The following is a 55389-nucleotide window of genomic DNA, read 5'->3' on the forward strand; positions in this document are numbered from 1 at the left end:
CGACCCATGCGCGCCTCGGCAGCCCGCTGTTCTCGCATACACTGTTCGGCGTCTATCTCGGCGTCATTCTGTGGGGTGGCCTTTTCCTGCGCGATCCCAGGGTGCGCGCGCTGATCCCCTTCACGGCTGACGGTCGTCGTTATTCCCCAAAACGGATCAAATTTCGCATCCGCGCGTTATCGACGCACGGCGGGTAGTAGGCGTTTCCCGTGCGGGAGGAACGACAAATGAGAAAGACGATGCTTTTGATGGCCCTGCTGGTGCCGCTCGGCGCCTGCTCGCAAACGGAAAAGGGCGCGGCGGTCGGTGGCCTGGGTGGTGCGGCTGTCGGCGCTGCCGTGGCAGGCGATCCCGTGGAAGGTGCTGTCATTGGTGGCGCTGTCGGCGCCGTGGCTGGCGCGCTGATCGGTCGTGCCAGTGAAAGCGGCCAGTGCCGCTACCGCGACCGCTACGGACGCGTCTACGTTGCCCGCTGCCCGCGAGGTTACTGATAGACCCCGCGTCATAAGTCGGACGAAACAGCAAAACGGCGGGTAAGGCGCCCGCCGTTTTGCGTAGGGAACAGAAAGCGAATTATTCGGCGGTCGCGGCTTCCGCCTCGGCCGGCGCGGCTGCCGCTGCGGCAACAGCGGCGGCTGCATCTTCCTGCGCCTTTTTCAGAAGGGCGGCACGCTCCTGCGCCTTCTTGCCGGGCTCGGCCTTCTTCGGGTTGGAGCGAGCTTCGCGCTTGGCGATGCCGGCCTCGTCGAGGAAGCGCAGCACGCGGTCGGTCGGCTGGGCGCCGTGCGAGAGCCAATGCTTGACGCGGTCGGCGTCGACCTTGACGCGCTCGCCGTCCTTGGGCAGCAGCGGGTTCCACGAGCCGAGCGACTCGATGAAACGGCCGTCGCGCGGCGAACGGGCGTCGGCGACGACGACGTGGTAATAGGGACGCTTCTTCGAGCCCGCACGGGCCAGTCGGATTTTCAGTGGCATTTCTTTTCTCCTAAAACTCTGATTTTCGTTGGTCGGGGTTGTGGCTGTTGTTCTTATGCATGTCGTTGTCCCAAAACCGCTGCGCACTTTTGGGCGACATGCACTGGTCCTCAGCCGGTTTTCGTTGCGCCGTTGGATGCGGCGATCTGCTCGTGATGCCGGATCACTTCGCGGACGACGAAATTCAGGAATTTCTCCGCAAAATCCGGATCGAGATGCGCGTCCCTCGCCAGTTGGCGAAGGCGGGCGATCTGCTGCTGCTCGCGCGCCGGATCCGCCGGCGGCAGGCCATGCGTCGCCTTCAGTACGCCGACCGCCTTGGTGCAGCGGAAACGCTCAGCCAGCATGTGGATGAGCGCTGCGTCGATGTTGTCGATCGAGGCGCGGTAGTCGACCAGCGCCGCACGTGCGTCGGCCATGTCCTTTTTTTCGTTCATCGCGCCCTCACTTCTTCTTGCCGAGTCCCGGCAGGCCGCCGCCAGATCCCGGCAAACCAGGAAGCTTCATGCCGCCGGGCAGCCCAGGCAGGCCGCCACCCCCGGGTAGGCCACCGGGAAGGCCCTTCATGCCGCCGAGACCGGCTGCCTGCGCCTGCTTCTGCAAGGCTTCGAGCTGCTTGGGGTCCATCTTGGACAGGTCCGGCATGCCGCCGCCCATCATGCCGCCCGGACCACCCATACCGGGCATCATGCCGCCGAGCCCCATCTTCTGGGCCAGGCCGCCCATCATGCCGCGCATGAGGCCACCGCCTTTGCCCTTGCCGCCCATCGCCTTCATCATGTCGGCCATGCCGCGGTGCATCTTCAGCAGCTTGTTGATCTCGGCCGCATCTGTGCCGGAGCCGGCGGCGATGCGCTTCTTGCGCGAGTGCTTCAGAATATCGGGGTTGGCGCGCTCGGCCTTGGTCATCGACGATATGATGGCGAGCTGGCGGCCGAACATCTTGTCGTCGAGACCGGCGGCGGCCATCTGGTCCTTCATCTTGCCCATGCCCGGCATCATGCCCATGATGCCGCCCATGCCGCCCATCTTCGACATCTGCTGAAGCTGGCCGGCAAGGTCGTTCAGGTCGAACTTGCCCGACTGCATCTTCTTGGCCATCGCCGCCGCCTGCTCGGCGTTGATGTTTTCGGCGGCCTTTTCGACAAGGCTGATGATGTCGCCCATGCCGAGGATGCGGTCGGCGATGCGCTTGGGATGGAATTCCTCCAGCCCGTCCATCTTCTCGCCCGTACCGATCAGCTTGATAGGCTTGCCGGTGACGGCGCGCATGGAGAGTGCTGCACCACCACGGCCGTCGCCATCCATGCGGGTCAGCACCAGGCCGGTGATGCCGACGCGCTCATCGAAGCTTTTCGCCAGATTGACGGCGTCCTGGCCGGTCAGCGAATCGGCGACCAAAAGGATTTCGTGCGGCGACGACACCTTCTTGATGTCGGCCATCTCGACCATCAGCGGCTCGTCGATGTGGGTGCGGCCGGCGGTGTCGAGGATGACGACATCATGGCCGCCGAGCTTTGCCGCCTGCACGGCGCGGCGGGCGATGTCGACCGGCGTCTGGCCGGCGACGATTGGCAGCGTGGCGACCTTGACCTGCTCGCCGAGCTGGCGGAGTTGCTCCTGCGCGGCGGGGCGCCGCGTGTCGAGCGAGGCCATCAGGACTTTCTTGTTCTGACGCTCGGTGAGGCGCTTGGCGATCTTGGCGGACGTCGTCGTCTTGCCGGAGCCCTGCAGGCCGACCATCATGACGACGACCGGAGCCGGCGCATTGAGATCGATGGCGACGCCCTCGGCGCCGAGCATGTCGACCAGCTCGTCATGGACGATCTTGACGACCATCTGGCCGGGCTTGATCGACTTCACCACGGCGGCGCCGACGGCCTTCTCGCGCACCTTGTCGGTGAAGGAACGCACCACTTCCAGCGCCACGTCGGCCTCGAGCAGCGCACGGCGCACCTCGCGCAGCGCCGCCGAGACATCCGCCTCGGACAGGGCACCGCGGCCAGTCAGGCCGTTCAGGATGGAGCCAAGGCGCTCCTGAAGGGATTCAAACATCTGTCTTCCTTCAATCTCGGTTCGGGTTCGATCCGAGAGGTAATGCGTTCGCGCCCAGTGTCCAAGCAAAAGCCCGTGCAGGCAAAAGCCAAAGCCAAAAAGCACCCGGGGGCGCATAGCGCTGCCGGATGTTGGCCTCCAGGATCGATTTACAGCACGTCACCTCAAAGAGGTTTCGGCGTCCTGGTCGGCTTGCTCGGAGGGATACTCGTCGCGGAATTCGCGGCGTGTAGACAGGAAATCGGCCGCGGAGTCAAGGTGCGGGCCGAATACGGTCGCTGAAACACGGCTTAATCGGCCGGCAAGCTTGATCCGCCGGGGTGCGAAATATCCGGCTCGACCTTCAGCGGCGAGCGCGGATGAAGCAGCAGCAGGATCGTCAACAGGCTGCAGACGATGCCGATCGCCGCGATGAGGACGGCATCAAGCGTCGTCCAGCCGGCGCCTTCGAGCGGCTTGGCGTTGAACAGGGCGAACGAATTATAGCTTTGCTGGTGCGAAATCAGCAGGAAACCGGTGAGGTTGTTGCCGAGATGGGCGCCGAAGGCAGTACCCAGATTGCCCGTGGCATAGACCACAAGCGTCAGCAGCAGCGCAAAGGCGGCGATCGAGGCCAGCACGCAGGCGTTGATGGCAGCCGTCGAGCTTGGGCTCCAATGCATCGAAGTGAACAGAAGCCCCGGCAGCAGCGCCCAGATGAGGGGATTTTGAAACCGGTTGGCCAAGCCCCTCAAGAGATAGCCGCGGAACAGCGCTTCCTCGGACGAGATCTGCATCAGGGTCAGCACAACGATCGGGATCAGGAACAGCAGCCACGACGACACGCCGATCGCACCGCGCGCAATGTCGGGCTGCAAGAGATAGAGCAGGATCTCGGAGAGCAGCGATGTCAGCAGCACCGCAGCCAGTCCCTTAAGGAATCCCGAGCGCGAAACCCGGCGGCTGGTGCCGATCAGCGCCATCAGCGGCTCGCGATGGACCCAGCGCATGGCAGCCCACAGGCCGAGCCAGATTCCGGCAAAGGAAGCGAGCGCGGCGAGGATCCCGGTGGGCGTTGCCATAAAATCCTGCACCGCCCCTCCGACTATCGGGGCGCCAGAGGATGCCTGCCAGAGAACGAAGAAATAAGTGCCGCCGACCAGCACCGCGATGGTTGTCGCGACCCAGAACAGGGTGACGATCGCCGTTCCGAGCAACAGGCGCGGCAAGGTCGTCTTGGCGTTGGGAGAGCGCCGGTAACGCTCGAAGGCATCTGGATCGATCGTCACGCGGGTTCACAGGCTGGTGCTTCGGTTTGGATGATCTATGTGATCGGCATCTTTCGCGCAATCACCCCGTCCGAGCAACGATGCGGGATCACTCGGGTTACGACAATGTCCGATGGCGGCGACCGCCGGTGGCACGTGCCCGCCGGCCGCCCTGTTGGTTGGTGACGTCAGCGCTCGACGTACATGATGCGTCGGGTGCCCGGATCGACCAGTGCCGGCTGGCCGTTTACATAGACATAGCGGTAGTCATAGTCCGGAATCTCGCGCAACTCGACGGTATCGGGCAAGGTCGCGCCCGTAACCACCTCGCCCTCGAGATAGACCGGGTCGAGCCGGTTCGTGTCGATATAGGTACGGACTTCGGCCGGCGGCCGTCTGATGGTTTCGATCGGCTCGCCAGCGACGATCGCGCCGGTATAGGTGTCGGAAAACTCGCTGTCGGCGGGCGCCTCGACGATGGCAATGTCGGCGTCGGCCGGGCGCCGGGTCAGGACGACCTCACTGCCGCCGAAATCGGCCGTCACGTAATCGGAATAGATCCAGCCCTCGCCATTGGCCTCGGCTATGGTGCACCATTTGCTGTTTTCGATGCAGCCCTCGAGCGTTGCCGACTGGCCGGCGGCGAGCACGCCGATGACCGGGTATTGCGGGCCGGGGCCGGCGCGCACGTTGAGATCGGCGACGGCCGAGACGGCGGTTTCGGCCAAGGCTGCGCCCGACATGGCGACAAGCGCTCCAGCAACGGCAGGAAGCAGTATGCGGTTCATGATTTCGCTCCGTTTTCGTAATCCCTCGCGAACGAAAACGAAACAAGGCCTCATGCGTTCCGGCTAAAATGCCTCGGCCGGCTCACGTTTTATTCCAGATTCTTTCGCTACACCGGTCAGGAGTTCATGGACGAAAGCCAGCTTTTGCGCGGTCACCTCCGAGATGACGAAAGGATAGAGGTCGGGCAGGCCCATGCAGCGGTTGATCGAGTTGGAGGCTTCCGACAGCACCAGCCAGCGGGCGAGGATCTTTTCGAAGGGTTCAGGAACGGCGGCAGGTTCCGACGGCGCCGGCTGCAACTCGCCGCCGGTGTCGCCCCGCGGCAGGTCGTTGGCCTCCACGGTTTGCAGCCGGCCGAGCGGAAAATTCAGCGCATGCACCATCTCCAGCGTGTCTGTGATGTGCAGATGGTGCGCCCATGTCTCGGCCCAGTCCTCCCAGGGATGGGACGTGGCATAGGCCGAAATGTGGCCCTGCTGCCAGTCGGGCGGCGCGCCATTGGCATGGTAGCTCTTCAGCGCCTGCTCGTAATCGGCGCGTTCGTCGCCGAACAGTGCGCGGAAGGCGGCGAGCCGTTGCGGGTCGTCACGGATCAGGCGGTCCCAGTAATAGTGGCCGAGCTCGTGGCGGAAATGGCCGAGCAAAGTGCGATAGTTCTCGCCCATCTCGACACGCCGCTTTTCGCGCTCGGCCGAGTCCGCTTCGGCGACATTGAGTGTGATCAGGCCGTTGTCATGGCCGGTCAGGATACGCTCGCCGCCCGGACCGCCGATCGGATCGGCGAGGAAGTCGAAGGCGAGGCCGGTCTCGTCGCCGGCGTTCTGCTTGGGTGCGACCGGCAGTCCAGCGGCGAGCAGCGAATAGATGGCCCGCTTCTTTGCCGCTTCGACACGGATCCAGCGGCGGCGGTTGCCATCGACCGAAAGGTCCGGGATCAATTGGTTCAGCATGCACGCGCGGCAGAAGGCATGGCCCGGTTCCGCCATCCAGTTGCAGGCGCACTCGTCGGCATTGGTGCATTGGAAAACGCCGTCGGCGCCGGATAACGCGAAGCGCCCATGCCGGGGATCGTAGAGCACGGAGCTGGCGCAGTTCAGGCACTGGGCGTTCTCGAAATAGAGGCGGTGGCCGCAATGCGGGCAATCGAAGAGCTTCATGTCAGTCTCAAATCATCAGGCGCGGATATGGTGCGGAGTGGCACATCGCCCAAACGCCTGTGAGCAACCAGCGTTCCTGCCGATGCTATTTTGCCGCAAGCTGAGCGGCGACCGTTCTCGCCACCGCCTCGCCCGACAGCCTGGCACCGCCGCATGTCTGCATCAGCGGACCCGCCAGATGCTCCCCGGCGAAGAAAATCTTTTCCGCCACCGGCTGCATCAGCGCGGCGCGCGCGCCCGAACGGCCGGGGCGGGCCGCCGCATAGGCACCGCGCACGAACCGCTCGCCGCCCCAATGGGTCATCATGGCGCGTCCGACATGTTTTCGAATATCGCCGCCGAAGATGGCGCACAGGCGGTCGACGACGAAGTCGATGCCTGCCGCCTCGCCTGCCGCCGACATCTCCCAGGCGAAATCGCCGCCGACGAAACCGACCATCAGGTCGAGGTCGAAGGGAAAGCAAAGGAAGTAGATGTCGTGCCTGGCCAGCCGCTCGATCAGCAGATCGTCGAACGGCTCAAGTCCGAGCCTTGTGCCCCTGATTTCGACCGGCAGTTTGGTCAGCATGCCCATCGGCAGGTCGAAGAAGGCAGCGAAATGCGTGTCGGGCAGCGCCGGCGAGAATTCGATCTCCTCGAAGGCGAGCACCGCCGGCGAGGCGGTGACGATGGCTGCCTTGGCGCGAATGGTGCCGCGATCGGTGACGCAGGCGACGCCTGGCACGTCCCAGAGGATTTTCCGCACCGGCGTCGACAACTCGACCGGCACGTCGGCGCCGAAACGGGCGACCAAGGCGCCAAATCCCTCCTTGGTGAAATAGTTCGGGTCGAGATCGGCGGCGGCCTGAAAATCGCGGATCGATATCTCGTCCTCGTCGGCGCCGAAATCCATCGGCCCGGCGAAGGTGGCGGCGGCGCGCGGTGCATGGCCCCTGGCGAGCAACGCCGAAAGGCGATCGTCGTCGCCATCCTTCACCTCATGCGCGGCCAGCATTTCGAACAGCCTGATATCGGCCACCTTCATCGCGGCCTCTTCGTCCTCGCTCGCCTTTCGGTTGCGATAATAGAGATGGTCGACATTCATGTCGTGATGGTGCAGCGTCCAGCGGGCGGCTTGCGCCTCGGGAAAGTAGGGATTGCGGTCGGCCGCGTGCAGCCAGGCGCAGCCGATGTCGAAAGGCACACCGAAATGCTGGTCGCTGGTCCAGGCGCGGCCGCCGATGCGGTTCATCGCTTCGAACAGCTTGAAGGAAAGGCCGGCTGCGCGCAGGGTCTTGGCGGCGGAAAGTCCCGCCGAACCGGCGCCAATGACCACGACATCAACGTCTTCCATGAATATTCTGGCCCCGCCACAATAATTACTTGATCGTAAGCAAGTTCTCCGGCATTCGCCAGCGCTGCTGCGGGAACGCGTAAACGACTTCTTAGCGCATCGGCTCGAAAATCGATTCCGATTTTCGGAAAGCACGATGCGCAGGTTCTAAAGCGTTAGAGCGACGTGCGTCCACCTGGACGCTCGTCGCTCTAACGGTGACAAGCGGGCGTTTCGCTGGCAAATTCGTATTTGGGACGTGATTGAGGCAACCAGGAGAGCAACATGGCATTTCTTGCCAAGGGAAAGATTTTCGCGGCGGCGGCATTGATGATGCTTGCGGCGGCGACAGGCGCACAGGCCGCCCAGTGCGGCAACACCAGCGCGGGTTTCGAAGCGTGGAAGGCTGAGTTCGCCGCGGAGGCTAGGGCTGACGGTGTACGCTCGAAGGGTCTTGCCGCGCTGGCTAGGGCGACCTACGCAACAAAGACGATCTCCGCCGACCGCGCCATCCATAAGGCGTTCAGCGGCTCGGTGGAAGCTTTCATGAAGCGCCGTGGCGCGTCCACGATCATTTCCAAGGGCCGTTCGCTGAAGAAGTCGAACGCGGCGCTGTTCGACAAGATCGAGGGAACCTACGGCGTGTCGCCGGGTGTGTTGCTCGCCATCTGGGGGATGGAGACCGGCTTCGGTTCCTACCTGGGCAAGCAGAATACGGTTTCTGCCATTTTAACGCTTGCCTATGACTGCCGCCGCCCGGAGTTCTTTTACCCGCATGCCATTGCTGCCCTGAAGCTGGTTGACCGCGGAGCGTTGAGCGCCTCGTCGGTCGGCGCCATGCATGGCGAGATTGGCCACACGCAGTTCCTGCCCGGAAATGTTTTGAAGTATGGCGTCGGCAACGGAAATCTGCGCGATAAGGCCACTGCGCTGGCTTCCACCGCCAACTTCCTCAAGGGTCATGGTTGGCGGGCCGGCGGGAGCGCGCAGGCGAATTTGGGCGCAATTGCTGGCTGGAATTCCGCGAGCGTCTATCAACAGGCCATCGCCCGCATGGCCACGGCGATCGATGCCGATTGATAGAGGTATCCAGATTAATTAACGGAAAGCCCGGCCATGAGCCGGGCTTTTTTGTTGATGGAGCAGGGTCAAAACCCAATCACTCGGAAAGATCAGGTCCGATCTCATCACCACTCTCAATAATGCGCGTAGCCGCTCAACGGGCATTTCCGGGAGCTGGGAATCTGGAAGGTGCCTTCAATACCGTTGCAGGTACGGAACTTGGAGTTTCGCGGCGCCGGGGTAGCCGCCTTTGACTTGCCCTTGATCATCTTGATTTCGGTCGGTTGGTCGAGCTGAGCGTGGCCGCTCAACGGGCATTTCCGGGAAGCGGGAATCTGGAAGGTGCCGTTATTACGGTTGCAGGTACGGAATTCGGACGTCCGCGGCGCCGGGGCTTGCGTAGCCGCCTTTGACTTGCCCTTGATGACCATCCAGATTTCGGTCGGTTGGTCTAGCTGCAGGCTGTTTATGTCGGAGTAGCTGATGCGTCCGGTGCGCACCCCTTCGGCAAGGCGCTGGCAGAACAGGGCCGGCATGCGCTCCTGCGAGACGCCCATGAAAGAGGCGATATCGTGCTTGAGCGTGATGCCCCATGCGTGGACAGCGGTGACACATCCGCCCAAGTTCGCGCCCGGGTTGCGTTTCGCGCTTGCCTCTGACAACTGGCACACCGTCAAGGCGGTGACCGTTGCAAGCAGAATAAAAACACCATTTTTCATTGTGAAAAGCCCCCATGCAGCAAGCGAGAACTTAGATGAAGTCGCCGAAAGGTCAAACAAAACTCTTTTGAGGTGGTTTAATTTCAATTATATTATAACTAACAAATAAAACCCGGCGTCTCCGCCGGGTTTCTCGAATCGTTTCAGCTTTCACGGGATCGGTAGAGTGGCCCCAGGGCGCTGTTCAGATGTCAGCTTTTACGGTTCCGCGCCGCCAGCGTCCGCAGCCTCAGCGCGTTGAGGCGGATGAAGCCTTCGGCGTCCTTCTGATCGTAGGCGCCGCGGTCGTCCTCGAAGGTGACCAGCGCATCGGAGTAGAGCGTCTTCTTCGACTTGCGGCCGGTGACGATGACGTTGCCCTTGTAGAGCTTCAGCCGCACCGTGCCTTCGACATCTTCCTGGCTCTTGTCGATCATCGCCTGCAGCATCAGGCGCTCGGGCGCGAACCAGAAGCCGTTGTAGATCAGCTCGGCGTAGCGCGGCATGAACTCGTCCTTGAGGTGGGCCGCACCGCGGTCGAGCGTGATCGATTCGATCGCCCGGTGGGCTGATATCAGGATGGTGCCGCCGGGAGTTTCGTAGACACCCCGCGATTTCATGCCGACGAAACGGTTCTCGACCAGGTCGAGCCGGCCGATGCCGTTGTCGCGGCCGAGATCGTTGAGCGCGGCCAGCATCGTCGCCGGTGACAGCTTCTTGCCGTCGAGCGCGATCGGATCGCCCTTCAGGAACTCGATTTCGATCTCGGTGACCTTGTCGGGCGCGTCCATTGGCGAAATGGTGCGCTGGTGGACGAATTCCGGCGGCTCGCTCCACGGGTCTTCCAGCACTTTGCCCTCGGAAGACGAGTGCAACAGGTTGGCGTCGACGGAAAACGGCGCGTCGCCCTTCTTGTCCTTCGGCACCGGAATCTGGTGCTGCTCGGCGAAGTTGATCAGGTCGGTGCGCGACTTGAAGGACCAATCGCGCCATGGCGCGATAACCTTGATGTCGGGGTTCAGCGCATAGGCGGAGAGCTCGAAACGGACCTGGTCGTTGCCTTTGCCGGTGGCGCCATGCGCAATCGCGTCGGCGCCGGTTTCTTCGGCGATCTCGACTAGGTGCTTCGAGATCAGCGGACGGGCGATCGAGGTGCCGAGCAGATAGGTGCCTTCATAGACGGCGTTGGCGCGGAACATCGGGAAGACGAAGTCGGAAACGAACTCCTCGCGAACATCCATGATGCGGATGTCCTTGATGCCCATCATCTCGGCCTTACGCCGCGCCGGCTCCAGCTCGCCGCCCTGGCCGAGATCGGCGGTGAAGGTTACGACCTCGGCGCCGAGCTCGGTCTGCAGCCATTTCAGGATGATAGAGGTGTCGAGGCCGCCGGAATAAGCGAGCACGACTTTCTTGACGTCTTTTGGTTTCGACATGCTGGGGGACATCTTGGCGGTTCCGCGACAGGGGGTTCTCGCTGGGCGAGGTATCACGGCGTTTCCGGACTGCGCAAGAGACGAAGGGTGCGACAGGCACGCTGGATCAGCTATTGCGGAAGCCAATCGCTGGCACAGGCACCGTGCTTGCGCTATAGGCTGCGCTGTCTTACGCCTCCTTGGGGCCGCCCATGTCCTTCATTCCCGACGCCACTACGCTGATCCAGTTTGCCATCGCCACCGTGATCCTGGCGATCACGCCGGGGCCCGACATGACGCTGTTCGTGTCGCGCACGCTGAGCCATGGCCGCGCCACCGGCTTTGCCTCGATGGCGGGCGCGCTGTGCGGCACGCTGATCCACACCACGCTGGTGGTGGTCGGCATCTCGGCACTGATCGTCGCCTCGCCTGCGGCCTTTTTTGTCCTGAAGATTTTCGGCGCCGGCTATCTCGTCTTCCTGGCGTGGCAAGCGATCACCAAGGGATCGGCCTTTTCACCGGAGAAGAAGACCGGGCCGCGGAAGATCTCGCTGTTTCGCAGTTGGGCGGCGGGGCTCGGCGTCAACCTGCTCAACCCGAAGATCATCCTGTTCTTCATGACCTTCCTGCCGCAGTTCGTCTCGGCGCACGACCCGAACGCGCCCGGAAAGCTGTTCTTCCTCGGCGCGATGTTCGTCGTGCTGTCGATCCCGGTAACGGCGCCGATGGTGCTGGCGGCGGAAAAATTCTCAGCGGCGATGAAGACCAGCCCGCGCGTCACACGCGTCGTCGACTATTTGTTCGCGGGGGTGTTCTCAGCCTTCGCGCTCAAGATCCTGACGGCCCAGGCGAAGTAGGGCTCTAGAATTCTGAATCTTCGCATCGTGCTTTCCGAACCGAAGGTCAGCGGAGCAAAAATCGATTCCGATTTTCGGGCCGATGCTTTAGCCGATCTGACGCCAGGTTCCGGCCCAGCGTCCGGCGCTCAGCCAGTAGAAAATGCCGCCGACCATGCCGCAGCCGACCACGGCAGCAACGGCGCGCGGATCGGTGACCTCGAAATTGCCATCGGCCGTCTGGTAGGCGAAGCCGAGGAAAACCACCGCGACCACCGCGCCCGCCAGCGCATAGAACAGCCAGTCGCGCCGGCCGAGGATTTCGGAGACGAGGATGACGATGGCTGCCGGCATGAAGGCGAAATAGGCGACGAACAGCGCAACGAATGGAACCGAAAAATACAGGGAAGCGGTCGCCGTAGGGTGCGCGTGCTCCGGCGTGTAGCCCAGCGACGCCAGAAACATGATGTTGAGGAAGGCGCTGGCCGCCAACGAGGCGACGCCATAGCCGATCAGGATGACGGCGAAGCGGATGAGATAGGCAACGAGGCGGTTCACGCCTCGCCGTGCCCCGCGATCATCATTGCTTCCAGTGCCAGCCGGTCGACCTTGCGCATGCGCTCCGACTCCGACTTGAGCTGGCCGCAGGCGGCCAGGATATCACGGCCGCGCGGCGTGCGGATCGGCGAGGCATAGCCGGCATTGTTGATGTAGTCGGCGAATTTCTCGATCGTCTCCCAGTCCGAGCACTGGTAGTTGGTGCCCGGCCACGGGTTGAACGGGATCAGATTGATCTTGGCCGGAATGCCCTTCAGCAGCTTGATCAGCCCCTTGGCATCCTCGATCGAATCGTTGACGTCCTTCAGCATCACGTATTCGAAGGTGATGCGCTTGGCGTTCGACAGGCCGGGATAGGCGCGGCAGGCGGCGATCAGCTCCTTCAATGGATACTTCTTGTTGATCGGCACCAGCAGGTCGCGCAGATCGTCATTGGTGGCGTGCAGCGAGATCGCCAGCATGACGCCGATCTCCTCGCCGGTGCGGAAGATTTCCGGCACGACGCCGGAGGTCGACAGCGTGATGCGTCTTTTGGATAGGGAAAGCCCGTCGCCGTCGGACGCGATCAGCAGCGCCTTCTTCACTGCCTCGAAATTGTAGAGCGGCTCGCCCATGCCCATCATGACGATGTTGGACACTTTCCGGCCCTCGGCTGGCACGATGGCGCCGTCGGGCGTGTTGCGATCAGGGAAATCGCCGAGCCGGTCGCGCGCGGTGAGCAACTGGCCGAGGATTTCCTCCGATGTCAGGTTGCGAACCAGCTTCTGCGTGCCGGTGTGGCAGAAGGAGCAGGTCAGCGTGCAGCCGACCTGCGACGAGATGCAGAGCGTGCCGCGGCCTTCTTCGGGAATGTAGACGGTCTCGATCTCGACCGGCCGGCCGGCGCCGCGCGGCGGAAAGCGGAACAGCCATTTGCGCGTGCCGTCGGAGGAAATCTGCTCCTCGACGATCTCTGGCCTGGCGACGGTGAAATGCCTGTCGAGCTCGGCGCGCAAATCCTTGGAGATGTTGAGCATGCCGGCAAAGTCGGAGACGCCGCGTACATACATCCAGTGCCAGAGCTGCTGGGCGCGCATCCTGGCCTGGCGCTCCGGCACGATGCCTGATGCAACGAGGGCGGCGCCAAGTTCGGGCCGCGTCAGGCCGATCAGCGACGGTTTTTCAGGCGGCGTGGCGTGGGCGCGCAACACGTCACGGGCGCCTTCGGCGGTGAGATCGAACGACAGGGTCATTGTTGGGCCAATATAAGTGGTTTGCGGCCGATTACAGCATCGTGCCCGAAACGAAGCGCGGCGCATAGCACAGGTTGATGGCGAAGTCATGGGTGGTGGCGGTGCAAGGCTCGCCGCAATGTGCCGGCCGGCGGCGTTTTGAAAAAGCAAAGAGCCGGGCTTGCGGGCCCGGCCTCTCATTCAAACCCAGCTTTGGCTAATTGCACTTGGCGATGGACGACAGCGCCGCTGAAATGCCCTTCAGCGAAAAGACATAGGTGGTGGTGTTGCCGCGGCCGGATTTCGCCTGCACCTTCATGTCGCTGCCGGATTTCATCGCGGCGATCAGCACCGGCTCTTCGGCGGCGTTCTCGACCCAGGCCGACTTGCCGCGCGTGAACATCGAAAAGCTCTTGCCGTCGATGGTGACGGTGGCCTTGGAACCTTCCTGGAAATTGTAGCCGGCGATGAATTGCGGCTCGTAAGATACCTGCTGTCCCGGCCGCTGGCTGACGAAGAAGAACATGTCGCCGTGGTCAAGCGTTGGCGGCTGCTTGTCGGTCGGCACGGTCAGCACATAGCAAACCTTGCCGCCCGACGCCTGGTAGCTGTAGGTGCCCCAGGCATTATGCTGGCCGATCTTGGTTGCCGACTGCGCCAGTGCCGGCGCTGTCATGGCCACCAGGACCAGGCTCGAAATTGTAGCAATCAATCCGCGCATCGCTTTTCCCGTATTCCAAATGGTGCGGGGCAGGCCGGCTCGGCGTCCTGCCCGTCGCTTCATTTTGATTTAATCTGGGTTACCAAACGGTGAAGTTCCTTCAGGAAAAGGACATCCACCCCAGGAAACCACCGCCATCCTTGCGCCCGTCGCTCGAAAAGCGGCAGTCGCAATGTCCCTTTGGCGACTTGGAGGCCACGAAAACGGCAAGAGTTTGACTTTTCTGCCTTATCGCCGGCTCAACTGTTGTCGGCAATCGCCTGCTTGGCGGCGAGCCGGTGCGCGGGGGTGATGTGGGCTTTGACGGCGGTGATCGCGGCGGTCAGCACGGCGATGTCGTCGGTAAAGCCCAGTCCGAAGACGAAGTCGGGGACGACGTCCGTCGGCAGCACGAAGTAGCCGAGTGCCGCCACCAAGATGCCCTTGGCGCGCAGCGGCGTGTTCTTGTCCATGGCGCAGTAGTAGGCGGCGACCAGCTCTTCCATGAACGGGATCTGCCGGGCAGCCTTCTTGGCCGTGCGCCAGAATTTCTCGCGCACGTCGCTCTCGTCGCCGAGCTTGTCGCCAAAGCCGAAGAAATCAAAACCGGATTTTTGCGCCATCAGTGTCTCCTAACGAGGCTGTGCGTATCGTTCAACACGCGCCTGCCAGCGGAAAATGTGGTGAAAGCGCTGCCCCTCTACAAGAGTTCAATTGAGCCGGCCCGAAAATCGGTTCCGATTTTCGCTCCGCTGACCTTCGGTTCGGAAAAGCACGATGCATAGGTCCAAAGCGTCAGAGCGTCTCTTGCGCGTCCAGAAGGACGCACAGCGCTCTAATCGAAATAGCGGTCCATCTCCTTGGCCAGTTCGAAATCGAGCGCGGTCAGGCCGCCGGCATCGTGGGTGTTGAGCGTCACGTTCACCGTCTTGTAGACATTCGACCAGTCGGGGTGATGGTCCATCTTCTCCGCCGCCAAGGCGACGCGGGTCATGAAGGCAAAGGCTTCGGAGAAGTTCTTGAAGATGAAGGTGCGCGTGATCGAGCCGCCATCCCCGGCCAGCGACCAGTCGTCGAGGCCGGCCAACGCTTCAGCGACCGCCTCCTTGCTCAGTTTCTCTCTCGCCATGCTCTCTTCCCGTGCTATCTGGATTCGCAGTTCTCAGCATAGTGCCCGATCGATGAGTGCAAAGCCGATAAAATCCATTCTTTTCGTCTGTCTCGGCAATATTTGCCGCTCGCCATTGGCGGAGGGCGTGTTGCGCGCTGTCCTGGCGGAGCGCGGCCTCGATCGGGATATCCTGCTCGATTCGGCCGGAACCAGCGACTGGGAAGCCGGCTCGGCACCAGACCCGCGCTCCATGTCGATCGCAGAGCGGCACGGCATCGACATTTCCACACAGAGGGCGCGCAAGCTGACGCCAGACGATTTTTCCCGTTTCGACCTTATTCTCGGCATGGACCGATCGAATCTTCGGGATCTGAAAGCGCTGGCGCCCGCCGCCATGCGCGACCGTGTCCATCTGTTCCTGGAGTTCGCCGAGGGAAGGGTGAGCGACGTGCCGGACCCCTATCACGACGGGCCGGACGCGTTCGCCTCGGTCTACCGCATGATCCGCGAAGCGTCGGAGGCGTTGGCGACCCGGATCGAGGTGCGGCTGTCGGCACCCGACAGCGGCCAGGCCTCCTCGACGATGTAGGGTCCGCCACCCACCGAATCGCGCGACGACATCAGGACGAAGCGACCGACACGGAAGGGCAGCGTCGAAAAATTGCCGCGTGCCGACAGGTATTGGGCGACGTCGAGCGGGCTCGAATTGCGCAGCCTGGCCAGTGTCACATGCGGCATGAACTTGCGCGGGTCGGCAGGGATACCAAGGCGCTGGCAGATGCGCTCGATCTCGCTTTGCAGCGCCGAAAGATCAGGCGAGGCGGAAACGCCGGCCCACACCGCATGCGGTTTTTTCTGACCGAAGGCGCCAACGCCGGACAACTTCAACGAGAAGGACGGGCGATGGACGCGGTCGAGTGCGTTGGCGATCTCGTCGGCGACATGGCCCTCGACATCGCCGATGAAGCGTAGCGTCAGATGGTAGTTCTCGACGTCGATCCAGCGGGCTCCGGGCAGGCCGCCCCGGAGCAGGGACAGCGAAAGGGCGGCGTCACGTGGTATTTCGAGGGCGGTAAAAAGACGCGGCATGGTAAGCCTCCTGTCCTCGAATCGAACTCTTGTCCCTAGCGAATCATCGATAATCGAGCGGGGCAAGTGGTTTGTTGGTCGCAGCCCCACCTAAAATCTTCTCCCAACCCATCGGCCCGAAAGAAACCGATTTGCCAGCGCTGATCTTCGGTTGGAAAGCACGAACGGAACGCATGCCGCCACCGAACTCTCCTCCTCAGGAATTGTCTTGCACTGCTGTGATGGCCTTTTCGACGGCCGGCAGGATGCGCTCGACCATAAGGTCAACGCCCCGCGCATTTGGGTGCAGACCGTCGAGCTGAAAGGCGGGCTCACCGGCGACGCCGTCGAGAAAGAACGGATAGAGCGGGACGCCGTATTTTTCCGCCAGTTTCGGGAAGATCGCGTCAAAGCCGTTCTGGTAGTCGGCGCCGAGATTGGGTGCGGCGCGCATGCCGGCCAGCAGCACGGCGATCTTGCGCTGCTTCAACTTCGCCAGCATGGCGTCCAGGTTCTTTCGCGTGATGTCGGGAGAAACGCCACGCAGCATGTCGTTGGCGCCGAGCTCGAGGATGACGAGCTGCGTGCCGTCTGGCACCGACCAATCGAGCCGCGACAGGCCGCCACTCGACGTATCGCCGGAAACGCCTGCATTGGCGACCGTCACATCGTGGCCCTTGGCGCGAAGTGCTGCCTCAAGTTTTTGGGTGAAGCCTTCGTCCGGTCCGAGGCCAAAGCCCGCCATCAGGCTGTCGCCGAAGCCAACGATCTTGAAGGGCTCGGCGCGCGCCGACGAAATGGCGCCGCAGATTCCGAGAAAAAGGATGAAGGCTGCGGCAAGAGTGTGTTTGAAAGCCATGCGGCAGGCCCCATATGACCAAGGACATTTTGTTGGCGGCAGGCCGAATTCCGGCCTCCCCTCATCCCATATAGGACGATTTCATTTTGACAGAAGCCGTCATCGCGCTGAAAGACGTATCGCTGACGCTCGGCGAAGGAGCGTCCTCCGTCCATGTGCTGAAAGGCGTCAGCCTCGATGTCGCGAGCGGCGAGGCAGCCGGTATCGTTGGGCCGTCGGGCTCGGGAAAGTCGACGCTGCTGATGGTTCTTGCCGGCCTGGAAAGGGTCGATTCGGGTACGGTACGAATTGCCGGCGAATTGCTGGGTGGCAAGAGCGAAGACCAGGTCGCATCGTTTCGGGGGCGAAACATCGGCATCGTCTTCCAGTCCTTCCATCTCATCCCCAACATGACGGCGCTTGAAAATGTCGCAGTGCCGCTGGAACTTGCCGGCCATGCCGATCCGTTTGGCGTGGCGGCGCGAGAGCTGCAGGCGGTGGGCCTGAGCGACCGCGTCACCCATTATCCCGGCGAATTGTCCGGCGGCGAACAGCAGCGTGTGGCGATCGCCCGGGCGCTGGCGCCTTCGCCGCGCATCCTGATCGCCGACGAGCCGACCGGCAATCTCGATCAGGCGACGGGGCGGCAGGTCGCCGACCTTTTGTTCGCCAAGGCGGCCGAGCGCGGCATGACGCTGGTGCTCGTCACCCACGATCCGGCGCTCGCCGCACGCTGCTCCCGGCAGGTGTCGATGCGGTCGGGCCGGATCGAGGACGCGCCAACGCCGGCTCAGAAGGCCGGTAAGGTGCCGGCCTGATGCCGCTGTCGCGCACGCTGAAGCTCGCCTTCCGCTTCTCGCTGCGCGAGATGCGCGGCGGGCTGTCCGGGTTCCTGATCTTCCTTGCCTGCATCGCGCTTGGCGTTGCGGCGATCGGCGGCGTCAATTCGGTGGCCCGGGCGATTACCGCCGGCGTCGCCAACGAAGGCCAGTCGCTGCTCGGCGGCGATCTTCGTTTCCAGCTCAATCAGCGCGCCGCGACGGAAGCGGAGCATGTCTTTCTCGACGGGTTGGGTGCGGTTTCGCACAGCGCCAACATGCGCTCGATGGCGCGGCTCGAGGACGGCTCCGACCAGGCGCTGGTCGAGGCCAAAGCGGTCGATGGAGCCTATCCGCTCTATGGCGCGCTGGAGACCGAGCCGGCGCTGTCGAAGCAGGAATTGTTCGACGAAAAATCTGGTGTTTTCGGCGCTGTCGCACCCGACCTCTTGTTCGAGCGGCTGAACCTTGGGATTGGCGACCGGCTGAAGCTCGGCGGCGCCACGTTCGAACTGCGGGCCAGGCTCGTCAACGAGCCGGACGCGGTGTCCGACGGTTTCGGCTTTGCGCCGCGGCTGATGATCTCGACGGAAGGGCTTGTCGCTTCCGGCTTGATCCAGCCCGGCAGCCTGGTCGAAAATGCCTACAAGATCCGCCTGCCCAGCGGCGCCAGCGAAGCGCGCATCAAGGCGATCCAGGATCAGGCCGCGGAGGATTTTCCCGAGGCTGGCTGGTCGATCCGCACGCGCAGCAATGCGGCGCCGGCGCTGTCCTCCAACATCGAGCGGTTCTCGCAGTTCCTGACGCTGGTCGGGCTGACGGCGCTGGTGGTCGGTGGCGTCGGCGTGGCCAATGCGGTGCGCGCCTATCTCGACGGCAAGCGCGGCGTCATCGCCACCTTCAAGAGCCTGGGCGCTTCGGGCGGTTTCGTCTTTGCCGTCTATCTTGTGCAGATCCTGATGATCGCCGCCCTCGGCATCGCGCTCGGGCTTGTGCTTGGCGCGCTGATGCCGTTCGCCGCCAGCGCGGCACTCCACTCGGTCATTCCGGTGCCGGCGGAAGGCGGGTTCTATCCCGGCGCGCTGGGCATGGCGGCGCTGTTCGGGCTGCTGGTGACGCTGGCTTTCGCCTTGCTGCCGCTTGGCCGTGCGCGCGACGTGCCGGCGACGGCACTGTTTCGCGAAATGGGTTTTGAGAGCCGCGGTTTTCCGCGTCCGCTCTACCTGATGGCGGCGCTCGGCATCGCGCTGCTCCTGGCGGCGCTGGCCATCCTGTTTTCCGGCGACCGCCGTATCGCCTCGATCTTCGTCGGCGCCACCATTCTTGCCTTCCTGGTGCTGCGCATCGTCGGCGCTCTGGTTCAATGGGCCGCCAAGAAAAGCCCGCGCGTTCGCTCGACGGTGCTCAGGCTCGCTATCGGCAACATCCATCGGCCGGGCGCCTTGACGCCGTCGGTGGTGCTGTCGCTGGGACTGGGGCTGACGCTTCTGGTGACGCTGGCGCTGATTGACGGCAATCTCAGGCGGCAGATTTCCGGCAGCCTGCCGGAGCGGGCGCCGAACTTCTTCTTCGTCGACATCCAGAGCAGCGATGTCGATGCGTTCTCCGCGCTGGTCGGCAGGCAAGCGCCGCAGGGCACGCTGGTCAAGGTGCCGATGCTGCGCGGCCGGGTGATGGCGCTGAACGGCGTCGACGTCGACAAGGTCAAGGTTCCGGCGGAAGGGGCCTGGGTGCTGCGCGGCGATCGCGGGCTGACCTACGAGGCCAGGCTGCCGCAGAATGCGACGCTGACCGAAGGTACATGGTGGCCGGAGGATTATGCCGGCGAGCCGCTGGTGTCGTTTTCGGCCGAGGAAGGCGCAGAGATCGGGCTGAAGCTCGGCGACACCATCACCGTCAACGTGCTTGGCCGCAACGTGACGGCGAAGATCGCCAATTTCCGCCAGGTCGAGTGGGAGACGATGGGCATCAACTTCGTCATGGTGTTCTCGCCCAGCACATTTGCCGGCGCGCCGCATAGCTGGCTGGCGACGCTGACCGAAAAGGGCGCGTCAGGGGCGGACGATGCCCGTGTTCTCAACGCCGTCACCCGTGCCTTTCCCGCAGTGACGACGGTCAGGGTCAAGGACGCCCTCGACATCGTCAACCGACTGGTGGCGCAACTCGGCACCGCGATCAGGGCTGCGGCCGGCGTGGCGCTGATCGCCTCGGTACTGGTGCTGGCTGGCGCGCTCGCCGCCGGCAACCGGGCTCGCATCCACGACGCGGTGGTGCTGAAGACGCTGGGCGCCACCAGGAAGACGCTGATCGCGGCCTTTTCGCTGGAATATTTGCTGATCGGCCTCGCCACGGCGATCTTCGCGCTGGCGGCCGGCGGGGTCGCGGCATGGTTCGTTGTCGCGCGCGTCATGACGCTGCCATCGCATTTCATGCCTGATGTGGCGGTGGCAACCATCGTCTTCGCGCTGGTGGTGACGGTCGGCATTGGCCTCGCCGGCACATGGCGGGTGCTGGGCCACAAGGCGGCGCCGGTGCTGCGCAATCTCTGATCCGCAAAGATCTGCGGGTCCAACGCGGCCGCAGCGCCAAGTTTTCCTGGACGTGCAAAGAACGCTAGCACTTTGATTTCGCGGACGATGCCTGTCGAAAATCGGTCGATTCTCGCGGTCATGCGACCGGGTTTTGATTAAATCTGGTTAATGTTGCGGCCTGAAGGGCCAATAAAACCGGATTTCCGGTACTTCACGAAGCATTACGTCCGGTTACGCTCTTGTTCTTGACGCCAAGAACCATCATATTTCGCCGCAGGCATGCTGGAGCCCCGCCAGCGGCGCCTGGGTTCAAAATGGACCTGACACCGGACGGGGCAGAAGCAATATGAGGATTTCCATGGCTGAACCCCTTCGCAATTATCAGACGCGCGCCGTACCCGGCGCCCGCGTCGATGCTGCCATCGACCAGGGCCTGCGCGCCTACATGATCAAGGTCTACAATCTGATGGGGCTTGGCCTCCTCATCACCGGCCTTGCGGCGGTCGGCACGGTCATGCTGGCCACCACCACCGATCCGGCTTCGGCGGTCGCTACGTTGCCGAACGGCGATATGCTAACCTCCTTCGGCTACGCGATCTTCGGCTCGCCGCTGAAATGGCTGGTGATCTTTGCGCCGCTGGCAGCGGTGATGTTCCTGTCGTTCCGTGTCCAGTCGATGAGCGTTTCGGCCGCGCAGACGACGTTCTGGGTCTATGCCGGCCTCGTCGGCCTGTCGCTGTCGTCGATCTTCCTGGTCTACACCACCGCCAGCATCTCGCAGACCTTCTTCGCCACGGCCGCCGCCTTTGGCGGCCTGTCGCTCTACGGCTACACGACCAAGCGCGACCTTTCCGCGTTCGGTTCGTTCCTGGTCATGGGCCTGATCGGTCTGATCATCGCGATGGTGATCAACATCTTCCTGCAGTCGTCGGCGCTTTCCTTCGCCGTTTCGGCGATCGGCGTGCTGATCTTTGCAGGTCTCACCGCCTACGACACGCAGAACATCAAGGAGATGTATTTCGAGGGTGACGAGACGGATGTCGCCGGCCGCAAGGCGATCATGGGCGCATTGAGGCTCTATCTCGACTTCATCAACCTGTTCATGTTCCTGCTGCAGTTCATGGGCGATCGCCGTTAAGGCAATCTCTTGAGTCTCTGGACCAGCGATTTTTGAAGGGCGGCCCAACGGCCGCCCTTTCCTTTTGTACCGGCCTTTGCTGTGATGGAAGGCAGATGGACGACTTGCATAAATTATGAGCAGCATCACGATACGGGCCGCGACTTCGGCCGATCTCGACCGGATCACGGAGATCTATGCCGATGCGGTGACCCATGGCACGGCGAGCTACGAACTGGAGCCGCCGAGCCGTGCCGAGATGGGCCAGCGCTTCGACAGTTTGATAGCGGGCGGCTTTCCCTATCTGGTGGCGGAAAAAGACGGCATCGTGCTCGGCTATGCCTATGCCGGCGCCTTCCGGCCGCGCCCAGCGTACCGCTTTGTCGTCGAAGATTCCGTCTATGTCGCGCCCGAGGCCAAGGGCCAAGGCGTCGGGCTCAAGCTGATGCGAGGGCTGATCGAGGCGGCAGAGGCGGCGGGTTTCCGCCAGATCATCGCGGTGATCGGCGACGGCCGGCCGGACAGTGCCTCGGTGCGGCTGCACGAGAAGCTCGGCTTTCGTCATTCGGGTCGCCTGGAAGGCTCCGGCTACAAGCATGGACGCTGGCTGGACACGGTGTTCATGCAATTGTCGATCAATGACGGGGCCCTGGCTCCGCCGGATCCCCGCTCTTTGCCGGAACGGAAATTCCGTCAATAAATTTAGCGCATGACCCCGGAAACCGAATTCGGTTTCCGGAAAGGATCATGCGCAGATTCAAAGCGTTGGAGCGTCCTTTGCGCGTCCAAATGGACGCGCGGCGGTCTAATGAGTTAGGCTTCGACCAGCTTTAATCTGCGGTCGAAGACGCCAAGCACGCGGCCAAGTTCCTGGCCGCGCTTGAGGATGCGGCCGCCGGCGGCAATGACGGTGAATGCGCCTTGCCGGCGCGCCAGTTTCGGATCCTTGACGATCTGGAACAGCGGCACCTCGCTGGTGCGGCGAAACACGGAAAAGACGGCGCGGTCGGTGAGATGGTCGATGGCGTAGTCGCGCCATTCATTGGCGGCGACCATGCGCCCGTAAAGCCTCAGGATCTGGTCCAGTTCGCGCCGGTCGAACCGCACCGGCTGGTCGAGGTGTTCGCGTCTTGCCTCATACAGCGGGATCAGTATTGCGGATGCGTCTCCATCCTCCGTCCCACTGCCGTGATCAGTCATGCCTCGATCCCTTCGAATGAATCTTACGCCGACCAAAATTGACGCTTTCGCCGTGGAATTGCAAGCCCAGCCGGGCACAGGCGGCGCCGTACCGTTTCCGCAGTGTCCAGTCACGTTTATAAAACGTTCGTTGGAATTGGTGATGCTTCGCCACAATCCTGCCTTCTTTTATCCGCGCTAATGCCCCAATGTCCGACGAATTTACGGGTGTTGCCTGAGACGGTTCGGTCCGGCACTGGCTCGTAAACCCCAAGCCCCCCGCCCACGGGTCTGCGTCGGATCGAACCAACCTCGGTTTTTCCTTGGAAAAATCGGGTGCGACGATCCCAAAAACCTAAATAACCGGCGTCAGAAGCAAGCTGACGTCGGTTTTTTATGTCTGGATGGAAAGTGGACGGCTAAAGCGGAATGCGCGGCCGGTTACCGCTGGTGATGAAGGCGGCGCCCAGAATCGGCCCCGGCAGGCCGTCTTCGCCAACCGATTGCAGCAACACGGCGCAGCCGCCCTTCTTGGACTTCTTGGAAATCTCGCTCATCGGCAATTCGTAGCGTTGCGCCTTGCCGTGCCACATGCCGGCCGTCTGAATGCCGGTGACGGCGTTCCAGTAGGTCATGCTGCGGCCGGAGTTTTCGCCCTTGGCGATCTTGATCGTCTGCGGCGGATCGAAATAGACGATGACGAGATGGGCATCGCTAGGCCCGCTTCCGGCATCGCCGGCGTCGATCATGACGCGATCGCTGGTCTGGCTGACCTTGATGCTGACCCGCATGCCCTCGCCTGATCTCTGCATGCGGGCGAGCGCGCCGTCGACTTCCTTGCGGCTGGCGCCGCTGACATGGCTGCGGCCATTGATGACGGCCTGCGGCGTATAGACCGAGCGGCTGCCGAAGGCGCGCATATACTCATATTGCCGCTCGGTGTTCTCCTTGCGGCTCAGCGTGTCCTTCCAACCGAGGTAATCCCAGTAGTCGACATGATAGGCCAGCGCGACGATGTTCTCCTTGGCGGCAAGCTCGGCGAAGAATTTATCGGCCGGCAGGCAGGAATTGCAGCCTTGGCTGGTGAAGAGCTCGACCACGCCCAAAGGTTTGTCGGTCAAGGATCTGTCAGTCTGGGATTTGTCGGCCTGGTCGGCTTCGCCGGCAAGCGCATTGCCGGCAAGTCCGGCGCCGGCAAACACCGAGAGGGCCAGCGCAAGTGCCGCAAGCCGCAATGGTCTTCGAGGTGTCATAGCCGTTTCGACTCCCGCCGGTGACGCCGGCCTTATTCTGATTGGCGAAATATTTGGCAGAAGCGGCACTCAACGGGAAGTCACGTTGCGGTGAAACTTTGCCATTGCAACCAACTGCAAGGGCGCAATAGGAAGGGCCACACTTCACGGTAGAAGCCGATTCGGGCAACAATCAGCATGTGGCAAACCCTCCTGACGCCAGTCGACCTTTATTGCGAGCGGCTCGGGCCGGAGCTTTGGGCCGAACCGGTCAACGCACTGACCAATCTGGCTTTTCTTGCCGCGGGCCTGTGGGGTGTCCGGGAGGTGCGCCGGCGCGGCACCGGCATCTTCGCCGAAGTGCTGGCCTGGTGGGTGGTGGCGATCGGCATCGGCTCGACGCTGTTCCACACTTTTGCAACGTGGGGCACGGTCTGGGCCGACGTCCTACCGATCGCCGGGTTCACGCTAGCCTACACGCTGTTCAACCTGCGCCGCTTCCTGGGCATGAAATGGGGCGCGGCGATAGTCGTCTTTGTCGCCTTCTATGCCGTTGCCGGGCTGTTGACATGGGCCGTGCCGGACTGGCTGCGCCAGGCGTCGAACGGCACGACCGGCTATCTGCCGCCCTTCCTGGCGCTCGCCTTCTTCGGCGCCGTCGTGGTGGCGAGTGGCAACCGTGCCGGCTGGTACAACCTGGCGGGCGCGGCAATCTTCGTCGTATCGGTCATCTGCCGGATAATCGATCCGCTGGTCTGCGGCAGCTTTCCGCTCGGCACGCATTTCCTGTGGCACATCCTCAACGGGCTGATGCTCGGCGTGCTGCTGGCGGCGACGGCGCGGTTTGGGAAGGCAGTAGGCAGTAGGCAGTAGGAGTCCTATCCCCTACTGCCTATGCCCTATTCCCTTGCTGCTTTAAGCTGCCAGATCGCGCAACACGTATTGCAGGATGCCGCCGTTCTTGAAGTAGTCGAGCTCGTCCAGCGTATCGATGCGGCAGATGATCGGAACGTTCTTCACCGTGCCATCGCCAAAGGTGATTTTCGCGATCATCTTCTGGCGCGGCTTGATGGCGCTCAGTCCGTCGATCTCCACCTGTTCGTCGCCCTTGAGGTTGAGCGAGGCCCATGAGGTGCCCTCCTCGAAGACGAAGGGAATGACGCCCATGCCGACCAGGTTCGAGCGGTGGATGCGCTCGAAGGATTGGGCGATGACGGCGCGGACGCCCAGAAGGTTGGTGCCCTTGGCCGCCCAGTCGCGCGACGAGCCGTTGCCGTATTCGACACCGGCGAAGATGACCAGCGGCACGCCTTCCTTCTTGTACTCCATGGCGGCGTCGTAGATCGATGTCTCTTCCTTCGACGGATAGTGGATGGTGTAGCCGCCCTCGCGGCCGTTCTCGCCCAGCATGTGGTTGCGGATGCGGATGTTGGCGAACGTGCCGCGCATCATCACCTCATGGTTGCCGCGCCGCGTGCCGTACTGATTGAAGTCGGCGACGCCGACGCCATGGTCGGTGAGGTATTTGCCGGCCGGCGAGGCCGCCTTGATGGAGCCGGCCGGCGAGATGTGGTCGGTGGTGATCTTGTCGCCGAACAGGCCGAGCACGCGTGCGCCCTTGATGTCGCCGATTGTGCCGAAGCCTGATGTCATGCCAGCGAAATAGGGCGGGTTCTGCACATAGGTCGAATTGTCGTCCCAGGCGTAGGTCTGGCCTTCCGGAGCCTTGACGTTTTGCCAGTACTCGTCGCCCTTGAAGACATCGGCATATTTGCGCGCGAACAGTTCGCGCGTCACGTTCTTCTCGATGAACTCCTGGATCTCGACCGAACTCGGCCAGATATCCCTGAGGTAGACCGGATTGCCGTCACGGTCCTCGCCGAGCGGCTCGGTGGTCAGATCCTTGGTCACGGTCCCGGCCAGCGCATGGGCGACCACCAGCGGTGGCGAAGCGAGGTAGTTCGCCTGCACGTCGGGCGAGACGCGGCCCTCGAAATTGCGGTTGCCGGACAAGACCGCGGCAGCGATCAAACCTTTGTCGTTGATGGTCTTGGAGATCGGCGCCGGCAATGGGCCGGAATTGCCGATGCAGGTGGTGCAGCCGAAGCCGACCAGATTGAAGCCGATCTGGTCGAGTTCCTTCTGCAGGCCGGATTTCTCCAGATATTCGGCGACGACCTGGCTGCCCGGCGCCAGCGATGTCTTGACCCACGGCTTCTGCTTGAGCCCAAGCCGGTTGGCGTTGCGTGCCAACAGCCCGGCGCCGATCAGTACGCTCGGGTTCGAGGTGTTGGTGCAGGAGGTGATGGCGGCGATGACGACGTCGCCATGGCCGAGATCATGATCGGTGCCTTCGACGGCGTAGCGTTTGTCGATTTCGGCGGCCTTCCGGTATTCGGTCTCCATGGCCCTGGCAAAGCCGTCCGGAATGCCTTCAAGTGCTACGCGGCCTTCCGGACGCTTGGGGCCGGCCATCGACGGCACGACATCGCCGAGATCAAGCTCGAGCAGATCGGTGAAGACCGGGTCGGCAGAGCCGGCATCGCGCCACATGCCCTGCGCCTTCGCGTATGCCTCGACCAGCGCGATGCGGTTTTCCTCGCGGCCGGACATGGTGAGGTAGCGGATGGTTTCGCCATCGACCGGGAAGAAGCCGCAGGTGGCGCCATATTCGGGCGCCATGTTGCCGATGGTGGCGCGGTCGGCCAGCGTCATGTTGGACAGACCCGGACCGAAGAATTCGACGAATTTGCCGACGACGCCCTTCTTGCGCAGCATCTGCGTGACAGTGAGCACGAGGTCGGTGGCAGTGACGCCTTCCTTCAGCCTGCCGGTGAGCCGGAAGCCGATGACTTCGGGCAACAGCATGGAGACGGGCTGACCGAGCATGGCGGCCTCGGCCTCGATGCCGCCGACGCCCCAGCCGAGCACGCCAAGGCCGTTGATCATGGTGGTGTGCGAATCGGTGCCGACGCAGGTGTCGGGATAGGCGGTGGTTTCGCCATCTTCAGTGTTGGTCCACACGACCTGGCCGAGATATTCGAGATTGACCTGATGGCAGATGCCGGTGCCGGGCGGCACGACGCGGAAATTGCGGAAGGCCTGCTGGCCCCATTTAAGGAATTTGTAGCGCTCCTCGTTGCGCTCGTACTCAAGCTCGACATTGCGGGCGAAAGCCAGCGGCGTGCCGAATTCATCGACGATGACCGAGTGGTCGATGACCAGATCGACCGGCACCAGCGGATTGATTTTTTGCGGGTCGCCGCCGAGCGAGGCCATGGCGTCGCGCATGGCGGCCAGGTCGACCACGGCCGGAACGCCGGTGAAATCCTGCATCAGCACGCGGGCCGGGCGATAGGCGATCTCGACGCCGGCGGTGCCCCTGTCGGTCAGCCAGCCGGCGACCGCCTGGATGCTCTCCTTGGTGACGGAACGGCCGTCCTCGTTGCGAAGCAGGTTCTCCAGCAACACCTTCATCGAATAGGGCAACTGGGCGATGCCGGTGAGGCCGTTCTTCTCGGCCTCGATGAGGTCGTAATAGACATAGTCGGCGCCGCCTGTGGTGAGCGTGCGGCGGCAATTGAAACTGTCGAGGGATTTTGACACGTGCGGTCCGTCCTTGTCTGTTCAGCCTGAAAGGGAACGGACGCCGATGGCATGCAATCACGCGCAAAGGTGCGGGTACGGCCATTTCCGCTGTCCGCTCCCAGCCAACCCGAGCCGTTCAAGGCGGCGCGTGCGCTGGTTCGGCGCTAATTCTGTTCCCGTGCCGACCGCTGGCACGGATGACCCGCATATAGAGAATTTCCTGGAATAGTTCTAGACACGGAATCGCCATTTTTGTTGCGGTGCACCGAAGCCGCGCTTGGATTTTCGGCGAAGGGGAACGAATGCGGCTGATCGCCGAAAATCTGGGCGGTGAACGCGGCGGCGAGACGGTCTTTTCCGGCGTCGGCTTTGCCCTCGAAAAAGGCCAGGCGCTGATTGTCACTGGGCCGAACGGCGCCGGAAAATCGACGCTGCTCAGGGTCGTCGCCGGGCTGCTGCCGGTGGCGGCAGGCCGTTTGCTTATCGAAGGCGGCGGCGAGGATTTTCCGTCGGTTGCCTCGGCCTGCCATTATCTCGGCCACCAGAACGCGATGAAGACGGTGCTGAGCGTGGTGGAAAATCTGCGCTTCTGGCGTGATTTTGCGGGCGCGGATTTCTTGAGCGCTGAAGAGGCGCTGGAAACGGTCGGGCTGGATGGTATCGGTCATCTGCCGTTCGGCTATCTCTCCACCGGGCAACGCCGCCGCGCTGCGATCGCAAAACTGCTGGTCAGCCGGCGCCCGTTGTGGCTGCTCGACGAGCCGACGGCCGGCCTGGACAAGGCTTCGGAAGGACGATTCGCCGTGCTCATGCGGAAGCATCTGGAAGGCGGAGGCATCATCGTCGCGGCGACGCATCTGCCGCTGGGGCTAGAGGGGGCGCAAGCGCTGGTGATGGGGAGGGTTGAATAATGCAAGTCTCATTTCTTCGCGCCCCCCTCTGTCCTGCCGGACATCTCCCCCACTTGGGGGGAGATTGGCAGCTTCAGCGTCACGGCCCAATTTGCAACGTTAAAAGTTGGCGAAAGCGGAGGCGACAGCCGATCTTCCCCCAAGTAGGGGAGATGGCCGGCAGGCCAGAGGGGGGCGTGAAGGAACTCCGGCCTTTGCCTGACCATTACGGATACATCGGGGCGGCATCGTAATGTGGTCCCTCTTCCTGCGCGACATCCGCCTGAATATCCGTGCCGGCGGTGGGGCGCTGACCGGTGTGATCTTCTTTCTCGCGGTGATCGCGACGATCCCCTTCGGCGTCGGGCCGGACCTCAACCTGCTCGCCCGCATCGGGCCGGCGATCCTGTGGATTGGCGCCTTGCTTGCTTGCCTGCTCGGTCTCGACCGATTGTTCCAGGCCGACCGGGAAGACGGCTCGCTCGATCTGCTGGTGCTCGGCGACAGCCGGCACATGCTGGCGCTGAGCGTGCTGACGAAATGCCTGGCGCATTGGGCGGGAAGCGTGCTGCCGCTAGTCATCGCCGCACCCTTGCTCGGCCTGTTCATGAACATGGAGCCGATCGGCATCGGCGCCACGGCGCTGACCCTTCTGGTCGGCACGCCGGCGATCACCTTCATCGGCGCTGCCGGCGCGGCGGTGGCGGTCGCGCTGCCGCGCGGCGGGCTGCTGATCTCGGTGCTGGTGCTGCCGCTGACCATTCCCGTGCTGATCTTCGGGGTCTCGGCAAGCTATGGCGCGGTCGCGGACCCCGATCCGTTCCTGCAGCCCTTCCTCATTCTTGCCGCGCTCACCTTGTTTCTTGCCGTGCTGGGGCCGGTCGCTGCGGCGCTGGCGCTGCGTCATGGGGCGGATTAAATTAGGCGGCCACCTGACGTCAAAGGCTGCGGCGCCGCTGTCGATTGCGAAGCCGATGGCGCAAGGTTAAGGGAAGGCATGTTCGAACAAAGCGGAATGGTCCGGTTGAAAGGTTTTGCGCCGGCGGAGCGACCCATATGAGCGCACACGCCCTTTATGTCGCCGCTGCCTATGCTATCACGGCCGTGGTTCTGGCCGGGCTGATCGGCTGGATCCTGTTCGACCAGCGGGCGCGCAGACGAGATCTTGCCGAGCTGGAGGCGTCCGGTGTGCGGCGTCGCTCCGACAAGGCGGGGAAGCCATGAGCATGGAAACGGAAACGCCGGCGCGCGGGCGGCGCCTGATCGTGCTTTTGCCGCTGCTGATTTTCCTCGGACTGGCGGGATTGTTCCTGACGCAGCTCTTGTCCGGTCGCGACACTTCGGAAGTGCCATCGGCGCTGATCGGGCTGCCGGCGCCGCAGACCGATCTGCCGGCGCTGGAGGGCATGAATTTGCCGGGGCTCGATTCGAAGTCGTTCGCCGGCAAGGTCACGCTGGTCAACGTCTTCGCGTCCTGGTGCGGGCCATGCCGCGACGAACATCCGGTGCTGCTGGCGCTGTCTCAGGACAAGCGCTTCGTCATGGCCGCACTCAACTACAAGGACCAGCCGGAAAACGCCCGCCGGTTCCTCGGCGATCTCGGCAATCCGTTCCAAGCGATCGGTGTCGACGTGGCGGGCCGGGCGGCGATCGACTGGGGCGTCTACGGGGTGCCGGAAACCTTCGTCATCGGCAAGGACAGCAAGATCGCCTACAAGCATGTCGGCCCCCTGACGCCAGGCTCGGCGCAGACGCTGCTTTTGCCGGAGATCGAGAAGGCGCTGGCAGCGCCCGGCTGAGGCTCCGGAAACGCGATGGACGAACGCGACATCCGCGATCATTTTCTGGCGCAGGCGAAAGCCTGCGATGGGCTTGGCTCGCCTTTCACCGCGAATTTATGCCGTGCGCTGGCCAAGGTTCTCGATGCCAACACCAGAACCGGGCAGGCGGTGCTCGGCTGGTCGGGCGACGCGCGCGCCGACGCCCTGGTATTGCGGCTCTGCGGTGCGCTGCATGCGTTGGTCCTGGCGGGTGCCGGTGAGCGACTGGCACGAACCTATCCACCCAACAAGGCTAGCGAATCGGAGATCGCGGCGGTGCTGCCGGAGGCAATTGCGCGATTCGACGAGCGGATTGTCGCTGGCCTCGCCGGCGCGCCGCAGACCAATGAAATCGCCCGGTCGGCGATGCTGCTGCCTGGATTTCTGACGGTCGCGCGGGAAACTGGCCTGCCGCTGGACCTGTGCGAGATCGGCGCCAGCGCCGGGCTCAATCTCCTGTTGGACCGCTTTCACTTCCGCTACGGCCATGCCGAGTGGGGCGACCCGGCCTCCCCCGTCCGGTTGGCGCCAGAAGCGCGCGGTCTCGCTGTTCCACTTGATGGAGAGATCGACGTCCGCCATCGCGCCGGCTGCGACATCGCGCCGGTCGATTTCGCCGATGCAGCCGCGCGGCTACGGCTTCGGTCTTATGTCTGGGCCGATCAGGCAGCGCGGCTGGCTCGGCTCGACGCCGCGCTGTCGCTTGCCGAAAAATTTCCACCGCTGCTTGTCAAAGCGGACGCGGCGGATTTTGTCGGGAAGGCACTGGCCACACGGCAGCAGGGCCGCGCCTTCGTGCTCTATCATTCGATCATGTGGCAATATCTGCCGCGAGCGACCAAGGATGCCATCACCGCCATGCTGGAGCGGGCGGGCAGGCAGGCCACCGCCGCTGCGCCTATCGCAAGGTTGAGGATGGAGCCGCGCGATCCCACAAACAATTGGGCGGTACTCAGCCTCACTCTATGGCCGGGCGGCGAGACGCGCCGCCTGGCCCATTGCGATTACCACGGCCGCTGGATCGAATGGATGGGCTAAGCCCGATTGCGTTCACTCAGCCGTAGATCTGCTTGCGGACTTGATAGAGCATTTCTGAGCGGTCGGCGCGCATGTCGGCCAGATCGCGGCTGGAAAAGGAGTCAATTTCGGCGACGAGGCGGTTGTATTGTCGGCGCTTGGCGATGCCGGCGCGAGCGCGGCTCATGAGGCTGTCGAGGATCATAGCGAGGTTCCTTCTGCGCCGCATTGTTGCGGCAGGTTGTTCCTCCCTTGAGCGATACGGAGCATGACATAGTTATGGTGCGTTGCAAAAAGAAGATGTTGCAACGCACCATTGCGCTGGGCGCATAGCCGATTAACGGCGCATGAACCTGCCATTTGGGCAAGACGGCGTTGCCGCGGGTCGTCTCGGTGCCTCAAGATGCGGTGAGACTGATATCAACGATCTTGCCATATCGATCGCCGACTGGCTTGATCGCGCCGGCACTAGCGATGACTGGGAGGGAAACCATGGCCGCCGACGACTACTACGAGGTTCTCGATCCGCGTTTTGCGCGGCTGTTCAACAGCAACGCGCAGGTGGAAAAGCTGTTCACCGGATGCCGGTGGGCGGAAGGGCCGGCCTGGTTCGCGGCTGGCCGCTATGTGGTCTGGTCCGACATCCCCAACAACCGCATGCTGCGCTACGACGAGACCGACGGCGGTGTCAGCGTGTTCCGGCAGCCGTCCGGCAATTCCAACGGCAACACCGTCGACCGGCAGGGCCGGCTGGTCAGCTGCGAGCATTCGGGCCGCCGCGTCAGCCGCACCGAGCATGACGGCTCGATCACCACCATCGCCGACAGATGGCGCGGCAAGCGGCTGAACTCGCCCAACGATGCGGTGGTGAAGTCTGACGGGTCGATCTGGTTCACCGACCCGACCTACGGCATCGATACAGATTACGAGGGCGACAAGGCCGAGAGCGAGATCGGCGCCTGCCATGTCTACCGGGTCGACCCCGGCACCGGTGAGATCGAAGCGGTGATCACCGACATGGTCAGGCCCAACGGGCTTGCCTTCTCGCTCGACGAGAGCAAGCTCTACGTCGTCGACACCGGCCGCACGCATGGCGCGCAGAATCCGGCGCATATGCGGGTGTTCAATGTCGACGAGGGCGGCAAGAAGGTCTCCGGCGGAAAGGTCTTCGCCGACTGCACGGCCGGCCTGTTCGACGGTTTCAGGCTCGACGACCAGGGACGCATCTGGACCAGTGCCGCCGATGGCATCCATTGCTACGATCCGGACGGAACGCTGATCGGCAAGATCAAGGTGCCGGAAGTCGTTGCCAATTGCGTGTTCGGCGGCAACAAGCTGAACTGCCTCTACATCGCCGGCACGACCTCGCTCTACATGGTCCGGCTGATGGTCAACGGCGCAAAGACCTACTGAGCGGTCGCCAGGCAATATCCAAGGGAGGACGCCATGCCGTTCGTGAACATCCGCATCGTCAAGGAGGCGATCGCCGCCGACCCTGCCGGCAAGAAAGCCGCCATCGCTGCCCAGGTGACGGCGGCCATCACCGGCGCCACCGGCCTGACCAGCAACGACGTCTGGGTGGTTTTCGAGGAAGTCAATGCGCGCGACTGGTTCGTCGGCGAGACCGATGTCGAGACGCGGCGCAGCAAGGGCTGAAGGCTTCCTTCGCGCCCTTTAAATGGTTGCGGCGTGGTCGCTCAGCGGGTCCCGATGAACTCGGCGAACGCCGAGGGATTTCGACGAACCATGTTCGAAAAAAGCTACCACATGGTGTGTTTGTATTCTTCGTCCAGCCAGCGGTCGGTCGCTTCGGCCGAGTCGGCGAGCGCCAGCTGGTCGCGCAGGATCTGGCCGAGTGTCGGCAGCGTCGCGCGGTCGTACCAGGTTTCGGGCTTCCACAAATCAGAGCGCATGAAAGCCTTGGCGCAATGCATGTAGGCGGCCTTGACCGTCACCAGGATGACGCTTTGCGGTTCCTTGCCGTCGACGGCGAGCCGTTCGCGCAAAGCCGCATCGACGGTGATGCGGGCGTCGCCGTTGACACGCAGCGTCTCGTTCATGCCCGGAATGAGGAAGAGCAGACCGACCGAGGGGTTAAGAAGGATGTTCTCCAGCGTATCGAGCCGGTTGTTGCCGGGCCGGTCGGGGATGGCGATGGTCCTCTCGTCGAGTACGGTGGCAAAACCCGGTTTGTCGCCCTTCGGCGTCACATCGGCATTGCCGGCGCCGTCGGAGGAGCCGATCAGCACGAAGGGGCTTTTGCCGATAAAGGAACGGCAGTGACCATCCAGCGCCCTCAATTCCTTGCGGATCGAGCCGTCGGTCGGCCGGGGCGTCTTGTAGATCGTTCTCAGCTCTTCGCGCGTGGTGACGAATTCCATGCCCTGTCCTTAACAGTTACTTGCCGGCCTTCTCTTCTTTTGCGGCCTGGCCTTCAAGCGAATGGCGCATGATCAGCGGCATCTGGCTGAAGGTGAAAAGAAGCGTGATCGGCATGATGCCCCAGACCTTGAAGGTAACCCAGGCGTCGGTGGAAAAATTCCGCCAGACCACCTCGTTGACAAGGGCCAGAAACAGGAAAAACAGGCCCCAGCGGAGGGTGAGTTTCTTCCAGCCCTCGGCATCGAGGCTGAAGGCCGAATCGAAGACGTAGCCGAGCAGCGACTTGCCGAAGAACAGGCCGCCGAGCAGAACGCCGCCGAACAGCGTGTTGACGATGGTCGGCTTCATTTTGATGAAGATGTCGTCCTGCAGGTAGAGCGTCAGCGCGCCGAAGACGAAGACGACGACACCCGACACCATCGGCATGATCGGCAAGGTGCGGGTGAGCAGCCAGGAAGCGATCAGTGCGATCGCGGTCGCGGCCATGAACAGGCCGGTGGCGACGAAGATCGGCCCGCCGAGCTCGGCAAGGGCCGGAAATTTCTGCGACAGCCATGCGCCACGGGCGTTGGCGAAGAAGAACACCAGCAGCGGGCCGAGCTCCAGCATCAGCTTGAGCAGCGGATTCACGCCTTCCTTCTTCTGCTTCTGCGGATCGGACGGGTCGCGTTCGAGGATGGGCGGGTTCATAGGCTTCCTTCTTGCGCATGATCCTGTCCAAAGAGTTGCAGCTCTTTGGGGTCACGCTTGTTACGCCACTCCGGCGATCGCCCTGGCGAATTCGCTTGCGGAGAATGGTTCGAGGTCGTCGACCTGCTCGCCGACGCCGATGAAATAGACCGGCAATTTGTGCTTTGCCGCAATCGCCACCAGAATACCGCCGCGCGCCGTGCCGTCCAGCTTGGTCATCACCAGGCCGTTGACACCGGCGACATTGCGGAAGATCTCGACCTGGTTGAGCGCGTTCTGGCCGGTGGTGGCGTCGACCGTCTGCAGCACGGTGTGCGGCGCCTCCGGATCGAGCTTGCCCAGAACCCGGACGATCTTTTCCAGTTCCGCCATCAGCTCGGTCTTGTTCTGCAGCCGCCCGGCGGTGTCGATGATCAGCACGTCGGAGCCGGCTTGCTTGGCCTGCTCGAAGGCGTCGTAGGCAAGACCTGCCGCATCGGCGCCAAGCTTCGAGGCGATGACTGGCGACTTGGTGCGCTCGCCCCAGATCTTCAACTGCTCTATTGCCGCGGCACGGAAGGTGTCGCCGGCTGCGAGCATCACCGACAGTCCGCCGTCGGTGAGCTTTGCCGCCAGCTTGCCGATGGTCGTGGTCTTGCCGGTGCCGTTGACGCCGACGACAAGGATGACATGCGGCTTGTGGCTGAGGTCGAGCTCCAGCGGCAAGGCGACATGGGTCAGCACCTTCTCCACTTCGGTCGCCATGATGGCGCGCACTTCCGTCTCGGAGACGTCCTTGCCGTAGCGGCTGGCGGCCAGCGAATCGGTGATGCGCAATGCCGTTTCCATGCCGAGATCGGCGCGGATCAGCACGTCCTCCAGATCCTGCAGCGTGTCCTCGTCGAGCTTGCGCTTGGTGAAGACACCGGCGATGTTGCCGGACAGTTCCCGGGAAGAGCGGGCAAGCCCCTGCTTCATGCGCTGGAACCACGAGCGTTTCGGTGCCGGTTCCGGCGCCTTCTGCGGCTCGGCTTTCTGCTCGACCTTCTTGGTGACAGTCACCTTGCCGGGGGTGGGAGCGAGCTTTGGCTCCGGTTGCGGTACGGCCTGCGGTTCGGGCGCGATCTCGTCGAGGATCGGCTGTGTTTCGACCGGCGCGGGCTGGCGAATGGGGGGCGCTATTTCGGCCGGCGGCGCTTCTTCAGGCTCCGGCGCTGTCGAGGGAGCCTCGGCGGGCGGGGCGGTATCTCGTAGAGGTTCGCGCTGCCCTTCATCTCGTGAAGGACGGGGAGTGGGGGGCGTCAGCGCGGGCGCTTCTTCGTCGGCATATGCGGAAGTGGTTCCGGCGGCACGGTCAGCTCCCTTCTCCCCGTCCCTATACGGGGAGAAGGTGCCGGCAGGCGGATGAGGGGCAGCGCCACGTTCGGATGACGGAAGCTCAGGCTGGACGATCTCTGGCGGCGTCAGCTCGGGCTCAGGAATTTCCTGCGGCTCAGGCTTGGGAACTGGCTCGGGGATGACGGGAGCAGCCGGAATCTCCTCGGGCGCCGGCTGTTCAGCAGTCGTTTCCGGCTTCGGCGGCTGCAGCTCCTCGACCGGAGCAGGCTCTGTCTGGATTTTAGGCTCGGGTGGAATGATCGGAGCAGGCTTGGCCTCTTCAACAGGCGCCGGCTGCGGCGCGGGAGGTGCTTCCGGCTCGACCGGTGGCGGAGGCGCCGCTTCTGCTTCGGGCCGGGGCTCCTCGCGCTTCAGGGATTCCGGAACGGCCTGCTCGGCGGCTGGCTTCAGCGCCTCCAGCGCATCCCATTTGATCGGCGGCAGTGGTGCTGACTCGTCGATCCGCTCCTCGACCACTTCCTTCTTGCCGAACGAAAATATCTTCTTGAAAAAACCAGCCATGTTTTGCGTCTCAGGCGGCGCGGGCGGCGAGCGGCGCCGCGATCAGGCGGGCGCCGTCATGGCCGGCGATATCAGCCTCGACGATTTCGCCCGGCGCGCCCGCGGAGACCGCGGCAAGCGTGAAGCCTTCGGTGCGGCCGAGCCCCTCGCGCTCGACCAGGATCGACTGGCGCGACCCGGCGAGTGCGGCAAGGTGACCGCGGTAGGCGGCGTCGCCAGCGGCGCGCAGCCGTGCCGCACGCTGCTTGACCACCTCGCGGCGAAGCTGCGGCATGCGCGCGGCGGGCGTGCCTTCGCGCGGCGAAAACGGGAAGACATGGAGATGCGTCAGCCCGCATTCCTCGACGATTTTCAGCGAATTCTCGAACATGGCATCCGTCTCGGTCGGGAAACCGGCGATGATGTCGGCGCCGAAGACGATGCCGGGGCGCAATTTGCGCACGTCCTCGCAAAAACGGATCGACTGATCCCGGTTGTGCCGGCGCTTCATCCGCTTCAGGATCATGTCGTCGCCCGCCTGCAGCGACAGATGCAGATGCGGCATCAGCCTGGGCTCAGTGGCGATGGCGTCGAGCAAGTCGTCATCGGCTTCGATCGAATCGATGGAGGAGAGGCGCAGGCGTTTTACGTCGGGCACCTGCTTCAGGATCGTCTTGACCAATTTGCCGAGTTTCGGGCGGCCCGGCAGGTCGGCGCCGAAACTGGTCATGTCGACGCCGGTCAGTACGACCTCGGCATAGCCATTGCCACTCAGCCGCTTGACCTGCTCGACCACGGCGCCCATCGGCACCGAGCGCGAATTGCCGCGTCCGTAGGGGATGATGCAGAAGGTGCAGCGGTGGTCGCAGCCGTTCTGCACCTGGACGAAGGCCCGCGCCCGGCCCTCGATGGCGTCGACCATATGGCCGGCGGTCTCGCGTACCGAAAAGATGTCGTTGACGCGGGCCTTTTCAGTGTCGTTGACGCCGAAATCCGGCAGCGCGCGATAGGAATGCGCCTTCAGCTTCTCCTCGTTACCGAGCACGAGATCGACTTCGTCCATGGCGACGAAATTCTCCGGCTCGATCTGCGCGGCGCAGCCGGTGACGATGATGCGGGCCTGCGGGTTCTCGCGGCGAGCCTTCCTGATCGACTGTTTTGCTTGGCGCACCGCCTCGCCGGTGACGGCGCAGGTGTTGAAGATGATGGCGCCGCCTTGCAGCGTGCCAAGGCCGGCGCTTTCCGCCTCGCTGCGCATCACCTCGGATTCGTAGGTGTTCAGCCGGCAGCCGAAGGTGACGACGTCGACGCCCTTGGGAAGAACGGGACCCCCGGAAAGAACGGGACCCTTCTTGGGAAGAGCGGGCATCAGGCCACGCTTTCGTAGTCGCGAGCCCACACGCCGGTCGACGGGTCGAAGCTGCCGGAAAATTCCCATTCGGCGGCACCGGTGAGGATGACGTGGTCGTCGCCGCGCCATTCTACATGCAAGGAGCCGCCGCCGGGCGTCACCAGAGAGACGCTGCGTCCGGTCCGCCTGGTACGAGCGGCAGCAACGACAGCCGCACAAGCCGCCGAGCCGCAGGCCTTGGTCAGGCCGGCGCCGCGCTCCCAGGTGCGGATGACCATCGTCTCGGGCGAGGTCACCCGCGCAATGGTGATATTGGCGCGTTCGGGGAAGATCGGGTGGTTTTCGAGCAGCGGGCCGAAACGGTCGAGCTCGTAGGACCAGACGTCACGGTCTACCCAGAAGATGGCGTGCGGATTGCCCATCGAGACGACTGACGGCGAATGCAGCTCCGGCGCGTCGATCGGGCCGATCTGCAGCTCGATCATGCGGGTATCGCGGAATTCCTCGGCCAGCGGAATGTCCTGCCAGCCGAAACGCGGCTTGCCCATGTCGACCGAAATCAGCCCGTCGGCATGTTCTTCGGCGTTGAGGATGCCGGCGATTGTCTCGAAGGCGAATGCCTTCTGGCCGGTCTCGGCGGCAAGTGCCTGCACCACGCAGCGCATGCCGTTGCCGCAGGCCTGCGCGCCGGTACCGTCGGAATTCAGGATGTCGATGAAAAAAGCGGTGCCCGGCGTCCTGGCGTCGTGGATCGCCATGATCTGATCGAATTTCGTCGCCGCATCGGCATTGAGCGCAACGGCGGCAGCCGGCGTCACCCGATCGGCACGACCGCGCATGTCGGCAACGATGATCTCGTTGCCGATGCCGTTCATCTTGGCGAAGGGGGCAGTACTTGCCATCGATCGAAAGGTCTCATGCCGGTTTGGCGCCTATATGGCGGATACCGGCCGAAATTACCAGTGCGGCCGCTTCTACGTCACCGCGAAGACGCCGAGCACGATCAGCAGGAAGATGATCAGCACGATGCCGATGAGGATACGGGCGCCGGTGGCGGCGGCTCCGGCCAGTGCCGGCATGCCGAGCAGGCTCGCCGCGGCCGCGATGATCAGAAGAATGATGATCCATTTGATCATAGAAATACCTCGCAGCGATAAATCTGACCTCTGTGCAACGCATCGGCTATGCCTGGGTTCCGATGGCCCGTGGCCGGTCGCCCGTCTGGATCGCCGGCACGTCCCAGACCTCGCCGGGACGCAAGGCGCGAAAGCGTTCCCGTGCGACGTTCTGATCGTCGAGGGCCTCGCCAAGCTTTCTGGCCGGCTCGTCGATCGGCTCGTTGGTGAGCCGGAACGTGCCCCAATGGCAACCGGCGGCATGGGCGGCGTTGCACAAAAGCATGCCTTGCACCGCCTCCTCCGGGTTCTGGTGGTGCGGCGCCATGAACCAGCGCGGCTCGTAAGCGCCGATCGGCAGGATGGCGAGGCGGAAGCCGCCGTGTCTTTCGGCCATCAGCCGGTAGTTGGCGCCGTCGTGGAAACCTGTGTCGCCGGCGAAATAGACCTTTCCGCCCGGCGTCTCGACCACAAAACCCGCCCACAGCGCCATGCGCCGGTCGCGGGTGCCGCGCGCCGACCAGTGATGCACCGGCTCGACATGGACGGCGACATCCTTACCGATGTCGATCCGCTCGCCCCAGTCATGCACGGAGAGCCGCATGCCGGGAACGACATCGTCGATGATAGCGTCGTTGCCGAGCGGCGTCAGCACCAGCGGGTCGTGCTTTGCCTTCAGCCGCTTCAGCGTGGCGAGATCGAGATGGTCGTAGTGGTTGTGGCTGACCAATACGAGGTCGATCGGCGGCAGGTTGGAAAAGGCGATGCCCGGTGGATTGACCCGTTTCGGCCCGGCAAAGGAGAGCGGCGAAACGCGCCGCGACCAGACCGGGTCGGTGAGGATGTTCAGGCCGGCTGTCTGGATGAGCAGCGAGGAGTGGCCGACCATGGTGAGCCTTAGTCCCGAGCCGTCGATCTGCTCAGCCGGTTTCGCCTGCGGAAACGGACTCGGATTCGCCGCCGGCCATTTCGCGCGTTCGCCGCCCAACTGCCACTTCAAGAGATCGGAAAAACGGCCAGGCGGTTTGCCGTCGGGATTGAAAAACAAGGTGCCGTCGAAATGATCGCTGGGCGGGCCGCTGTAATAGCGATTGGCGGCTCTTTTTCTCGCAGCCAAAGTTTCACTCCGGCAGGGTTCCGTTTTATCAGAGATAGGGCCGAAGCCGGCCGGCGCAAGCATTTGGCGACCGGAATGCCAAGGGCACCCGTCCAAGCAGACCCCTCGGGTCAGGCTAGATGGCCAGGCTTTGGTCGGCATGCATTTTGTGATAAAGTTGCAACAGATGCTGCCGCAAATGGTATTTTAACCATATCGGGTTGAAATTTCGCCACCTTCTCCATCTTGGTGAGGGAGAGATTGTGTGGACCGCAGCCCCAGCCGGATCCCACGGAGGTTTGAAATGAATTTTTCGAAGACCGGTCTGCTGGCCGTATCGCTTGCCGCGCTCGTTGCGAGCGGTTGCTCAACCTCACGGTTCTCGTCGATGGACCAGGAGCAGCCGGCGCCGCTGCAAGCCGCGCCCTCCGGCAAGGTGACGGGAAATCAGTTGCCGCCACCGGCGGCGCCCGGCACGGCCGACCCGTCGAAATTCCCGACGGCGCCACAAGGCACGCTCGACCCCCAGGTCGCCTCGCTGCCGCCGGACGGGACGGCTCCGGCCGGAGCCCCGGATCTTACCGCAGGCAGCGTCGCCGGCGTGTGGAAGGCCAGCGTGTCCGGCCAGAGCTGCCAGGTGGCGACGCCGCAGACCAAATTCGGCGCCGGCTATCGGGCCGGCCCGCTGCATTGCCCGGCGCCGATCGACGGCATCAAATCCTGGAACGTCGCTGGCAAGCAGTTGACACTGTACGACGAGAATGGCGGCACGCTGGCACGGCTCTATTCCTCGGGCGGAGAGAAATTCGACGGCCAGACTTCCAACGGCCTGCCAATCTCGCTTACAAGGTAGGCTGACCCGCCCCTCAGAGCGGTTTCGGCGTTTGATAGATCGCCGAAATCGCTCTAAGTATTTGTTTTACGCAATTCCGCACTGTTACACACTTTTCCTGGAATTGCTTTAGAACGACGTGACCGATGCATCTGCGTGACGGCCTTCAGACCCATGCGACCGTCCGGCAGCGCTACGACCATCTGGTCGAGATGGGCCTGATCGGCCGCGATCCGGCGCAGGAGCGGATCGTCGCTGCGCTCGACCGGCTGATCGACGAGATTTCGGCGAAGCGGCTGGCGCACAAATCGAGCGCGCTGGGCTGGCTGTTCGCGCGCAAGCGCGAGACCCGCGAGGCGGTCAAGGGCCTCTACATCCATGGCGGCGTCGGCCGCGGCAAGACCATGCTGATGGACATGTTCTTCGAACTGGTGCCGGTCAGGCGCAAGCGCCGTGTGCATTTCAACGACTTCATGGCCGATGTGCAGGACCGCATCCAGAAACACCGGCTGGCGCGCAAAAACGGCGCTGTCAGGGAAGACGACCCGATCGCGCCGGTGGCTCGCGCGCTGGCCGAGGAAGCCTGGGTGCTGTGCTTCGACGAATTTTCGGTCACCGACATCGCCGATGCGATGATCGTGTCCCGGCTGTTCTCGGCGCTGTTTGCCAACGGCGTCGTGCTGGTCGCCACCTCCAATGTCGCGCCGGAGGATCTCTACCGCGATGGCTTGAACCGCAAGCTTTTCCTACCCTTCATCGGTATCCTGGAGCGGCATGCGCAGGTGCTGGCGCTGGACGCCGACAAGGACTACCGGCTGGACAAGCTCAGCCGCATGCCGGTCTATGTCACCCCCGCCGATGCCGCCGCCGATGCTGCCCTCGACGAGGCGTGGGATGTGATGACGCATGGCAGGCCGACGGCCGGGGCAGCGCTGACGGTAAAGGGCCGACAGGTCGTCGTGCCGCGCGCCGCTGGCGAAGCGGCGCGGTTTTCCTTTGCCGATCTCTGCGAACAACCGCTCGGCGCCCGCGATTTCCTGGCGATTGCCAACCGCTTCTCGACTATCTTCATCGATCATGTGCCGGTGCTCGGCGAAGGCATGCGCAACGAGGCCAAGCGCTTCATCCTGCTGATCGACGCGCTCTACGACCATCATGTGCGGCTGGTGATGAGTGCCGCTGCACCGCCGCCGCAGCTTTATACGGCCAGGCGCGGCAACGAGGTCTTCGAGTTCGAGCGCACGGCGTCACGGCTGATCGAGATGCAGAGCCACGAATGGCTGGAGGACTGGGCGGAGAGGCAAAGCGCGAAGGTGCCGTCGCCTGAAGCGCAGCAGGCGCGCGCCTAGCAGCCAGTCGCCGACTACTACCAGAAAGCCGTTCTGTAGCGATCCTTCCCACCCCCTCTGTCCTGCCGGACATCTCCCCCGCAAGGGGGGAGATTGGCTGTCATCCCTGCTTTCGCCAATCGCCGACGTTGGAGATTTGGAGCCGCCAGTGAAGCTGCCGATCTCTCCCCTTTCGGGGAGATGGCCGGTAGGCCAGAGGGGGGTACTGCCCCTCCGGCGTCAAAGCTCTAAAGCTCATAAACATACATCACAAACTCCTCCGCCAATCCATGCGGCTCCTCCCGCGCCTCATAAAGCGCGCGCGCCGCAACATTGCCCGCTTCGGTGCCGACCCAGGCCTCCTCGCAGCCATGCTCGCGGCCGAGGTCAAACATGGCGTCGAGCATTCTTGTCGCGATGCCCTGGCGTTGAAAGGCCGGCGCCACGCCGACTTCATCGATATAGAGTTCGCTCACCTTGTCCGGATGGCGGTGGATGACGGCCGCGCACTGCCCGACGATCATGTCGTCGAAAAGCGCCACGATCATCAGATGATCTGGCGAGGCGAGATAGGCAGCAAGGCGATCGGGCCTCACCGGCTCGTCGAACACGTCCTCGGCGATCCGCGTCACAAAGGCGTCATCGCCAGGAAATAGCCTTCTTATCTCCATCCTCATTATGTAAAATCTCCCAAGTCGGCTTAATTATTTTGACGCTTACGTAACTCCCACTGTTTCTAACCGATTGAAATTATTCACCCAAAAATAATCGTTTGAATTTCTTTTACGCCGAGGCTATGGGTGCGGCGAAATCTCGCGGCTCCCCCGCAGCATTCCGGTCTCCTTCCTCGACGCCGTCATCCCAAGATTGGGGCGTCGTCACAGTCTAAAGGGAAAACATCCTGACATGGCACGCAATAAGATAGCGCTCATCGGCTCGGGCATGATCGGCGGCACGCTCGCCCACATGATCGGCCTCAAGGATCTCGGCGACGTTGTGCTGTTCGACATCGCCGAGGGTATCCCGCAAGGCAAGGGGCTGGATATCGCGCAGTCGTCGCCGGTCGATGGGTTCGACTCGAGGCTGACCGGCGTCAATGACTATGCCGGCATCGAGGGCGCCGACGTCTGCATCGTCACCGCCGGCGTGCCGCGCAAGCCCGGCATGAGCCGCGACGACCTCCTCGGCATCAACCTGAAGGTCATGGAGCAGGTTGGCGCGGGTCTCAAGAAATACGCGCCGAAAGCCTTCGTCATCTGCATCACCAACCCGCTCGACGCCATGGTCTGGGCGCTGCAGAAGTTTTCCGGACTGCCGAAGAGCCATGTCGTCGGCATGGCTGGTGTGCTGGATAGCGCGCGCTTCCGCTATTTCCTGGCCGAGGAATTCAAGGTGTCGGTCGAGGATGTCACCGCCTTCGTGCTCGGCGGCCATGGCGATTCCATGGTGCCAATGATCCGCTATTCGACGGTCGCCGGTATCCCGCTGCCCGATCTCATCAAGATGGGCTGGACCTCGAAGGAGAAGCTCGACCAGATCGTGCAGCGCACCCGCGACGGCGGCGCCGAGATCGTCGGCCTGCTCAAGACCGGCTCGGCCTTCTACGCGCCGGCCGCCTCGGCGATCTCGATGGCCGAGGCCTATCTCAAGGACAAGAAGCGCGTGCTGCCCTGTGCCGCGCATCTCTCCGGCCAGTATGGCGTCAAGAACACCTATGTCGGCGTGCCGGTTGTGATCGGCGCCGGCGGCGTCGAGCGCGTCATCGAGATCGACCTCAGCAAGGCCGAGCAGAAGATGTTCGACAATTCGGTGGCGGCGGTGCAAGGCCTGTGCGAGGCCTGCGTCAAGATCGCTCCGCATCTCGCCTCGAAGTGATCCGGAGACAACGCGCATGAACATCCATGAATATCAGGGCAAAGCGCTGCTGAAGGGCTTTGGCGCACCGGTGGCCGAAGGCGTGCCGGTGTTCGCGGCAAGTGAGGCGGAAGCCGCCGCCAAGGCGCTGCCCGGTCCGCTCTACGTGGTGAAGAGCCAGATCCATGCCGGCGGCCGCGGCAAGGGCAAATTCAAGGAGCTCGGCCCCGACGCCAAGGGCGGCGTGCGGCTGGCGAAGTCGGTGGCCGACGTCGTCGCCAACGCCAAGGAGATGCTCGGCCACACGCTGGTCACCAAGCAGACCGGCCCGGCGGGCAAGCAGGTCAACCGCCTCTATATCGAGGACGGCGCCGACATCGAGCGCGAGCTTTATCTGTCGCTGCTGGTCGACCGCTCGGTCGGCCGCATCGCCTTCGTCGTTTCGACCGAGGGTGGCATGGACATCGAGGCGGTCGCCCATGACACGCCGGAAAAGATCATCACCGTCGCCATCGACCCGGAAAAAGGCGTGACGGCGGATGATTTGAAAGAACTCAACGGCGCGCTGAAGCTCGACGGCGACGCTGCCAGGGACGGCGAGACGCTGTTCCCGATCCTCTACAAGGCCTTCGTCGAAAAGGACATGAGCCTGCTCGAGGTCAACCCGCTGATCGTCATGAGGAACGGCCGGTTGCGCGTGCTCGACGCCAAGGTGTCGTTCGACAACAATGCGCTGTTCCGTCATCCCGACGTGATGGAGCTCCGCGACATCACCGAAGAGGACGAGAAGGAGATCGAGGCGTCGAAATACGACCTCGCCTATGTCGCGCTCGACGGCAATATCGGCTGCATGGTCAACGGCGCCGGCCTTGCCATGGCGACGATGGACATCATCAAGCTCTATGGCGCCGAACCCGCCAACTTCCTCGATGTCGGCGGCGGCGCGTCGAAGGAGAAGGTGACGGCGGCGTTCAAGATCATCACCAAGGATCCGGCGGTCAAGGGCATCCTGATCAACATCTTCGGCGGCATCATGAAATGCGACATCATCGCCGAGGGCGTGATCGCGGCAGTCAAGGAAGTTGGCCTGAAAGTGCCGCTGGTGGTGCGGCTTGAGGGCACCAATGCCGAACTCGGCAAGAAGATCATCAACGACAGCGGCCTCAACGTCGTCTCGGCCGACGACCTCGACGACGCCGCGAAGAAAATCGTGGCGGCGGTGAAGGGCTGATCTGGTGCCTCCGCACAAGATAAATCTGGTCGAGGCGGCGGATGCGAAGATCAGGAAAGTCTTCGACCCGCATATCGCCGGCGACGTCAACGATTCCCAGGTCAAGATCGCCAAGTTCGGCGACGTCTTCGACTGGCACGCGCATGACAACGAGGACGAGGCGTTCCTGGTGCTGCGCGGCCGCATCGCCATCGATTTCCGCGACGGCACAGTGGAGCTTTCGAGCGGCGAGTTCATCGTCGTGCCACGGGCCGTCGAGCACCGGCCGCGCTCGCTGAGCGAGGAGCCGGTGGTGCTGATGTTCGAGCCGGCGACGACGCTCAACACCGGCAATGCCAAGAGCGACCTCACCGTCGCCGAACTCAAGCGTCTCTGACAATGGCGTCTCTGACGATGACCGTGCAGCCTTCCTCGATCAATAGTTTGTAAAAAGGGCCACCATGTCCATTCTCGTCGACAAGAACACCAAGGTCCTCGTGCAGGGCCTGACCGGCAAGACCGGCACCTTCCATACGGAACAGGCGCTAGCCTATCACGGGACAAAAATGGTCGGCGGCATCCATCCCAAGAAAGGTGGCGAGACATGGACCGGCGCCAAGGGCGAGAGCCTGCCGATCTTCGCCACCGTCGCCGAAGGCAAGGCGCAGACCGGCGCCAACGCTTCCGTCGTCTATGTGCCGCCGGCGGGCGCCGCGGAGGCGATCCTGGAAGCGATCGACGCCGAGATTCCGCTGATCATCTGCATCACCGAGGGCATCCCGGTGATCGACATGATCAAGGTCAAGGCGAGGCTCGACCGCTCGACATCGCGGCTCATCGGCCCCAACTGCCCCGGCGTTCTGACCCCCAACGAATGCAAGATCGGCATCATGCCCGGCAACATCTTCCGCAAGGGCTCGGTCGGCGTTGTTTCCCGCTCGGGAACGCTTACCTATGAGGCGGTGTTCCAGACCACCAATGTCGGCCTCGGCCAGACCACTGCCGTCGGCATCGGTGGCGACCCGGTCAAAGGCACGGAGTTCATTGACGTGCTGGAGATGTTCCTCGCCGACGACGAGACCAAGTCGATCATCATGATCGGCGAGATCGGCGGGTCGGCCGAGGAAGACGCCGCGCAGTTCCTCAAGGACGAAGCCAAGCGTGGCCGCAAGAAGCCGATGGCCGGGTTCATCGCCGGGCGCACGGCGCCGGCCGGTCGTACCATGGGCCATGCAGGCGCGGTCATCTCCGGCGGCAAGGGCGGCGCCGAGGACAAGATCGCGGCGATGGAATCGGCCGGAATAAGGGTTTCGCCGTCGCCGGCCCGGCTCGGCACGACACTGGTCGAGGCGATCAAGGGTTAAGGGAGTAGGGGAGTAAGGGAGTAGGGCAGTAGGGAAAAGTTCAGCGGCAAAAGCCCTACTCCCCTACTGCCCTATTCCCCTACTCCCCTCCAACTAAGGAGACGGAGCGCAGCCTCCGCTGAATGACATGGCAAGACAAGATCAGGCCAACGACCAATTTTCGCTTACCTCTTTCCTCTATGGCGGTAATGCCGATTATATCGACGCGCTCTACGCCGCCTATGAGGAGGATCCCTCTTCGGTCGACCCCGAATGGCAGGATTTCTTCGCGGCGCTGAAGGACGATGCGGGCGACGTCCGCAAGAATGCCAAGGGCGCCTCATGGGCCAGGCCGTCGTGGCCGCTGCAGGCCAATGGCGAACTGGTGTCGGCGCTCGACGGCGATTGGGGCATCGTCGAAAAGCACATCGAGAAGAAGGTCCAGGACAAGGCCGTCGTCAACGGCGTCGCCCTTTCCGACGCCGATGTGCATCAGGCGACGCGCGATTCCGTTCGCGCCATCATGATGATCCGCGCCTACCGCATGCGTGGCCACCTGCACGCCAATCTCGATCCGCTCGGCATCGCCAAGCCGCTCGAGGACTATAACGAGCTGTCGCCGGAAAACTACGGCTTCACATCAGCCGATTACGACCGCCCGATCTTCCTCGACAATGTGCTCGGACTCGAATTCGGCACTATCCGGCAGATGCTGGACATATTGACCCGCACCTATTGCTCGACGCTCGGCGTCGAGTTCATGCATATTTCCGATCCCGAGGAGAAGGCCTGGATCCAGGCGCGCATCGAGGGCACCGACAAGGAGATCTCCTTCACCGCCACCGGCAAGAAGGCGATCCTGCAGAAGCTGGTCGAGGCCGAAGGCTTCGAGCAGTTCATCGACGTCAAGTACAAGGGCACCAAGCGCTTTGGCCTCGACGGCGCAGAGGCGCTGATCCCGGCATTGGAGCAGATCGTCAAGCGCGGCGGGCAGCTCGGCATGAAGGAGATCGTGCTCGGCATGGCGCATCGCGGCCGGCTGAACGTTCTCTCCCAGGTGATGGCCAAGCCGCACCGCGCCATCTTCCACGAGTTCAAGGGCGGCTCGGCCGCACCCGACGAGGTCGAGGGCTCGGGCGACGTGAAGTACCATCTCGGTGCTTCGTCGGACCGCGAGTTCGACGGCAACAAGGTGCACCTGTCGCTGACCGCCAATCCCTCGCATCTGGAAATCGTCGATCCGGTGGTGATGGGCAAGGCGCGGGCCAAGCAGGACTCTCTGTTCGGCCGCAGCCGCGAGGAGATCGTGCCGCTGGAAGAGCGCGCCAAGGTGCTGCCATTGCTCCTGCATGGCGACGCCGCCTTTGCCGGCCAGGGGGTGATTGCCGAGATACTCGGCCTCTCGGGCCTGCGCGGCCACCGCGTCGCCGGCACGCTGCACTTCATCATCAACAACCAGATCGGCTTCACCACCAATCCGCGCTTCTCGCGCTCGTCCCCCTATCCGTCGGATGTGGCCAAGATGATCGAGGCGCCGATCTTCCACGTCAATGGCGACGATCCGGAAGCCGTGGTCCATGCCGCCAAGGTGGCGATCGAATTCCGCATGAGGTTCCACAAGCCTGTGGTGGTGGACATGTTCTGCTATCGCCGCTTCGGCCACAATGAGGGCGACGAGCCGGCCTTCACCCAGCCGATCATGTACAGCAGCATCCGTCGCCACAAGACGACGGTGCAGATCTATGCCGAGCGGCTGATCGCCGAGGGCCACATAACCCAGGCCGAATTCGACAAGCTCAAGGCCGACTGGCGGGGGCATCTCGAGCAGGAATTCGAAGTCGGCCACCATTACAAGCCCAACAAGGCCGACTGGCTGGACGGCGCCTGGTCGGGCCTGCGCACGGCCGACAACCAGGACGAACAGCGGCGCGGCAAGACCGCGGTGCCGGTCAAGACGCTGAAGGAGATCGGCAGGAAGCTGACCGAGGTGCCGAAGGATTTCGCGGCCCACAAGACGATCCTGCGGTTTCTCGAGAACCGCCGCCAGGCGATCGAGTCGGGCGAAGGCATCGACTGGTCGACGGCCGAGGCGCTGGCCTTCGGCGCCATTCTGCTCGACGGCAATCCGGTCCGGCTGTCCGGGCAGGATTCGGAGCGCGGCACGTTTTCGCAACGTCACTCCGTGCTCTACGATCAGCGCGACGAGACACGCTACATCCCGCTCAACAATCTGTCGGCGGCGCAGGCCGGCTTCGAGGTCATCAACTCGATGCTGTCGGAAGAGGCCGTGCTCGGCTTTGAATATGGCTACAGCCTGGCCGAGCCGAAAGCGCTGACGCTTTGGGAGGCTCAGTTCGGCGATTTCGCCAACGGCGCCCAGGTGGTGTTCGACCAGTTCATTTCGTCGGGCGAGCGCAAGTGGCTCAGGATGTCGGGCCTCGTCTGCCTGTTGCCGCATGGCTATGAAGGTCAGGGGCCGGAGCACTCGTCGGCGAGGCTGGAGCGCTTCCTGCAGCTATGCGCCGAAGACAACATGCAGGTGGCCTATTGCACGACGCCGGCTAACTACTTCCACATCTTGCGCCGGCAGCTGAAGCGGGATTTCCGCAAGCCGCTGATCCTGATGACGCCGAAGTCGCTGCTGCGTCACAAGCGGGCGGTGTCGACGCTGCCGGAGATGTCGGGCGAAAGCGCGTTCCACCGGCTGTTGTGGGACGATGCCCAGCAGCTCCCCGGCCAGGCGATCAAGCTCACCAAGGATTCGAAGATCCGCCGCGTCGTGCTCTGCTCGGGCAAGGTTTATTACGACCTCTACGAGGAGCGCGAGAAGCGCGGCATCAACGACATCTATCTGCTGCGCGTCGAACAGCTCTATCCGTTCCCGGCAAAGGCGCTGATCAACGAGCTCTCACGCTTCCGCAACGCCGAGATGGTGTGGTGCCAGGAAGAGCCCAAGAACATGGGCGCCTGGTCGTTCATCGATCCGTATCTGGAATGGGTGCTGGCGCATATCGACGCCAAGCATCAGCGGGTGCGCTATACCGGCCGGCCGGCAGCCGCCTCGCCGGCGACCGGATTGATGTCGAAGCATCTCGCCCAGCTTGCCGCCTTGCTTGAAGACGCGCTCGGTGAATAGAACAGAGCTCGGCGAATAGAACAGAACCGACAGAAAAACGGACAGGCACAATGGCTACCGAAATCCGCGTCCCCACTCTTGGCGAATCCGTCACCGAGGCGACCATCGGCAAATGGTTCAAGAAGGTGGGCGATGCGATCGCCACCGACGAGCCGCTGGTCGAGCTCGAAACCGACAAGGTGACGGTGGAAGTGCCGGCCGCGGCCGCAGGAACGCTCAGCGAGATCGCCGCTGGGGAAGGCGAGACGGTCGGGGTCGGCGCGTTGCTCGGCATGATTTCGGCGGGTGACGGCGCAAAAGCGGCAGCCCCTGAACCCGCGAAGGTGCCGCCTTCCGAACCGAGGCAGGACGCGGTGTCGCAGGCCTCGGCGCCGACCGCCGCATCCACCGTCAGGCAAGCCGCGGCCGAGACCGCCAAGATCGCCGGCGACGCCGGGCCGATCGAGGCGCGCGCGATGCCGCCGGCACCGGCGGCGGCGAAGCTGCTGGCCGAGAGCAATCTCGCGGTCGACCAGATCTCGGGTTCCGGCAAGCGTGGCCAGGTGCTGAAGGGCGACGTGCTCGACGCGATCGCCAGGGGCGCGCCGTCGCAACCGGCCGAGACGCCGAAGGCAGCCCCGGTCGCTGCCCGTGCGCCGTCCTCGGCCGATGACGCGTCGCGCGAAGAGCGCGTGCGCATGACCAAGCTGCGGCAGACCATCGCGCGCCGCCTCAAGGAAGCGCAGTCGACCGCCGCCATGCTGACCACCTTCAACGAGGTGGACATGAGCGCGGTGATGGCGCTCAGGACAAAATACAAGGATGTGTTCGAGAAGAAGCACGGCGTGAAGCTGGGCTTCATGGGCTTCTTCACCAAGGCCGTCACCCATGCGCTGAAGGAGATACCTTCGGTTAATGCCGAGATCGACGGCACCGACATCATCTTCAAGAACTACGCCCATATCGGCGTCGCCGTCGGCACCGAAAAGGGGCTCGTCGTGCCGGTGGTGCGCGACGCCGACCAGATGTCGATCGCCGAGATCGAGAAGGATATCGGCCGATTGGGACTTGCCGCGCGTGACGGCAAGCTTTCCGTGGCGGATATGCAAGGAGGCACGTTTACGATTTCTAACGGCGGCGTTTACGGGTCGCTGATGTCGACGCCGATCCTCAACGCGCCGCAGTCGGGCATTCTGGGCATGCACAAGATCCAGGAGCGGCCGGTGGTGGTCGGCGGCCAGATCGTGATCCGGCCGATGATGTATCTGGCGCTCTCCTACGATCACCGCATCGTCGACGGCAAGGAAGCGGTGACCTTCCTGGTCCGCGTCAAGGAAAGCCTGGAGGATCCGGAGCGGCTGGTGCTCGACCTGTGAGCGAAGCTGATCGCGCCATGGCTGATTGGGCGGGTGCTGTGCGGCGATCGTTTCGACGTAGCCTCGTCTGGCTTGGCATTTTTTCCGCCTTGCCGCCGATGGCGCTGGCTGCCGACTGGGACGTGACGAAGGCGAGCAGCAACCTTGGTGTTTTCGCCCTGAGCGATGCCGAACTGGCGGAGCGACAGATCACGGTCACCCCAATCGGTGAGCTTGATTTGCCGACGGGTGAGATCATCGCCTGTGATCCTCTTGTGAGCGACGTTGAAACCCCAGCCTTGAGCCGCAAGGTTGAGCCGGGGCGTTATCCGGTTTCGCTGTTGGAAGCACGAGGCCGTGTGGCGGCTGCGGTGCTGCGTTTCAGCCTTGGTACGCCGGTTCGCTGGGAGCTGGCCACTGTGCCTGGCGAGGATGTCGCGGCATTGAAAGGTGACGAGGTATACGGGTATCCCGTCGACGCCGGCCTAGGTTCGTTCATGGACAAGACGGCCATGGCGCTGATGTCCGATGAGCAGGACAAGCTGAAATATGGCGACTATTATGGTGAGGTTCTGGCTGCCGAATTTGCACCGAACCGGGATAGGTTCGTGCTGCATCACCCGGTTGCCGGCAACCCCCTCAACATTGCCATATTCTGGAGCGGTTGGGGCGATGGATCCTATCCGTCTTTCTGGGGGCTGGATGCGGCTGGCGAACCGCTGCTGCTCATGACCGACTTCGGCGTGCTGGAAAACGCCGATGGGCGCGAGACCAGGTAGACCCGTCGTCATGCAAAGCGCCATGTCACCCACCATCGGATGTATAGCTGGGTCGCTGGCCGTTTTGTTCACGAGCTCCGCTGCCCTTGCCGCCTGCCCGCTCGAACTCGCCGTTTATGGCGACGCCGAAAGTGCCGCCGAGATCGATTTCAGGCCGACCATGGAATCGGCTGTCGTCACCAACACGTTCAAGATGGTGCTCGACAACAGCGTCGTGCTCGACGGCATCGTCATGTGGACGGAAGGCGTGGGGCGGCCGCATGGCTCGCTGATGTACAAATGCCCGACCGGCGACGTCACCGGCGACGAGCTCGCCGCCTGTACCGTGTGGGAGGGTGTGATCTACGGTTCCGACGATCAGGGCAACATCGCTTTGCTGCCGGCTGAAGGTGTCGATGCTCCGAAGAAACTGATCTTTCCCGACCTCGGACCGTCCCTGCAGATGTCGGCCGCCTATGGCGCCAACGGGTTTTCGAAAGTGCCGTGGGATGTCTTCGCTTTGAAAGGTTGTCAGGAATGAGCGGTGCGGCGCGGGTTGTTCTGGTCACCGGCGGCGGGCGCGGTATCGGCGCGGCGGTCTGCCGGCTCGCCGTCGAGGCCGGGTACCGCGTCGCGGTCAATTATGCATCGAACGAGGCGGCGGCCGCTGCCCTGGTGCGGGCGCTTGGCGAAGCGGGCGGAGAAGCGCTTGCCATCAAGGGCGACGTCGGCAACGAAGCCGATATTCTGTCGATGTTCGAGAAGGTCGATCGGACCTTCGGCCGGCTCGATGCGCTGGTCAACAATGCCGGTGTGGTCGACCAGAGGGCGCGTGTCGATGAAATGAGCGGGGCACGGCTTGAGCGCATGATGCGCATCAACGTCATCGGCTCCATGCTCTGTGCCCGCGAAGCGGTGAAGCGCATGTCGACCAGCCATGGCGGCAAGGGCGGCGCCATCGTGAATATTTCCTCGATTGCTGCGAGAATTGGCGGACCGGGCGAGTATGTCGACTACGCTGCCTCGAAGGGTGCGATCGATTCCTTCACGATAGGCCTGGCGCGCGAAGTGGCCGGCGAAGGCATTCGCGTCAACGCGGTCAGTCCAGGCATCGTCGACACCGAAATTCACGCCTCCGGCGGACAGCCGGATCGCGTCGAGAGGATGCGTCACGTCGTGCCCATGCAAAGGGCGGGGACCACCGAAGAGGTCGCTGCGGCAATTCTCTGGCTCATGTCGGACGGAGCGTCCTACACGACAGGCGCGAATTTGGAAGTGAGCGGCGGCCGCTGAATGCCTGCCAAGGCTGAGTGCCAGACCAGAAGGACAGTATCATGGCTTATGACGTCGTTATCATCGGATCGGGACCAGGCGGCTATGTCTGCGCTATCAAGGCGGCACAGCTTGGCCTGAAGACGGCGGTGATCGAGAAGAACCCGACCTTCGGCGGCACCTGCCTCAATATCGGCTGCATCCCATCCAAGGCGCTGCTGCATGCCTCCGAGATTTTCGCCGAGGCCGGCCATTCCTTCGACATGCTGGGCGTCGAGATCGGCGCGCCGAAGCTGAACCTGAAGAAGATGATGGCGCACAAGGACGCGACCGTGGCGTCCAACGTCAACGGCGTTGCCTTCCTGTTCAAGAAGAACAAGATCGACAGTTTTCGCGGCACCGGCAAAGTCTTGTCCGCCGGGAAGGTGTCGGTGACCGGCGAGGACGGCAAGGTCGAGGAGATCGAGACCAAGAACATCGTTATCGCCACCGGCTCCGACATCGCCGGCATTCCGGGCGTCAAGGTCGACATCGACGAGAAGGTGGTCATGTCCTCGACCGGCGCGTTGTCGCTTGACAAGGTGCCCGGCCATCTGGTGGTGGTCGGCGGCGGCGTCATCGGGCTGGAACTCGGCTCGGTATGGGCGCGGCTCGGCGCCAAGGTGACCGTCGTCGAGTTCCTCGACACCATTCTGGGCGGCATGGACGGCGAGGTCGCCAAACAGTTCCACCGCATGCTGTCCAAGCAAGGGTTCGAATTCAGGCTCGGCGCCAAGGTGACCGGCGTCGCCAAGGTCAAGAAGGGTGCCACCGTCACCTTCGAGCCGGTCAAGGGCGGCGCGGCCGAGACGATCGAGGCGGATGCGGTGCTGATCGCGACTGGCCGCCGGGCCTATTCGGACAGTCTCGGATTGAAGGAGGCCGGCGTCGAGGTCGACGAGCGCGGCCGGGTCAAGACGGACGGCCATCTCAAGACCAATGTGCCCGGCATCTACGCCATCGGCGACGTCATCGCCGGGCCGATGCTCGCCCACAAGGCCGAGGACGAGGGGGTGGCGGTGGCCGAGATCATTGCCGGCCAGGCCGGGCATGTGAACTACGAGGTGATCCCGAGCGTCGTCTACACCAGTCCGGAAATCGCCTCGGTCGGCAAGACCGAGGAGGAGCTGAAGAAGGCCGGCATCGACTACAAGGCCGGCAAGTTTCCGTTCAGCGCCAATGGCCGGGCGCGCGCCATGCTGCATACCGACGGCTTCGTGAAGATCCTGGCCGACAAGCAGAGCGACCGCGTGCTCGGCGTCCACATTGTCGGCTTCGGCGCCGGCGAGATGATCCACGAGGCGGCGGTGCTGATGGAGTTCGGTGGCTCGTCGGAAGATCTTGCCCGTACCTGCCACGCCCACCCGACGATGTCGGAAGCGGTGAAGGAAGCGGCACTGGCGGCCTTCTTCAAGCCGATCCATATGTAATTCAGCGATATATCGCAAACGTTAAAGCAAACGGCCCGCTTTTCAGCGGGCCGTTCGCATTTTGAAATCAGCAGCCGATCACTGTGCCGGGGCTGGTGCGGGCGCTGGAGCCGGTTCTGCGGGCGCTGGAGCAGGCGCAGGCTCTGCAGGCGCCGGCGCGGGCTCGGCAGGTGCTGGAGTAGGCTCTGCGGGTGCCGGGGCTGGCGCAGGCTCTGCCGGGGCCGGTGCAGGCGCCGGTTCAGCGGGCGCCGGGGCCGGTGTGCTGGCGGCCGGCGGTTCGGCAGGCGCCGGCGTTTCACCGCTTCTGCCAAAAATATAGTAAGCGACAATGGCCAGGATAACGACAACCAGGGCAATCAGCCAGCCGCTGCCGCCGCCACCCAACTTAGGAGGGGGTGTCGGAGTGGTGAACGGGTCGTTTGGATTCGCCATAAAAGTGTCCTCCGTGGATGAAAAGTATCAATCAACACCAATCAACGCGCAATCGTTGAACAGGTTTCACGCTAGGGATCGAAAACGCCGAAAACAGGGCAATTCGCGGCTGGGATCGGTTGTTTGCACGCATTTTCCTCGCGAACTTGGCAGCGAACGAGCCAAAACGAGCCTTTTCGATCTTCCTGCATCGCGACGAGGCTGCTGCCCTCGCGCCGTGATTCGGGCGGCTTCGACCAGAATTACCTCTTTTAGGGTCCGCAACTCAACCGTGCAACTCAGTCGACGGCAGTGACGGTGTAGCCGGCCTTGCGGAAATCCTCGACCAGGCCTTCCGCGCCCAGAAGATGCAGGGCGCCGACCGCCATGAACGCGTTGCCCTTGGCGAGGATCGGCCCGGCATGATCGACCATCACCTTGTTGCGGCTGGTGATCATGGTTTCCTCGAAGGCGGCATAGCCCGCCGGATCGTCTTCCTCGCCGGGAAGGGCGGCACGGAACAGCGGCCAGAGCATGCCAGTGTCGCCGCGCTGATAAAGCACGATCATGGTTTCGTTGACGTCGTTCATCGTGTCGCCGAGCTTCAGTGTGTCGACGAGGCCCTTCATGTGAAAGGCGAGCGGCAGCGAAGCCATGGCGCGAAGCTGGTCGGCGATGGTCTCCAACCCCTCGACAACCTTGCCTGAGGCCTTGGCGTCCTCCGCGA

General features: G+C 63.3%; 57 protein-coding genes and 1 pseudogene (2 of these 58 running past the window's edge). 29 read left to right on the top strand and 29 right to left on the bottom strand.

The genetic code is table 11. From position 1 onward, the window contains the following. Together E5X88_RS21735 and E5X88_RS21740 are read left to right on the top strand one after the other, a co-directional pair. Positions 1-122 (top strand): annotated as a pseudogene (locus E5X88_RS21735) (DoxX family protein); its annotated part reaches 277 nt to the left of the window's first position; the annotation flags it as partial. 105 nt (positions 123-227) lie between these two features. After that, positions 228-491 (top strand): YMGG-like glycine zipper-containing protein, encoded by a 264-nt coding sequence (locus E5X88_RS21740; protein WP_292164934.1) that lies wholly within the window; start codon positions 228-230, stop codon positions 489-491. Between the two features lie 82 nt (positions 492-573). On the opposite strand, the gene rpsP is transcribed toward E5X88_RS21740, so the two are convergent. The 7 genes from rpsP to E5X88_RS21775 all read right to left on the bottom strand — a co-directional run bounded on the left by rpsP (position 574) and on the right by E5X88_RS21775 (position 7556). Next, the gene (gene rpsP / locus E5X88_RS21745) at positions 574-975 is read right to left on the bottom strand and encodes a 30S ribosomal protein S16 (protein WP_126036094.1); all 402 of its coding nucleotides are present in this window, start codon (positions 973-975) and stop codon (positions 574-576) included. 110 nt (positions 976-1085) lie between these two features. Continuing rightward, positions 1086-1412 carry a chorismate mutase gene (locus E5X88_RS21750; RefSeq protein ID WP_292164937.1) on the bottom strand — a complete coding sequence of 109 codons (327 nt, stop codon included), beginning with the start codon at positions 1410-1412 and terminating at the stop codon, positions 1086-1088. Between the two features lie 7 nt (positions 1413-1419). After that, positions 1420-3030 carry a signal recognition particle protein gene (gene ffh, locus E5X88_RS21755; protein WP_292164939.1) on the bottom strand — a complete coding sequence of 537 codons (1611 nt, stop codon included), beginning with the start codon at positions 3028-3030 and terminating at the stop codon, positions 1420-1422. 290 nt (positions 3031-3320) lie between these two features. Beyond that, complete coding sequence (locus E5X88_RS21760) at positions 3321-4298, bottom strand: CPBP family intramembrane glutamic endopeptidase (protein WP_292164941.1); 978 nt, start codon at positions 4296-4298, stop codon at positions 3321-3323. Positions 4299-4465: 167 nt separating this feature from the next. Further along, positions 4466-5065 (bottom strand): DUF1236 domain-containing protein, encoded by a 600-nt coding sequence (locus E5X88_RS21765; protein ID WP_292164943.1) that lies wholly within the window; start codon positions 5063-5065, stop codon positions 4466-4468. 63 nt (positions 5066-5128) lie between these two features. After that, entirely contained in the window at positions 5129-6223 is a 1095-nt protein-coding gene (locus E5X88_RS21770) for a putative zinc-binding metallopeptidase (RefSeq protein WP_292164945.1), read from the bottom strand. 85 nt (positions 6224-6308) lie between these two features. After that, positions 6309-7556: an NAD(P)/FAD-dependent oxidoreductase gene (locus E5X88_RS21775; protein ID WP_292164946.1), complete on the bottom strand. Its 1248-nt coding sequence runs from the start codon at positions 7554-7556 to the stop codon at positions 6309-6311. 264 nt (positions 7557-7820) lie between these two features. Between E5X88_RS21775 and E5X88_RS21780 the strand changes: the two genes are divergently transcribed. Then, on the top strand, positions 7821-8615 hold the full coding sequence (locus E5X88_RS21780; protein ID WP_292164947.1) for a lytic transglycosylase domain-containing protein: 795 nt from the start codon (positions 7821-7823) through the stop codon (positions 8613-8615). 116 nt (positions 8616-8731) lie between these two features. On the opposite strand, the gene E5X88_RS21785 is transcribed toward E5X88_RS21780, so the two are convergent. Both E5X88_RS21785 and E5X88_RS21790 read right to left on the bottom strand, forming a co-directional pair. Beyond that, a complete protein-coding gene (locus E5X88_RS21785) occupies positions 8732-9316 on the bottom strand; it encodes a hypothetical protein (protein ID WP_292164948.1) in 585 nt (194 codons plus the stop codon). 191 nt (positions 9317-9507) lie between these two features. After that, positions 9508-10731, bottom strand: a complete 1224-nt coding sequence (locus tag E5X88_RS21790) for an argininosuccinate synthase (RefSeq protein WP_292164950.1) — start codon at positions 10729-10731, stop codon at positions 9508-9510. Between the two features lie 191 nt (positions 10732-10922). Between E5X88_RS21790 and E5X88_RS21795 the strand changes: the two genes are divergently transcribed. Next, positions 10923-11567: a LysE family translocator gene (locus E5X88_RS21795; RefSeq protein WP_292164951.1), complete on the top strand. Its 645-nt coding sequence runs from the start codon at positions 10923-10925 to the stop codon at positions 11565-11567. An 87-nt stretch (positions 11568-11654) separates the two neighbouring features. Here E5X88_RS21795 and E5X88_RS21800 read toward each other — a convergent pair whose 3' ends face one another. The 5 genes from E5X88_RS21800 to E5X88_RS21820 form a co-directional block, all read right to left on the bottom strand. Continuing rightward, positions 11655-12104 carry a hypothetical protein gene (locus tag E5X88_RS21800; RefSeq protein ID WP_292164952.1) on the bottom strand — a complete coding sequence of 150 codons (450 nt, stop codon included), beginning with the start codon at positions 12102-12104 and terminating at the stop codon, positions 11655-11657. Then, complete coding sequence (gene rlmN, locus E5X88_RS21805) at positions 12101-13336, bottom strand: 23S rRNA (adenine(2503)-C(2))-methyltransferase RlmN (RefSeq protein WP_292164954.1); 1236 nt, start codon at positions 13334-13336, stop codon at positions 12101-12103. The genes E5X88_RS21800 and rlmN overlap by 4 nt, the downstream gene beginning before the upstream one ends. A 196-nt stretch (positions 13337-13532) precedes the next feature. Continuing rightward, entirely contained in the window at positions 13533-14036 is a 504-nt protein-coding gene (locus E5X88_RS21810) for an invasion associated locus B family protein (RefSeq protein WP_145719734.1), read from the bottom strand. A 239-nt stretch (positions 14037-14275) separates the two neighbouring features. Continuing rightward, the gene (locus E5X88_RS21815; protein WP_292164959.1) at positions 14276-14638 is read right to left on the bottom strand and encodes a YkvA family protein; all 363 of its coding nucleotides are present in this window, start codon (positions 14636-14638) and stop codon (positions 14276-14278) included. A 212-nt stretch (positions 14639-14850) separates the two neighbouring features. After that, a complete protein-coding gene (locus tag E5X88_RS21820) occupies positions 14851-15144 on the bottom strand; it encodes a 4a-hydroxytetrahydrobiopterin dehydratase (RefSeq protein WP_292164960.1) in 294 nt (97 codons plus the stop codon). Positions 15145-15196: 52 nt separating this feature from the next. On the opposite strand from E5X88_RS21820, the gene E5X88_RS21825 reads away from it, so the two are divergent. Beyond that, positions 15197-15715 carry a low molecular weight protein-tyrosine-phosphatase gene (locus tag E5X88_RS21825; protein WP_292164962.1) on the top strand — a complete coding sequence of 173 codons (519 nt, stop codon included), beginning with the start codon at positions 15197-15199 and terminating at the stop codon, positions 15713-15715. Here E5X88_RS21825 and thpR read toward each other — a convergent pair. Beyond that, entirely contained in the window at positions 15619-16215 is a 597-nt protein-coding gene (gene thpR / locus E5X88_RS21830) for an RNA 2',3'-cyclic phosphodiesterase (protein ID WP_292164963.1), read from the bottom strand. The two genes, E5X88_RS21825 and thpR, sit on opposite strands and share 97 nt — an antisense overlap. 196 nt (positions 16216-16411) lie before the next feature. Next, positions 16412-17053, bottom strand: a complete 642-nt coding sequence (locus E5X88_RS21835) for an arylesterase (RefSeq protein WP_292164964.1) — start codon at positions 17051-17053, stop codon at positions 16412-16414. A gap of 86 nt (positions 17054-17139) precedes the next feature. On the opposite strand from E5X88_RS21835, the gene E5X88_RS21840 reads away from it, so the two are divergent. From E5X88_RS21840 to E5X88_RS21855, 4 genes are all read left to right on the top strand, one after another. After that, complete coding sequence (locus E5X88_RS21840) at positions 17140-17850, top strand: ABC transporter ATP-binding protein (RefSeq protein WP_292164966.1); 711 nt, start codon at positions 17140-17142, stop codon at positions 17848-17850. Then, complete coding sequence (locus E5X88_RS21845; RefSeq protein WP_292164968.1) at positions 17850-20399, top strand: ABC transporter permease; 2550 nt, start codon at positions 17850-17852, stop codon at positions 20397-20399. The genes E5X88_RS21840 and E5X88_RS21845 overlap by 1 nt, the downstream gene beginning before the upstream one ends. Positions 20400-20739: 340 nt before the next feature. Beyond that, entirely contained in the window at positions 20740-21519 is a 780-nt protein-coding gene (locus E5X88_RS21850) for a Bax inhibitor-1/YccA family protein (RefSeq protein ID WP_292164970.1), read from the top strand. 115 nt (positions 21520-21634) lie between these two features. Continuing rightward, complete coding sequence (locus tag E5X88_RS21855) at positions 21635-22198, top strand: GNAT family N-acetyltransferase (RefSeq protein WP_292164973.1); 564 nt, start codon at positions 21635-21637, stop codon at positions 22196-22198. A gap of 113 nt (positions 22199-22311) precedes the next feature. On the opposite strand, the gene E5X88_RS21860 is transcribed toward E5X88_RS21855, so the two are convergent. Further along, positions 22312-22698 carry a DUF2794 domain-containing protein gene (locus tag E5X88_RS21860; RefSeq protein ID WP_292164976.1) on the bottom strand — a complete coding sequence of 129 codons (387 nt, stop codon included), beginning with the start codon at positions 22696-22698 and terminating at the stop codon, positions 22312-22314. Between the two features lie 398 nt (positions 22699-23096). After that, positions 23097-23930 (bottom strand): thioredoxin family protein, encoded by an 834-nt coding sequence (locus E5X88_RS21865; protein WP_292164978.1) that lies wholly within the window; start codon positions 23928-23930, stop codon positions 23097-23099. Positions 23931-24107: 177 nt separating this feature from the next. Here E5X88_RS21865 and E5X88_RS21870 point away from each other — a divergent pair, with 177 nt between their 5' ends. Beyond that, positions 24108-24782, top strand: a complete 675-nt coding sequence (locus E5X88_RS21870) for a ceramidase domain-containing protein (RefSeq protein WP_292164980.1) — start codon at positions 24108-24110, stop codon at positions 24780-24782. Positions 24783-24824: 42 nt separating this feature from the next. On the opposite strand, the gene acnA is transcribed toward E5X88_RS21870, so the two are convergent. Next, positions 24825-27515 carry an aconitate hydratase AcnA gene (acnA, locus tag E5X88_RS21875; protein ID WP_292164982.1) on the bottom strand — a complete coding sequence of 897 codons (2691 nt, stop codon included), beginning with the start codon at positions 27513-27515 and terminating at the stop codon, positions 24825-24827. A gap of 284 nt (positions 27516-27799) precedes the next feature. Here acnA and ccmA point away from each other — a divergent pair, with 284 nt between their 5' ends. From ccmA to E5X88_RS21900, 5 genes are all read left to right on the top strand, one after another. After that, positions 27800-28408: a heme ABC exporter ATP-binding protein CcmA gene (ccmA, locus tag E5X88_RS21880; protein ID WP_292164985.1), complete on the top strand. Its 609-nt coding sequence runs from the start codon at positions 27800-27802 to the stop codon at positions 28406-28408. A gap of 232 nt (positions 28409-28640) precedes the next feature. Further along, a complete protein-coding gene (gene ccmB / locus E5X88_RS21885; protein ID WP_292164988.1) occupies positions 28641-29306 on the top strand; it encodes a heme exporter protein CcmB in 666 nt (221 codons plus the stop codon). Between the two features lie 137 nt (positions 29307-29443). Then, positions 29444-29611, top strand: a complete 168-nt coding sequence (gene ccmD, locus E5X88_RS21890; RefSeq protein ID WP_292164991.1) for a heme exporter protein CcmD — start codon at positions 29444-29446, stop codon at positions 29609-29611. Beyond that, on the top strand, positions 29608-30186 hold the full coding sequence (locus E5X88_RS21895; RefSeq protein WP_292164994.1) for a DsbE family thiol:disulfide interchange protein: 579 nt from the start codon (positions 29608-29610) through the stop codon (positions 30184-30186). The genes ccmD and E5X88_RS21895 overlap by 4 nt, the downstream gene beginning before the upstream one ends. Before the next feature lie 15 nt (positions 30187-30201). Continuing rightward, positions 30202-31245: a DUF2332 family protein gene (locus E5X88_RS21900; protein WP_292164997.1), complete on the top strand. Its 1044-nt coding sequence runs from the start codon at positions 30202-30204 to the stop codon at positions 31243-31245. Positions 31246-31261: 16 nt separating this feature from the next. On the opposite strand, the gene E5X88_RS21905 is transcribed toward E5X88_RS21900, so the two are convergent. Then, the gene (locus E5X88_RS21905) at positions 31262-31429 is read right to left on the bottom strand and encodes a hypothetical protein (RefSeq protein WP_292164999.1); all 168 of its coding nucleotides are present in this window, start codon (positions 31427-31429) and stop codon (positions 31262-31264) included. 287 nt (positions 31430-31716) lie between these two features. Here E5X88_RS21905 and E5X88_RS21910 point away from each other — a divergent pair, with 287 nt between their 5' ends. Continuing rightward, the gene (locus E5X88_RS21910; protein ID WP_292165001.1) at positions 31717-32637 is read left to right on the top strand and encodes an SMP-30/gluconolactonase/LRE family protein; all 921 of its coding nucleotides are present in this window, start codon (positions 31717-31719) and stop codon (positions 32635-32637) included. A 33-nt stretch (positions 32638-32670) separates the two neighbouring features. Continuing rightward, complete coding sequence (locus tag E5X88_RS21915) at positions 32671-32880, top strand: tautomerase family protein (RefSeq protein WP_292165003.1); 210 nt, start codon at positions 32671-32673, stop codon at positions 32878-32880. A gap of 104 nt (positions 32881-32984) precedes the next feature. Here the strand turns inward: E5X88_RS21915 and E5X88_RS21920 are convergent, their stop codons facing one another. The 7 genes from E5X88_RS21920 to E5X88_RS21950 all read right to left on the bottom strand — a co-directional run bounded on the left by E5X88_RS21920 (position 32985) and on the right by E5X88_RS21950 (position 39736). After that, on the bottom strand, positions 32985-33605 hold the full coding sequence (locus E5X88_RS21920) for a pyridoxamine 5'-phosphate oxidase family protein (RefSeq protein WP_292165005.1): 621 nt from the start codon (positions 33603-33605) through the stop codon (positions 32985-32987). Positions 33606-33621: 16 nt separating this feature from the next. Continuing rightward, positions 33622-34296, bottom strand: a complete 675-nt coding sequence (locus E5X88_RS21925) for a septation protein A (protein ID WP_292165008.1) — start codon at positions 34294-34296, stop codon at positions 33622-33624. Between the two features lie 60 nt (positions 34297-34356). Next, positions 34357-36174, bottom strand: coding sequence for a signal recognition particle-docking protein FtsY (gene ftsY, locus E5X88_RS21930; protein ID WP_292165010.1), 1818 nt, complete (start codon positions 36172-36174; stop codon positions 34357-34359). Between the two features lie 10 nt (positions 36175-36184). Continuing rightward, complete coding sequence (mtaB, locus tag E5X88_RS21935) at positions 36185-37522, bottom strand: tRNA (N(6)-L-threonylcarbamoyladenosine(37)-C(2))-methylthiotransferase MtaB (protein WP_292165011.1); 1338 nt, start codon at positions 37520-37522, stop codon at positions 36185-36187. Then, on the bottom strand, positions 37522-38406 hold the full coding sequence (gene dapF, locus E5X88_RS21940; protein WP_292165012.1) for a diaminopimelate epimerase: 885 nt from the start codon (positions 38404-38406) through the stop codon (positions 37522-37524). The genes mtaB and dapF overlap by 1 nt, the downstream gene beginning before the upstream one ends. 72 nt (positions 38407-38478) lie before the next feature. Beyond that, complete coding sequence (locus E5X88_RS21945; protein WP_040987840.1) at positions 38479-38640, bottom strand: DUF1328 family protein; 162 nt, start codon at positions 38638-38640, stop codon at positions 38479-38481. A gap of 46 nt (positions 38641-38686) precedes the next feature. Then, entirely contained in the window at positions 38687-39736 is a 1050-nt protein-coding gene (locus tag E5X88_RS21950; protein WP_292165015.1) for an MBL fold metallo-hydrolase, read from the bottom strand. Between the two features lie 283 nt (positions 39737-40019). On the opposite strand from E5X88_RS21950, the gene E5X88_RS21955 reads away from it, so the two are divergent. Both E5X88_RS21955 and zapE read left to right on the top strand, forming a co-directional pair. Further along, positions 40020-40568, top strand: a complete 549-nt coding sequence (locus tag E5X88_RS21955) for an AprI/Inh family metalloprotease inhibitor (RefSeq protein WP_292165018.1) — start codon at positions 40020-40022, stop codon at positions 40566-40568. A 125-nt stretch (positions 40569-40693) separates the two neighbouring features. Next, positions 40694-41896, top strand: coding sequence for a cell division protein ZapE (zapE, locus tag E5X88_RS21960; protein WP_292165021.1), 1203 nt, complete (start codon positions 40694-40696; stop codon positions 41894-41896). Between the two features lie 227 nt (positions 41897-42123). Here the strand turns inward: zapE and E5X88_RS21965 are convergent, their stop codons facing one another. Beyond that, on the bottom strand, positions 42124-42552 hold the full coding sequence (locus E5X88_RS21965; RefSeq protein ID WP_292165023.1) for a GNAT family N-acetyltransferase: 429 nt from the start codon (positions 42550-42552) through the stop codon (positions 42124-42126). A 229-nt stretch (positions 42553-42781) separates the two neighbouring features. On the opposite strand from E5X88_RS21965, the gene mdh reads away from it, so the two are divergent. The 10 genes from mdh to lpdA all read left to right on the top strand — a co-directional run bounded on the left by mdh (position 42782) and on the right by lpdA (position 54251). Beyond that, positions 42782-43750 (top strand): malate dehydrogenase, encoded by a 969-nt coding sequence (gene mdh / locus E5X88_RS21970; RefSeq protein WP_292165024.1) that lies wholly within the window; start codon positions 42782-42784, stop codon positions 43748-43750. Between the two features lie 16 nt (positions 43751-43766). Further along, positions 43767-44960 (top strand): ADP-forming succinate--CoA ligase subunit beta, encoded by a 1194-nt coding sequence (gene sucC / locus E5X88_RS21975; RefSeq protein WP_292165025.1) that lies wholly within the window; start codon positions 43767-43769, stop codon positions 44958-44960. A gap of 4 nt (positions 44961-44964) precedes the next feature. Further along, positions 44965-45336 (top strand): cupin domain-containing protein, encoded by a 372-nt coding sequence (locus E5X88_RS21980; RefSeq protein ID WP_292165027.1) that lies wholly within the window; start codon positions 44965-44967, stop codon positions 45334-45336. 64 nt (positions 45337-45400) lie between these two features. After that, positions 45401-46303: a succinate--CoA ligase subunit alpha gene (gene sucD / locus E5X88_RS21985; RefSeq protein ID WP_292165028.1), complete on the top strand. Its 903-nt coding sequence runs from the start codon at positions 45401-45403 to the stop codon at positions 46301-46303. Between the two features lie 127 nt (positions 46304-46430). Then, entirely contained in the window at positions 46431-49418 is a 2988-nt protein-coding gene (locus E5X88_RS21990) for a 2-oxoglutarate dehydrogenase E1 component (protein ID WP_292165029.1), read from the top strand. Between the two features lie 50 nt (positions 49419-49468). Then, positions 49469-50773: a 2-oxoglutarate dehydrogenase complex dihydrolipoyllysine-residue succinyltransferase gene (gene odhB, locus E5X88_RS21995; RefSeq protein ID WP_292165031.1), complete on the top strand. Its 1305-nt coding sequence runs from the start codon at positions 49469-49471 to the stop codon at positions 50771-50773. Then, entirely contained in the window at positions 50770-51531 is a 762-nt protein-coding gene (locus E5X88_RS22000; RefSeq protein WP_292165034.1) for a DUF4241 domain-containing protein, read from the top strand. The genes odhB and E5X88_RS22000 overlap by 4 nt, the downstream gene beginning before the upstream one ends. Positions 51532-51541: 10 nt before the next feature. Beyond that, positions 51542-52051: a hypothetical protein gene (locus tag E5X88_RS22005; protein WP_292165100.1), complete on the top strand. Its 510-nt coding sequence runs from the start codon at positions 51542-51544 to the stop codon at positions 52049-52051. Further along, complete coding sequence (locus E5X88_RS22010; protein ID WP_292165037.1) at positions 52048-52803, top strand: SDR family oxidoreductase; 756 nt, start codon at positions 52048-52050, stop codon at positions 52801-52803. The genes E5X88_RS22005 and E5X88_RS22010 overlap by 4 nt, the downstream gene beginning before the upstream one ends. A 41-nt stretch (positions 52804-52844) precedes the next feature. Continuing rightward, complete coding sequence (gene lpdA, locus E5X88_RS22015) at positions 52845-54251, top strand: dihydrolipoyl dehydrogenase (RefSeq protein ID WP_292165039.1); 1407 nt, start codon at positions 52845-52847, stop codon at positions 54249-54251. A 710-nt stretch (positions 54252-54961) separates the two neighbouring features. On the opposite strand, the gene E5X88_RS22020 is transcribed toward lpdA, so the two are convergent. Continuing rightward, on the bottom strand, positions 54962-55389 hold the 3' end of the coding sequence (locus tag E5X88_RS22020; RefSeq protein ID WP_292165041.1) for a TraB/GumN family protein. The gene runs 640 nt beyond the window's last position; only the last 428 of its 1068 coding nucleotides appear in the window; its start codon lies off the right edge, out of view; its stop codon occupies positions 54962-54964.

It is taken from the genome of Mesorhizobium sp. (assembly GCF_004962245.1).
Taxonomy (GTDB): domain Bacteria; phylum Pseudomonadota; class Alphaproteobacteria; order Rhizobiales; family Rhizobiaceae; genus Mesorhizobium.

What these genes read in the sequence shown, in the direction of transcription:
- mdh (WP_292165024.1), top strand. Translation starts at nt 42,782, where the DNA reads ATGGCACGCAATAAGATAGCGCTCATCGGCTCGGGCATGATCGGCGGC.
- E5X88_RS21900 (WP_292164997.1), top strand. Translation starts at nt 30,202, where the DNA reads ATGGACGAACGCGACATCCGCGATCATTTTCTGGCGCAGGCGAAAGCC.
- rpsP (WP_126036094.1), bottom strand. Translation starts at nt 975, where the DNA reads ATGCCACTGAAAATCCGACTGGCCCGTGCGGGCTCGAAGAAGCGTCCC.
- ccmB (WP_292164988.1), top strand. Translation starts at nt 28,641, where the DNA reads ATGTGGTCCCTCTTCCTGCGCGACATCCGCCTGAATATCCGTGCCGGC.
- E5X88_RS21765 (WP_292164943.1), bottom strand. Translation starts at nt 5,065, where the DNA reads ATGAACCGCATACTGCTTCCTGCCGTTGCTGGAGCGCTTGTCGCCATG.
- E5X88_RS21780 (WP_292164947.1), top strand. Translation starts at nt 7,821, where the DNA reads ATGGCATTTCTTGCCAAGGGAAAGATTTTCGCGGCGGCGGCATTGATG.
- dapF (WP_292165012.1), bottom strand. Translation starts at nt 38,406, where the DNA reads ATGGCAAGTACTGCCCCCTTCGCCAAGATGAACGGCATCGGCAACGAG.
- E5X88_RS21845 (WP_292164968.1), top strand. Translation starts at nt 17,850, where the DNA reads ATGCCGCTGTCGCGCACGCTGAAGCTCGCCTTCCGCTTCTCGCTGCGC.
- E5X88_RS21820 (WP_292164960.1), bottom strand. Translation starts at nt 15,144, where the DNA reads ATGGCGAGAGAGAAACTGAGCAAGGAGGCGGTCGCTGAAGCGTTGGCC.
- thpR (WP_292164963.1), bottom strand. Translation starts at nt 16,215, where the DNA reads ATGCCGCGTCTTTTTACCGCCCTCGAAATACCACGTGACGCCGCCCTT.
- sucD (WP_292165028.1), top strand. Translation starts at nt 45,401, where the DNA reads ATGTCCATTCTCGTCGACAAGAACACCAAGGTCCTCGTGCAGGGCCTG.
- E5X88_RS21945 (WP_040987840.1), bottom strand. Translation starts at nt 38,640, where the DNA reads ATGATCAAATGGATCATCATTCTTCTGATCATCGCGGCCGCGGCGAGC.
- E5X88_RS21865 (WP_292164978.1), bottom strand. Translation starts at nt 23,930, where the DNA reads ATGACACCTCGAAGACCATTGCGGCTTGCGGCACTTGCGCTGGCCCTC.
- ccmA (WP_292164985.1), top strand. Translation starts at nt 27,800, where the DNA reads ATGCGGCTGATCGCCGAAAATCTGGGCGGTGAACGCGGCGGCGAGACG.
- E5X88_RS21835 (WP_292164964.1), bottom strand. Translation starts at nt 17,053, where the DNA reads ATGGCTTTCAAACACACTCTTGCCGCAGCCTTCATCCTTTTTCTCGGA.
- rlmN (WP_292164954.1), bottom strand. Translation starts at nt 13,336, where the DNA reads ATGACCCTGTCGTTCGATCTCACCGCCGAAGGCGCCCGTGACGTGTTG.
- E5X88_RS21750 (WP_292164937.1), bottom strand. Translation starts at nt 1,412, where the DNA reads ATGAACGAAAAAAAGGACATGGCCGACGCACGTGCGGCGCTGGTCGAC.
- E5X88_RS21990 (WP_292165029.1), top strand. Translation starts at nt 46,431, where the DNA reads ATGGCAAGACAAGATCAGGCCAACGACCAATTTTCGCTTACCTCTTTC.
- E5X88_RS21775 (WP_292164946.1), bottom strand. Translation starts at nt 7,556, where the DNA reads ATGGAAGACGTTGATGTCGTGGTCATTGGCGCCGGTTCGGCGGGACTT.
- odhB (WP_292165031.1), top strand. Translation starts at nt 49,469, where the DNA reads ATGGCTACCGAAATCCGCGTCCCCACTCTTGGCGAATCCGTCACCGAG.
- E5X88_RS21955 (WP_292165018.1), top strand. Translation starts at nt 40,020, where the DNA reads ATGAATTTTTCGAAGACCGGTCTGCTGGCCGTATCGCTTGCCGCGCTC.
- mtaB (WP_292165011.1), bottom strand. Translation starts at nt 37,522, where the DNA reads ATGCCCGCTCTTCCCAAGAAGGGTCCCGTTCTTTCCGGGGGTCCCGTT.
- E5X88_RS21910 (WP_292165001.1), top strand. Translation starts at nt 31,717, where the DNA reads ATGGCCGCCGACGACTACTACGAGGTTCTCGATCCGCGTTTTGCGCGG.
- E5X88_RS21965 (WP_292165023.1), bottom strand. Translation starts at nt 42,552, where the DNA reads ATGAGGATGGAGATAAGAAGGCTATTTCCTGGCGATGACGCCTTTGTG.
- E5X88_RS22005 (WP_292165100.1), top strand. Translation starts at nt 51,542, where the DNA reads ATGCAAAGCGCCATGTCACCCACCATCGGATGTATAGCTGGGTCGCTG.
- E5X88_RS21825 (WP_292164962.1), top strand. Translation starts at nt 15,197, where the DNA reads ATGAGTGCAAAGCCGATAAAATCCATTCTTTTCGTCTGTCTCGGCAAT.
- E5X88_RS21915 (WP_292165003.1), top strand. Translation starts at nt 32,671, where the DNA reads ATGCCGTTCGTGAACATCCGCATCGTCAAGGAGGCGATCGCCGCCGAC.
- E5X88_RS21855 (WP_292164973.1), top strand. Translation starts at nt 21,635, where the DNA reads ATGAGCAGCATCACGATACGGGCCGCGACTTCGGCCGATCTCGACCGG.
- E5X88_RS21740 (WP_292164934.1), top strand. Translation starts at nt 228, where the DNA reads ATGAGAAAGACGATGCTTTTGATGGCCCTGCTGGTGCCGCTCGGCGCC.
- ftsY (WP_292165010.1), bottom strand. Translation starts at nt 36,174, where the DNA reads ATGGCTGGTTTTTTCAAGAAGATATTTTCGTTCGGCAAGAAGGAAGTG.
- E5X88_RS21810 (WP_145719734.1), bottom strand. Translation starts at nt 14,036, where the DNA reads ATGCGCGGATTGATTGCTACAATTTCGAGCCTGGTCCTGGTGGCCATG.
- E5X88_RS21815 (WP_292164959.1), bottom strand. Translation starts at nt 14,638, where the DNA reads ATGGCGCAAAAATCCGGTTTTGATTTCTTCGGCTTTGGCGACAAGCTC.
- E5X88_RS21785 (WP_292164948.1), bottom strand. Translation starts at nt 9,316, where the DNA reads ATGAAAAATGGTGTTTTTATTCTGCTTGCAACGGTCACCGCCTTGACG.
- ffh (WP_292164939.1), bottom strand. Translation starts at nt 3,030, where the DNA reads ATGTTTGAATCCCTTCAGGAGCGCCTTGGCTCCATCCTGAACGGCCTG.
- E5X88_RS21860 (WP_292164976.1), bottom strand. Translation starts at nt 22,698, where the DNA reads ATGACTGATCACGGCAGTGGGACGGAGGATGGAGACGCATCCGCAATA.
- E5X88_RS21920 (WP_292165005.1), bottom strand. Translation starts at nt 33,605, where the DNA reads ATGGAATTCGTCACCACGCGCGAAGAGCTGAGAACGATCTACAAGACG.
- E5X88_RS21895 (WP_292164994.1), top strand. Translation starts at nt 29,608, where the DNA reads ATGAGCATGGAAACGGAAACGCCGGCGCGCGGGCGGCGCCTGATCGTG.
- E5X88_RS21925 (WP_292165008.1), bottom strand. Translation starts at nt 34,296, where the DNA reads ATGAACCCGCCCATCCTCGAACGCGACCCGTCCGATCCGCAGAAGCAG.
- E5X88_RS21795 (WP_292164951.1), top strand. Translation starts at nt 10,923, where the DNA reads ATGTCCTTCATTCCCGACGCCACTACGCTGATCCAGTTTGCCATCGCC.
- E5X88_RS21770 (WP_292164945.1), bottom strand. Translation starts at nt 6,223, where the DNA reads ATGAAGCTCTTCGATTGCCCGCATTGCGGCCACCGCCTCTATTTCGAG.
- zapE (WP_292165021.1), top strand. Translation starts at nt 40,694, where the DNA reads ATGCATCTGCGTGACGGCCTTCAGACCCATGCGACCGTCCGGCAGCGC.
- ccmD (WP_292164991.1), top strand. Translation starts at nt 29,444, where the DNA reads ATGAGCGCACACGCCCTTTATGTCGCCGCTGCCTATGCTATCACGGCC.
- E5X88_RS21790 (WP_292164950.1), bottom strand. Translation starts at nt 10,731, where the DNA reads ATGTCGAAACCAAAAGACGTCAAGAAAGTCGTGCTCGCTTATTCCGGC.
- E5X88_RS21870 (WP_292164980.1), top strand. Translation starts at nt 24,108, where the DNA reads ATGTGGCAAACCCTCCTGACGCCAGTCGACCTTTATTGCGAGCGGCTC.
- E5X88_RS21905 (WP_292164999.1), bottom strand. Translation starts at nt 31,429, where the DNA reads ATGATCCTCGACAGCCTCATGAGCCGCGCTCGCGCCGGCATCGCCAAG.
- E5X88_RS22010 (WP_292165037.1), top strand. Translation starts at nt 52,048, where the DNA reads ATGAGCGGTGCGGCGCGGGTTGTTCTGGTCACCGGCGGCGGGCGCGGT.
- sucC (WP_292165025.1), top strand. Translation starts at nt 43,767, where the DNA reads ATGAACATCCATGAATATCAGGGCAAAGCGCTGCTGAAGGGCTTTGGC.
- lpdA (WP_292165039.1), top strand. Translation starts at nt 52,845, where the DNA reads ATGGCTTATGACGTCGTTATCATCGGATCGGGACCAGGCGGCTATGTC.
- E5X88_RS21850 (WP_292164970.1), top strand. Translation starts at nt 20,740, where the DNA reads ATGGCTGAACCCCTTCGCAATTATCAGACGCGCGCCGTACCCGGCGCC.